Here is a 57671-nt window from a genome sequence, read left to right as displayed (position 1 = left end):
AAGGTAAGGGTGTCATTTTATGGTCCTGGCCACACCAATTAATTGAGGGTAATCGAAGGTTGGTCTACCTTCGAACTATCATCGGAAAGCCTTATCCAAAGTTTAGAACGCCTCACCAAGTTTGGGGGCACTATCGGAGAATGATTTATATAACAATCATTTAAGTTTCAAGTCGCTTTTTCTAATCAGTTAGAAACGATTTACCGCAACTGACCACAAATTGAGATTTTGGTGAAAAATTACCAAAGGCGAGCTAGGCTGCTCTGTTCGGGCACGTTCGTGCCCCAAATGGTTTAGTCTAACTGTCACTCGGATTGGTAGATGCTCCCGTTAGTCATACTTTTTGTAATTTGAGTCGCACTTCTCTACTGTTGATGCATACATCTCAAACTGAAGTCATACATACTAATGTCAAATAACCTTGTTTCTTGATTTCACTGTAGTAAGTAAAAGGGACTGTGATGATAAAAATAGATATTAAGTTTTTCGCATTATTAATTTTATTATTAAATACAAGTGCGTGCTCATACAATAAAAATAGCTATATTTATGACAATTTTATTGACGAGATTATAAACGCAGGTAGCACTGAAAAATTAGTAAGTGCTCTTACAGAGAAGTTGAGTGTTGGTGATGACGCTAATTATTCTGAAATATTGAACGAGTACGCTTCAAAGTATGTCTTTAACGATAAATATAAAGCTCGTTTGAGTCAGGGGTATAGAGAAATTTTTACGCCAGATGAAATGAAGGTATATGTATCAGCGCATAATTCAGAAGCTTGCCGCGCAATGTTGAATTTGGAAACTGTAATCCAAGCAAAATTAGTAAATCAAAATGTCGAAGCATTAGACAACACTATTTCTAAAGAGAAAATAGTAGCCTGCTATTCTTTATTAGAACACTCAACGACGGTAAAACAAAGAGAAGAAATTAAAGCCTTATTATCATCAATCACAGACGAGTTTGTAAGAAGTACCCATCCTCAACTTGTCGAAATGATTAAGAAGTATAAGCTCATTAAAGGTATTGTAAATCGTACAAAAAAAGAGATGGAATTCCCGGTTGCTGTAGATGAATTTCAAATTTATTTAGATGTTATAGCTGGCCATAATTACCTAGAAAATGTCTATGTTTATAAAGACACATTTTCAGAAAACGAAATACTAGATATTGATAAAAATGGTTTAAGGGCTCGCGCTTGCGAAACCTCTGACGTACTGAAAATGGGGATTAATGAGCATTACACATGGCTGGATATAAACCACCAACATCTTATGACGTATGTTATTACAGAAGAAGATTGCTAAAGTGACACGGTATGAGTAGGCTACGCTATAAAGTGTATTTTCCATACTTCAGGTAGTGGATGGCAGTGACAATTGCTAACTCACTTTTGTCCAGAACCTTCACAGTGGGCACTTTCTAACGCAAAAGTGCCCCAAAGTTAGCTAAGTTAATGGCACTTTGTTCAATGTGCCTTCGCGCTTTCCCTATTTAAAGTAATCTGATAACTACTCTTTGGGTTTCAGAAGTTCACGCTTTTCGATTAAAAAATCCATTAACACGCGGATTTTTTTAGGCATGTTCTCTCGTGAAGGTATGTATAAATAAAACCCCGGAAACTCTTTACACCAAGGTGCAAGAACTCGAGCTAGCCTTCCTTCACTTATGTGCTTTTCCACCCACAAATCAATATGCTTCACTAAACCAACACCCTGTATTGCCGCTTGTAACATACTGTGGTCATCATTAAAAATCGCATTGCCTTTAGGCTCGAAAACGACGGTGTGTTTTTCAACATCAGGAGAGGTTAGCGACCAATGGTCGATTGTTCCGCTCGAGGTAAAACGATAAGCAAGGCAATTGTGATCTTCTAAATCATCAGGAGTCTGAGGTAGTCCATTTCGCTCAAAGTATTCAGGAGAGCCCACTATTGCCGTTGTTAACGGTGGGGTAATAGGAACCGCGACCATATGTTCATCCAAGCTTATTCCTAAGCGAATGCCCGCATCAACGCCTTCTGCAACGATGTTAGAGAATCCATCATCCATGATTAACTCTAAGCGTATTTTGGGGTAACGAGATAGGAACTCGCCAAGGTGAGGTTCAATAAGCAGCCGAGCTGCGGTTCTCGAAACGCTTATACGAATTAATCCTGAAGGTTCTAGATGGGATTCGTTCAGTTCACTCACAACTTGTTCAATGCTAGTCAAAGACGGTTGCAAAATATCAAGCAGACGTTGGCCTTCTTCCGTTAACGACATACTTCTGGTTGTTCGATTAATTAATCGAACTTGTAGCTGTTGTTCTAACGCTTTTAGGTGCTGTGATAAGGCGGCACGGGTTATCCCCATTTCTGAGGCCGCTTTAGTGAAACTGCGATGGCGAGCAATATGTGCAAACCATGTCAGTGATGAAAGTAAAGAAGGTTCAATTCGCATTTGTTAAGTATAACTAAACAGTCATGTAGATAAAACGATATTTATCCGAAACAGTCTGTTGGCTAATATTACATCGAAGCTTAGGTCATCAGCCTGAAATGAACAGTTAACCTCTAACGGAGAATGTCGCTATGTCTAAAGTCACTTTCAAAAATCTAAATGGTCAAGGTATTGAGATTTCTGCGGTTATCAACTTCCCTAAAGATTTTGATGCAAGTAAAAAATATGCAGCTGTTGTTGTTTCACACCCTGGTGGCGGCGTGAAAGAGCAAACAGCAGGTTTATACGCGAGTAAACTTGCGGAAAACGGCTTAATTGCTATTGCTTTTGACCGTTCATACCAAGGAGAAAGCACGGGTCAACCTCGTCAAATGGAAAACCCATACATTAGTACTGAAGATGTGAGTGCTGTAGTCGACTATCTAACAACATTGGACTATGTCGATAACGACAAAATTGGTGCGATGGGTATTTGTGCCGGTGCGGGTTACAGCGCAAACGCGGCGATTAATGACCGTCGTATTAAAGCTTTAGGCATGGTTAGCGCAGTTAATATCGGTCAAATGTTCCGTAATGGTTGGGATAATTCGGTTAACGATGCTGATGCCCTTGGTTACTTAGAGTTTGGGTCGAATGCACGTACAACTGACGCTAATGGCTCTGAATACGCAATCATTCCTCTAGCTCCGATGCGTGAAGAAGATGCACCAAACGCAGAACTGCGAGAAGCATGGGAATATTACCACACACCACGTTGTGAACATCCAAATGCTCCGGGTTTTGCTCTAACCCGTAACTTAAACCAGATCATTACTTACGATGCGTACCACAAAGCGGAAGCATTTTTGACTCAACCAATCCTTGCTGTCGTTGGTAGTGACGCAGGCAGCAAGTGGATGAGTGATGACCTGATGGATCGAGCTGCGAGTTCAGATAAAACCTTGTATGTCATTGATGGTGCAAACCATATGTCGCTTTATGATGTTGCCGAACACGTCGATGACGCAGTATCCCAACTCGCTTCTTTCTTCCAACGCACTCTTTAATATTCCCCGATGAAAGGCTCGATTTCTTTGAGCCTTTCTACTCTCAAGGCTTTTTACTCTTAAGGTATTGATTATGAACATGCAAAAAATCACTTTCAGAAATGCTGATATGGCTTGGGATATGTCTGCATTAGTTTTATTCCCAGAAGGCTTTAATGAATCAAAACGCTACCCAACAATGATAAGCGTTCATCCTTTTGGTAGCTGTAAAGAACAAACATCCAGTGCTGTCTATGGTAAGGCTCTTGCTGAGTTAGGTTACGTCGTGATCGCATTTGATGCGAGTTTCCAAGGAGAGTCGGGGGGATTGCCTCGCTACGTAGAAGATCCAAGTCAACGTGTTGAAGACATCAGCCGCGTTATCGACTATGCAGTGACTTTACCTTATGTCGATGAGAATAGAATTGGTGGACTCGGTATCTGCGGTGGTGGTGGTTACATCATCAATTCAGCCCTAACCGAAAAGCGCTTGAAAGCTGTCGTAGGTATTACGCCAGTCAACTTAGGCCGCTTATTTCGTGAAGGCTTTAGTATGTACGACCCTATCGCCAACCTGGAATCTATGGCTGCACAGCGAACAGCCGAAGCGCGTGGCTCAGAATTGCAAATCAATGAACTTCTTCCTCCAAGTGTTGAATTTGCAAAAGAAAATGGATTAACAGAACGAGACGTGTTCGAAGCTACCGAATACTATAAAACGCCACGTGGACAAACCGAAGGTGGAGCAACACGTATGTTGTTCTCACATGCACAGAAAACGCTAAGCTGGGATGCCTTTGCATTCGCAGAAACGTTATTGACTCAGCCTGTTATGGCCGTGGTCGGCCAAAAAGTAGGGGCGTTTGGTGCTTATCGTGATGGACAGGAAATTTATGGTCGCTCTGTTCAATCAAAAGACCGCCAACTGGTTAATTTGGAAAACTGGTCTCACTATGAACTGTATGACCATCCCGAAGCGGTAAGTATGGCAATGGACAAGGTTTCTGCATTCCTTAGAACACACCTAAAGTAATCTAAGCAGTTCGAAGCGTTTTGTATGGTTACAAAGCGCTTCTTTTTAACACCGTAAGATTTAGTTTGAAGTGGGTAAGTCAGTAAATATGACACGATGGATAATTATAATTGCAGTATTCGCTATTATAGTGGCCTTAACTGTTGCTTTTGTGGTGACGCGAGTTGAAAGCTCGCAGTTTTCAAAGAATAAGTCATTAAGGCAAGTAGGCTCTCTCCCTGTAGCGACTCAATCAAAAGTTGCTGTAGTTGTGTTCTCTCGCTCTGGGAGCACTGGTGTGCTGGCAAACCATATAGCAGATAAAAGGAATGGACACCTCTACGAGATTACAGCGGAAGACTATGATCTTGGAATTCCTGGGTGGATAAGTGCGTTAAAGGATGCTCGCAACAATATTGCTGATATCAGTCCAAAAACTATTGACCTATCAACTTATGAAACAATTTATTTAGGCTCGCCTATTTGGTTATACAGCCCAGCACCACCAATATGGCAGTTTGCTAAAAATAGTGACTTAACAGGTAAAGATGTTGTCCTATTTAATACCTTTAACAGCAAGTTTGAAGAAAGTTTCATCAGAGACTTTGAATCATTAGTTCGTTCAAAAGGCGCGGTTAGCTTTAAACATCAATATGTGAATCGTGGACGTATGGGAAATCAGATTTCGACTCAGGAAATGCTAAACAACTTTGACAAATTGGAGTGAGGTTAATAGCGTCAAGATAGTCAAATAGCATAAAAATGATTTAGCATGATAGACATGCAAAGCTGTAAGAATGTTTCTCATATTCAAACTGCTAAGGCGTTGCCGGTTTTTAGTCAATGACACCTTATGGCTTCAGCTAAAGAAATACATAAATTATCTAAATAACTTCATGTATTGTCAGTCGTCATAGCATTCTCCTGTGAACAACACTTACGTGATGCACTTTAATCCCACGACTGATAGCGAGTTTAAGTACGTGTTCATTCCAAGTGCTTAAACTGCAACGCCACTAGTCGCTGATAGAGCTCACAGCTTTGCATCAATGATTGGTGGTTACCAATATCAACCAGTGCGCCATTGTCTAAAACCGCTATCTTATCTGCATGTTGGATGGTCGATAAACGATGAGCAATGATCAGTGTGGTACGGCCTTTCATTAGAGCCTCAAGCGCTTGCTGAACATGATGTTCACTTTCGCTATCGAGGGCGCTGGTGGCCTCATCAAGCAGTAGGATTTTGGGATCTTTAAGAATGGCACGCGCAATCGCAATTCGCTGTTTTTGTCCTCCTGATAGCCTTACGCCGCGCTCGCCTAAAAAGCTGCGATAGCCTTCAGGCAGCTTTTCAATAAACTCATGTGCATGGGCTTTTTTCGCCGCTTCGATAACTTGTTCGTCCGTTGCCTCTGGGTTGCCGTAGCGAATATTGTGGAATACGTCGTGGCTAAATAAAGCGGGTTGCTGAGGAACGAGTGCCATTTGCTGACGAAGCTCTTTCGGGTCAAACTGGCGAATGTCCACGCCTCCAAACAGAACCTGGCCTTGTTGTGGGTCGTAAAAACGTTGTAGTAGTTCGAAGAGTGTCGTTTTACCAGCACCTGACGGACCAACCAACGCCAATACTTTACCTTGCTCAGCGGTGAGATTTAATTCCTTAATGGCCGGTTGGTCGGGACGAGAAGGATAGTTGAAATTAACCGAGCTAAATGCAACCTCTGCTGAGATGGTTGTGCTTATTGGTAAAGCACGGTCTGGCGCACTAATATCGCTTTCAACTTGGAGAATCTCAATCAACCTTTCAGTGGCACCAGCAGCCCTCTGTAGCTCGCCAAGCACTTCAGAAATGGTTGCTGTGGAGGACGCGACCATAATGGCATAAAACACAAATGCTGCTAGGTCACCGGCTGACATTTTACCGTGGATGACATCGCTGCCACCTACCCAAAGCATGCCAGCAATCGCGCTAAACACGATCACAATGACACCCGATATTAAAATCGCGCGTTGCTTTACTCGCTGTCTACCGACCTCAAATGCTTTTTCTACTTCCACGGCAAAGGCGGCTTTCTCATGTTGTTCTGAGCTAAAGCTTTGTACTGTTTTAATATGCTCTATCGCTTCTCCTGCATAGCTGCCCACATCTGCCATGGAGTCTTGGCTTTGGCGGGATAGTGCACGCACTCGTCGCCCATAGACCAAAATAGGCACCAAAACGAAGGGCACAGAAGCCAGTACAATCAGAGTGAGTTTAAAGTTGGTCGCAAACAACATAATGATCGCGCCAATACACATTAACGCACTGCGCATGGCCATCGAAAATGAGGAGCCGATAATGCTCTGCAGCAAAGTCGTGTCAGTGGTGAGACGCGACATAATATCGCCACTGCTGTTGGTCTCAAAATAACTCGGGTGCAGAGAAATAACATGGTTAAACACCGCGAGGCGAATATCAGCGCTAACGCGTTCACCTACTGATGAAACAAGATAGAAACGAAAGAAAGTACCGATAGCAATACACAGAGTGACACCGACAATAAATTGAATCGCACTCGTTAGTTCTTGCAATGATTGTTGAGCAAACCCTTGGTCGATCAGCATGCGAACTCCATAGCCCACCGATAGCGTCAGGCTTGCGGTCGCGACTAGTGCGATCAAGGCTGCGGTAACTCGCCACTTATAAGGAGAAACAAAGGTGTTTAGCTTAAGAAGAATGCTGAGGTTTTTGTTATTTTTACTGCTCATGAGTGGTCCACAAACCTTTAATAGTATTTGGAATAGTAAGTCACTTAGTCTGGTGAAACCAGTAGCGTTTACTTTTGAGGAACGATGAACGGTATTTACTATAAAAATGAAAAGATAAACTGGTTATACAAAAAGTGGGTGGCAAATGTGTATAAGCGATCTTTTCTTCTTAAAAGAGTCTGAGCTACTTTCACCGCTAAAACGACCATGTTTCCTAACGGACTAATCTGATGAGATTGTACAGACAGCGCTAATTTCTGGCTTTTCAAAACAGTTGAAACTAATACTTAAGTTAACCTTATGTTCTTTGCCAAATGATGTTTACTCTAATAGCTGAGTAGAATTAATAAGCATCTGCTGTAGGTAAATGTGCTTAGATAAATGTTCAACGCTATAAAACGAGACAGCGGATGTTACTAAGACAATTCATGTCCTTAAAACTGTTATCAAGTTCATCCATACTATTCCTATTAACAAGCTGTGCGATTATCCCTGAAGACTTAGTTATGTCGAGCCCAGGAATGCATCTCACAAAGGCTGAAGCCACCAATCAACTGGCAATGGATGAATTAGCACTGCAATCGTTAATCATGTCGATGGCCGATGATTACATCGCTTCTGTTTCTGAAGTTGCCTTCCTGCACTTACGACCAAAAACTGAAAATAGTCACGAACGAGTGTTAGTTCAATCCTTTATGCGTAACAGTTTAGGGGCTGCAACAGAAATAGCTGCAGGACGAAGCCCCGATATCGCGTTACTCGATCTCCTTGTGTTATCAACATTACAACGCTCAACTTTCGAGAATTATTGGATACCCAAAATATGGGGAGCCGAAAGAGCTCAGGATGCTTTAAATCAATTAAAGAAAACAGAAGATCGCCTTTGGCAGCGCTCCTCTCGGCTGTTGACACCTTCGCAGCAACAGGTACTTCGTGACTTGATAGATGTTTGGCTCGAAGAAAATCCGGATAGGCTAGTCGTTGAGCTAACCCGATTTGACTCCTTCACAGATGCTCGTTGGATACCTCAGCATCGGCACCGACAAGAAGCCAAAGGTTTACTCGAAGAGATCGATTCTGCTGTGAGCACCGTTGATAGAGCATTGCTGTTTGGCGAACGTGCAATGTGGTATTCCAGTCGCTTGACTTATATTGCAGGCGAGCAGGTAGAACTATCGGCTTACCGTATACTTGCTTCTCCCGAGATTCAGGAGATGCTAGCTCGATACGATGAAGCGAAAGAGAGGTTTGAAGAACTCCAATCGACATTGGCTTCGTATCCGACCTCACTCGCTGAACTAGAAAATAAGCTTGTTGAAGACATCCAGAAAGAGCGTGAGCTCGCGCTCAACCAACTTTTTGAATACATTGCCTATGAACGGGAACAGATCTTTGAGTTAGTTTCAAACAGTAGCAACAAAGCAGAACAGATGCTGCCTGCGACACTAGAGTTAGTAAAGGCATCTTCGGACCTGGCTGACAAAACCAACCAAGCGAGTATCAATATTGACCGTTTATTAGCGCGCTTTGATGAGAGTTCAACTGATTTAGCCGGAGGACCTCCAGTCAACCCACTGGAGCTAATTCAGGCATCCAGCGATCTTGCCAATCAGTTACAGCAGCTAATCTCGCATCTACAACGCGATATCAATGAATTGGAAAGGCTATCTACCAACGTGCTGGACCATATCTTCTGGCGTATTGCCATTCTGATCCTGCTTGTTTTCATTGGCTTAGTCATCCTGCGGTTTATTCCAAGACGGCTGAAATAAAATACACTGAATAGCCTCCGCGTCAGTAGACACTAGATAGCTGCTCTTGGAGCGTTCCCCCTTGGCTTTCTGTTTAAAAATCACTCACGAAAGATCAGCGCGCCCTAATAAGATGTTAAATCTTTGTGCGATAAGTGAGATTTTTGTTGTTCTTTTACTAATGTCTAATATTCCTACCGATAGCAATACATGCTTAATAAGCTCAAATCAAAAATTGGCTCCAAACCTCTTTCTTAGTGTGGCGTCGATGTTTGATGTGAATGTTTGGCAAGATACTTTTCAGTTTTCTTGTTTTCACTAGCGAAGTAAATCCATGTTTTCTTCGTTTATGAAATCAATAAAGGTGCTCGGTAGCACTTAGGGTGTTGTCTCGTATTGGTCGAAGGTCTGTATACCAAGCGAAACTCTGGTTGACATAGTTCAACTTCGAAACATAACAAAGGATAACTAAATGTCTGACACAAGTAAGACTTTTTACAGGGATGTGCGCAAAAAACCGCATGAATTTGAAAACCGAGAAGACTTTCTAAACCATGATTTAACCATCATGAGCTTTCGCCGCTGGGGTATTCATTTACCATCTCGTGATTACAGTATTGAAATCGAAGACTGGGTACCTGCATTAGCCGCAACCATTGGTAAAGTGGTTATGGTAACCGCTATGGTTGCCGCCTTTGCTGCTCAGTTCGGTTTATCTCCTGAGTTTGTCGCAGAAAACGTGCGTTATGAACTGCTTATCGCGGGCGCTCTGTTCGTTATCCTGTTTTCTGCCATCCTAAACCCGAACGCAAACTTAGCCGGTACTCACGGCCCCATGATACCGCTGATCCCAATGATTGCAGCAGCAGGGGGCCATCCACTGGCTCTCGGCTTGATGGTATGTGCTTTTGGTTTAATTCTCGCTTTTACCAAGGGTGGTTCTAAACTCATGACCCTCACTGGCATTGGGGTTCGAGGTGGGTTGCTGATCTACCTCGGCGCAGTTGGGTTGATCGGACAGATTAATAAGACTGAAGTGTGGGCTGCGAGTACGGACCAAAGTTACATTTCGTTTGTGGTCATTGGTCTAACGGTGTTGGTTTATGCCTACTTAGCCAAGATCAACAAACGTTGGTTGGCCATCCCGTTGTGTTCTGCACTAGCGGGCATTGTCGCTTATGCAATGGGCGCTGAGTTTGCTTTTACCACGGAGCCGGGCCTGCCTAATTTCAGTCCATTCTACTGGTGGGGTGAAGATACCGGATGGCAACTAGGCTGGCCAACCCTGGAGCACTTTATTGCCGTTACGCCATTTGCACTACTAGCCGTCGCTATGTGGTCCCCTGACTACCTTGGTCATCGTGTTTTTCAAGAACTTAACTATCCAAAAGAAGCAAAAGGCGTACTAATGGATGTCGACGACACTATGGTCGGAGCGTCTGTTCGTCAGGGCGTTGGCTCACTATTAGGTGGCGGTAATCTAGCGTCTTCTTGGGGTACGTACATGATTCCGGCGGCAATTGCCAAGCGTCCTATTCCAGGCGGCGCGCTGTTAACGGGTTTAATGTGTATCGCCGCAGCAGTAATTGGTTACCCGATGGATCTAGCAATGTGGGAACCTGTTCTACGCGTAGCGCTGATTGTCGGTGTATTCTTACCACTTCTTGAAGCGGGTATGCAGATGATACATAAGCATAAAGATTCACTCAGTGCAGGTATCTGTATTTTTGCCTGTGCATTCGTTAACCCAGTCTTTGGTTGGGCAATAACTATGCTGCTGGATAACCTCGGACTTATCGGCGACCATGAGCGCGCCAACGAGCTATCGGGCAAAGATAAATACCTGATTCCTGGTGTTGCCTTTATCGTTTGTGCTGGCTCCCTTGCTGTAGTTGGTCAGCTTCCGGGTATTCCCGCTCTGATCGGTTAATTGAACCTCTCTCTAAAGGCATAGGTGGTCACCGCCTATGCCTTTTCTCATTTGACAAGCAATGGCTACTTACAACGAATGTCACTTTCTTCGTTGTCCAAAAATGCATTTAACCAGATGAATTAAATACGACTTTTAGCGAGTAGCAGATCCACTTTGCCTTTTGCTGTCTTACTAACGGTTTGCATAAACTGAAAGCTTGGCTTGGTGATTCCTGATTGCTCTAACTCCGCTACCATTTGAAGCCAAAGTTTGGCTGTCATTTGTGCATCTGCTAACGCACGGTGAAAAACACCGTCGTTTTCGATGTTTTTGTAGCGAACGAGCTCACCAAGTTTGTGTGACGGCGCATCTTGAATCAGTCGTCTTGCCACCAGTAACGAACAAGCGAACTCACCTGAATAGCCTTTGTTTACTCTCTCAAGCTCCGCGTCGAGAAATCGTTTATCGAATGAGGCGTTGTGAGCGATGAGGTTTTCATTGGCAATAAATTCACTAAACGATGCCATCACCTCATCGCAGCTTGGTGCGGTGCGTAACATGTTATTGGTGATGCCAGTATAACTTTCAATGAATGAGCTTACTCTGAAGCCCGGATTCATGAGCTGCTGAAAACTATCGACAACCTCACCATCAACTAATTTTACTGCTCCAATTTCAATTGCGCGGTCACCAAGGTTAGGAGAGAGGCCAGTGGTTTCAAAGTCGAGCACAACCACGGAATTTGCTTGAGGCATGAAGTTTTCCAACTAAAAAATAATGTGCAGAGTATCCTAGAAAGCGCTAGAAAAATAAAGGCGATGCACTGCGATGAACGTACGCTGGGTGTCTTTCTGGCATTGAATAATGCGTTGTAGTCTTAGACTGATAAAAGGAAAGCTTCCACTTTCATAGTAGGGCACTGTATGAAAGTGAAAGCGGTAACTTATTGGAATGAAATTAAGATATGAGCGGCTTACACAGCGGGCTTGAGTTGTGACAGAACGTAATCCAGTCCGCCAACAATCGCTGCAACCTGAGCGTCATTACATTCTTCGTCAGTGACTTTTGGGCTGTCTGGGTAGACTTCAGTTGTCGTACCATATTGGCAGTTAGTCACACCGCCACATAATCCCAGTTTCACCATCGGGTAGTTGATCACGCCAAACTGAACTACAGGTGATCCGATGATTTCGCCTTGATCGTCCGCAGGGGCAATGTGCGTCACTTTTGCTACCGATTCAATCACTGCTTTTTGGAACTCTGGTTGCGGATTCTCAGTGTCTCCGACGGTGTAAAAGCCGTCTGGAATCAAACCTTCGAGGTATTCAATACCATCGCGAGCGGCTAAAGCTGGGCGGAATTCTGTTTCATCCGAGTCAGTTGTCTCGTGAAGATCAATGTGCATCAATACATCACCCAGTGTCGCAACCAGCTGGATAAGGTTCGCGGATTCTTCCGCAGGGCTGTTTGCGTAGAAAGAGCGGTTCGGGTCAATCGCGTTTGGGTTCCAACGGTTAATTACCTCATAACCCCAAGGGCTCACGCATGGTGCAACAACGATATTGAAGTGCTCTGCGTAACGCTCCGCTTCTGTGTCCACGAATTTTAATGCTCCATGTACACCACTGGTTTCGTAGCCGTGCACGCCACCGGTGACAAGAACAACAGGTTTTACTGAATCCCAGTTGCGTGTTTTGATGCAAAATAGTGGGAAACGATCTTCGTCATATGAGAGCGCACCGTATTGCTCTACATCAAAACGGTCGCGAAGTGCGTCGATTTTACTGACGACTTCTTCCTGATAGCTGCGTTTTACATCGCGTTCTGCTAACCAGGCTTTGCGTTCAGCTTCTCCCCAAGGTTGACCTGGGGTACCAATTGGGTAAGTGTATCCGCTTTTCATCTATACTTTTTCTTTTGTTTACTCAAAGGTAAGACAAGACTAGACGTGTCTTATCTCGACAGCAATATAAAATACCGTCCGTCAGCATAATCTTTGCCAGATAATCACTTTGCTGAGCATATTTGTGGTGATACATTTTAATTTTTACTAGGTTTAATGTAACTAATTGCATTTAAAGAGATAAAAAATGGCTGGAGCAAGTTTACTCACACTGTTAGATGACATTGCCACGGTACTCGATGACATCGCGGTGATGTCAAAAGTGGCGGCAAAAAAGACAGCAGGTGTGTTAGGAGATGATTTAGCATTGAACGCCCAGCAGGTACAAGGTGTTGCCTCTGAACGTGAAATACCTGTGGTTTGGGCTGTTGCCAAGGGATCGTTTAAGAATAAATTGATTTTGGTACCCTCTGCACTACTTATTAGCGCCATTATTCCGTGGTTGATCATGCCATTGCTTCTGCTTGGTGGTCTCTTCCTCTGCTTTGAAGGCACAGAGAAAGTACTAGAGAAACTCTTCCCCCATGCTCACTCACATGAAGACAAAGAAGAGATGTTGGATAAAGGAGAGTCAGTAGAAGAGTTCGAGAAACGGAAAGTCAATGGGGCGATTCGTACCGACTTTATTCTCTCTGCTGAAATCATTGTGATTGCTTTAGGTACGGTTTCAGAAGCCAGTTTTGTCACTCAGGTTATTGTGGTGAGCCTGATTGCGATAGTGATGACCATTGGTGTTTATGGCTTAGTCGCTGGGATAGTTAAGCTCGATGACTTGGGTTTGTACCTTGAGGTGCGCGCGAAAGGAAAAGGCTTCATGGCAAAAGTCGGTAACGCACTGGTAACTTTTGCGCCGAAGTTGATGAGATTGCTAACCATAGTGGGCACAGCAGCGATGTTTTTGGTTGGTGGGGGCATCATTGTTCACAATGTGCCAGCCATTCATCACTTTGTAGAGCCAATTCTGATGGACTTTAGTGGTCACTCTTTTGCCACCGCAGTGTTACCGATTTTACTCAACGGTCTTATTGGATTTGTTGCCGGTTTGCTTGTCGTTGGTGCCTGGACAGTGATAGAAAAGGTGCGTGGGAATTAACCTCACTAAAAAACAACAAGGGTCATGACTTCTTTTATTGATAGAAAGTCATGACCCTTTTTTATTTGAGCTAGTTAAGCGAAGCGCTTATTTAACTTGCCATTCAATCTGTTCGTTCGCGCGGATAGGCACAACGATGTCATTGCCAAACGGCATTGTTTCTGGCACATCCCAAGCGGCTTTTTCTAGGGTAATTGTGTCTGTGTTACGAGCAATACCGTAGAAGTCTGGGCCATTGAAGCTTGCAAATGCTTCCAGGTTTTCCAGTTTACCTTCTTTGTCGAATACCTCAGCATAAAGCTCAACGGCTGCGTGTGCGGTGTATGAACCCGCACAGCCACACGCTGATTCTTTTGCACCTTTTGCATGTGGCGCTGAATCTGTACCTAAGAAGAACTTCTTACTGCCGCTTGTTGCCGCTTCAATCAGCGCTTGCTGGTGGGTATTACGCTTTAGGATTGGCAGACAGTAGAAATGTGGCTTAATGCCACCGACAAGCATGTGGTTGCGGTTGAAAAGTAGGTGGTGAGCAGTGATTGTCGCCGCAACGTTATCAGACGCGTTTTTAACGAAGTTAGCTGCGTCAGCGGTGGTGATGTGTTCCAGAACAATTTTTAGATTTGGAAAATCATTAACGATAGGAGCAAGAACTGTATCAAGGAACTCTTTTTCACGGTCGAAGATGTCAACTTCGTGATGTGTGACTTCGCCATGGACCAACAGTAGCATGCCGACTTCTTCCATTGCTTCCAGAACGTGGTAGATGTTCTTTGCATTGGTCACGCCAGAGTCTGAGTTGGTGGTTGCGCCTGCTGGGTAAAGTTTTGCTGCAACAATTTTGCCAGTTGCTTTTGCGGCACGAATTTCGTCTGGAGTGGTGTTATCGGTTAGGTACAGCGACATTAATGGTTCAAATTGCTCGCCGTGTTGTTCTTTAAGGATTCTATCGCGGTAGGCCAGCGCCATTTCAGTGTTGGTAACAGGTGGGACGGTGTTTGGCATGATCAGTGCGCGACCGTTGTAGCGGCTGATATCGCGAACGGTGTCTTTAAGAACATCCCCATCGCGTAAGTGAACGTGCCAGTCGTCAGGACGAGTAATAGTCAGTGTTGTCATTAATTGCTCCCACCATTGAAAAAGTTGTCTGATTGGAGCCTAAACGAAGCACTGGCATTGTTAGCAAACGCTTGCGCTTAGGCGACAGGATGATAGAGGAATTGACTTCACATTTCATCCCATTTTTCACTTTTCTACGATTGTGGAAGCGCGATAAGTTATTTCATCGTCAACCAAAGTGCATGAATCGTACCTGGCAGGAAGAAGAAAAAGGTCAGAATTAAGTTGATGAAGAAGTCTTTATTGAAACCTCTTTCCATGAACACCGCGACAGGTGGAAGAAAGATACACAGTAAAATGAGAACGAGTTTTCTAGTATCCATGATAAGCCTCTAGTCAATTTGTCGTTGTTGTCAAAAGAGTGGCGAATTATGTGTCTTGTATCACACTTTATCAATCAGCGTTTGGTCAGCGTGTTGTAAAAAACGCAACGGTTAGATTTAGTTAAGTCAATGCCTTACATTAGTTAAGACTTCTCCTTACAATAGTGCAACAAATAAAAGCACTGCAGGAAGAAAGCCATGTCACAACCCATCTTATCCCAAATAAATGTCTTTCCGGTTAAATCAGTCGGAGGGGTTGCTCTCTCGTCTGCGTGGGTAGAAAAGCAAGGCTTGAGCTTTGACCGCCGTTTTATGATTGCCAAAGCAGATGGCTCGATGATCACCGCAAGGAAGTACCCACAAATGGTCACCGTAAAATCTGCGATACTTGCCGATGGTGTTGTGTTTAGCTCCTTAGGTATGGAGCCGCTTAAAATCCGTTATCAAGATTTCAAAATGCAGGAAACGTCGGCAACGGTTTGGAGTGACACGTTTACCGCTTATACCACAACGGACGAAGCCGACGACTGGTTTACCCGTGTTTTAGGGCAACGAGTCGAGCTGCTTTTCTGTGGTGAACAATCGAATCGAGTACGAGATAAGTTTGGTCATAATGTGAGCTTTGCTGACGGTTATCCTGTATTGGTCATCAGTCAGGCTTCTCTCGATGAGTTGAACAAGCGAAGCTCTGAGCAGCACTCAATGGATCAGTTTCGCACCAATCTGGTAGTGGCAGACACGACGCCGTTTGAAGAGGATTCTTGGAAACGAATTCGCATCGGCGAGGTGGAATTCGAGTCACTTAAGCCTTGTGAGCGTTGCATTCTTACAACGGTCAATACGCAAAGAGGCACATTCCGCGAGAGTAAAGAGCCGCTGAAAACGCTACAACAGTTCCGCGCGAATGAGCGAGGCGGGGTCTTTTTCGGGCAAAACCTTGTAGCGCGTAACGAAGGCATTATCCGCCAAGGTGACAAAGTCGAAGTGCTTGAATATAAGGAACCGGAGTTTTATGAGGATAACTCTCCTGCGCGTTTAACGTTAACTTGCGTCGAACGTGAAGAAATAGCACAAGATTTTGTGACATTTTGGCTAGAGCCTAGTAAAGGCAAGTTACCTAATTATCTGCCGGGACAACATTTACCAATCGATGTTGAAGTAGAAGGTAAAAAAATAGGCAGACGTTATACACTCTCTTCGAGTCCTTCTCGTCCGGGGCGATATGCTGTTTCAGTTAAGCGAATTTCTGGTGGCCGTGTGTCGAATTCGCTATTGGATAATCTGCAGGTTGGCGACGTATTAGAAGCGGAAAACCCAGATGGGGAGTTTCATCTTAAGCCGCATCACACTCAGCGTCTATTGTTGCTTTCAGCAGGCAGTGGCGTTACTCCAATGCTGTCGATGGTGCGTTACCTAGCCGATCACAATCAATTAGATGACGTCGTGTTCTACCATCAGTGCCGCACTGAAAAAGACATTCCTTGTAGAGTTGAACTGGAACAACTGAAGCGAGAGCATCCGGGACTAGAGGTAAAATTCTGCCTGACTCAGCCAGCGATCGATTGGTTTGGATTGAAAGGTCGACTCAGCCTTTCGCACATCAAACAAATTAAAGATGCGGAGCAGCGTCAGGTGTTTGTTTGTGGCCCTGATGGCTTTATGCAAAAAGCGAAAAACTTGCTAATGAAAAAGGGGCTGCCTGAAGAGAACTACCATCAGGAAGCGTTTGGTGTCTCTGCGGTAACAGCACAGCCAGAGAAAAGTATCGAAATCGAGTTCAACGGCGCTAAGATTACGGGTACAAATCAGAAAACACTTTTAGACCAACTTGAAGATGCCGGAAAGGACATCAGCAACAGCTGCCGCGCAGGGTTATGTGGCGCTTGTAAAGTACAATTGAAATCGGGGCAAGTTCACCATCCTGACGTACCCGCTTTGAGTGTTGAAGAGCGTGCTATGGGGACGGTATTAGCGTGTTGTGCCGTTCCGGAAACCGATGTCACAGTGACTGACTAATCAGGTTACAATACGTAAGAAAAACGCTGCCCTTGAGCAGCGTTTTTTATAGCAAGCATTGCGTTTAAATGTTGCTTAGTCGTAAATAGTCGGGATTGGCTGACGTTTGTGCTGCGTAGCTTTGTAAATAGCTACCAGACGGTCACTCACTTGTTGCGACACTGGTTTGCCTTCCAGGAAGTCATCAATTTGTTCGTAACTTAGGTTCAACGCATCTTCGTCCGCTTTTTGTGGAGCGAGTTCTTCCAAATCTGCCGTTGGTGTCTTTTTCACAAGTAGTTCTGGTGCGCCTAATGTTGCCGCTACCTCACGTACTTGACGCTTGCTCAAACCAAATAAAGGCGCAAGGTCACAAGCACCATCACCAAACTTCGTGTAGAAGCCAGTAATGTTTTCTGCCGAGTGATCGGTTCCCAGCACCAAACCGCCAACGTAACCGGCAATTTCGTATTGTGCGACCATTCGGGCACGTGCTTTTACATTGCCTTTCACAAAGTCTACTTTTGCCGCGTCGGTTGGTAGAAGGCCAGTTCCCTCTAGCGCAAAGCTAGAAGCAGCATGCATACCATCTACACCTTGTTTGATGTTTACTGACACAGAGTGTGTCGGTTCAATGAAAGATAAGGCAAGTTGTGCTTCGTCCTCATCTTTTTGCTCACCGTAAGGTAGACGAACCGCGATGAACTGGTAGTCGTTACTACCACTCGCTTCATTGAGTTCATTAACCGCAAGTTGGGCAAGGCGACCACACGTGGTTGAGTCAACACCGCCACTGATGCCAAGCACGAGTGACTTACAACCTGCTTCTTGTAGCTTACGCTTTATGAAAGCAACACGGCGTTCAATTTCGAAATGCGGATCAATAGAAGGTAGAACGCGCATTTCATCACGGATGGATTGTTCCATTTAGGGTTCCTTTTCCTGCAAATATGTCGGACACCAACAGCGTTGGTAGTTACCAAAATCAGTAAGAGTGATGAGGTGAATATTCAATAAATGGTGACAAACCATCCAATTGAGGCGCACAAACATCACTTTGGTGTCAAAAAGCTATAAAGATTAGTAGTATCATACCGAAATCATCAAATTAGAAAACTCTCTTAAACCAGGTAATCGCCGGATATGAAAAAAATTGCCATTTTTGGTAGCGCATTTAATCCACCTAGCTTAGGCCACAAAAGTGTTATCGAGTCTTTGGGGCACTTTGATCTTGTGCTTCTTGAACCCAGCATCGCACACGCATGGGGCAAGGAAATGTTGGATTACCCAGCCCGGTGCAAGTTGGTCGATGCGTTTATCAAAGATCTCGGGCTTTCTAATGTTCAGCGCTCGAACGTAGAGCAAGCTTTATACCAGCCTGGACAAAGTGTGACGACCTATGCGTTATTAAACAAAATTCAAGAAATTCATTCGACGGACGATCTAACTTTTGTCATTGGGCCTGACAATTTCTTTAAATTTGCTAAATTTTATAAAGCACAGGAAATTACTGAGCGCTGGACCGTTATGGCGTGTCCTGAAAAAATAAAAATTAGAAGCACAGATATTCGAAAAGCGCTGATGGAAGGAAAAGACATCAGCGCCTTTACTACGTTAACAGTCAGTGAACTATTGCTCAACGAAGGTTTATATAGAGAAACTTTATCTGGTAACTGAGAGGTTAAATGTTCATGGTCAGATTAGCCGTATTTAGTACGTGCGCGCTGCTTGTATATTCGCAAGCAAGCGTAGCATGTAACTATTTTTCTGATCGATCGGTCGTTTTTGCTGACAATACCATGCCTATTTGTGAAGAACTTTTTGACAGCGTAGGTGTGTTAAGTACTGACTCGTTGAATTGGTACGCACCAGAAATCGAACTGGATGGACCCACGAAAAATTATTGGGAAGAGTGGGCGTTTACGCCGAATGAGACACCTATCCTTACTCAAAACCTAGAGAAGAACTACTTTGGTCTTGGTATCTGGATGCCTGAAGACCTTCTAGACGAAGAAAGTGACATGACGACGGAAGAGTGGATTCGCAATCACGGTCTGATGTTTAGTATCGGTTTTGGTGATAAGGGCGATGGTGAGCCCAGAATGCGTTTGGATTATCGTTGGCACGAATACTATGACGCTGACTGGATGATGCAAATTGAATTGCCATTCTGAATAATTAAAAAAAGCGTACATCAAATGATGTACGCTTTTTTGGTTTTTTTGAGCACAGGGTTGCTTAGTGTGGGGCTATTTTAGTAATTAGCTACTTTCGTTAGCAGTTATAAAGGCTCGCCAAAGACCAAGAAACAAAGTTGCTCATACTCTTCGCTATTTCCTGCAAAAAGTGCTTCAACAATATCAGCATCTTTTTTCCCTGATAATTTCATCTTTCTTGCTTCTCGTAGCGTGAGCACCAGACATAGCTCTCTTGAGATACGTACGTCACCTCCGGGCTTCCACTGATTGATGACTTTGCTTAAAGCTGAGCTAGAAAGGGCGGGAGAAATCGTAACCACTTCGTGTTTTACTACTGCAAGTAAATCTAGCTCGATATCCGAACGGGACTCTACAGTCGACAGTCTGTCGAGTAATGCTTTGAGTAGAACTGATGGTGTAATGAAGCCCGCCTGCTGAGGAAAATCATCACTCAACCGCACAGAAAAATCACAACGATGCACACGAGTGTTAGGTAAAAAGGTGAGGGAGCTCAAACATCCCTGAGGAATCCAAAAAATCTGACCCGGTTCAATGGCATACTCCTGCTTACCCAATTTAATGATCACTAATCCTTCAATCACAGATAATAAACTGTGCTTTAGCGCTTTTTTGCGTGCAGTAACATTAAGAAAAGGGTAATTAGCGTCGTGAAATTCAATTGCGTAGTTCATTATTATTACCAGTGATTTTTGGGCGCTAAGCGTAACGCTAAACCTATAGGATTCCAACCGGTTAAAAAAAATTTTTAGCCATACTTTTGTTAGGTGAACTGGTATGACCATGAGAAAAGTATGAGCTGAAATGCTGCTATACAGTAAAACTATGCGTAAAATGTGCCAGCTTTTTTAGATATGTAATGAATAATGACTGCCAATACCGACCCTTATATTGAAATTCGTCCTTATAATGACGAAGAAATTCCAGCAGCGCTGGATCGTCTAATCCAAGATGATGAATTTATCACCGCGATTCTTGATCACCGTTTTGCCAATAAAGCAGGATGGTTTAAAACTCTTATGAGTCCGATTGTTCGCCTTTACCTAAAAGCAAAGTGGAGTAAGCTTGACTCCGTAGAAGCGATCCAGATCGAAGTGAAAAAGTATCTTGAAGATATGCTTGATAAGACAACGGATGGCGTCACTTTCTCTGGTTTAGATAAACTGGACAAAAATACCTCTTATCTATTCATTTCTAACCACCGTGATATCGCGATGGACCCTGCGTTAGTCAACTACGGCTTACACCAAACTGACCACCGCACTGTCCGCATTGCTATTGGTGATAACCTCCTCAAGAAGCCGTGTACGACGGAACTGATGCGCTTGAACAAGAGCTTTATTGTTAAGCGTTCAGCAAAAGCACCGCGCGAAATGATGAAAGCGTTAGGACAGCTGTCGAGCTACATCAAGCATTCTCTCGACACGGGCAACTCTATTTGGATCGCGCAGAAGGAAGGCCGAGCAAAAGACGGCAACGACTTCACTGATCCAGCTATTCTTAAAATGTTTCATGTTGAAGGTCGTAAGCAAAAGATCAGCTTTGGAGAGTACACTCGCTCTTTGAAAATCGTGCCTGTTTCTATCTCTTACGAGAACGACCCTTGTGACCTTGCGAAGGCGAAAGAGTTATTTGCTAAAGCAGAAAGTGGCCGTTACGAGAAAGGTGAATTTGAAGATATTGAAAGTATCATTCAAGGTATTATCGGTTACAAAGGTCGCATTCATGTGGCGTTTGGCGATGTGATTGAGCAAGAATTTGAAACACCAGAGTCTCTTGCTGCTGAAATCGACCGTCAAATTCACAACAACTACCGACTCTATCCAATGAATTTGCTCGCTGCTGGTCGTGATGATTCAGAAGTGCCTGAAAAGGTAAAACGTCAGTTGGCGGAAAAGCTTGAAGAGTTGCCAGAAGGCGCGCGTCCTTTCCTTGTTGCGAGCTATGCTAACCCGGTAAACAATCAAGAGTAGATTGATTGGTTTATTTTTGAATCAAAATACCTCGGGCTCTGCCCCGGGGTTTTTTATATCTGTTGCTAAGGTGCGACCGCGCCGCCTAAGGTCAGGTTACTTGGCCATTTGGTGATTTGATTCCCACCCAGAAAGATATTTCCTTTTACAGTCATAGTGTCAGGAAACGCTTTGAGTGCCGAGCCCCCAATGTAAAGATTTCCATCGATGATTAAGCCATTAGGCAAAGCCGTTAATGGTGTGCGGATTACACTTAAATCACCATAGACACGAAGTCTTGCAGGAAGCTTTCTTAGTGGAGTGTCAGTCAGGTTTAAATATCCGCCGAGTTTTACGCCTTTTGGCCAGTTTTCAACTTGGCTACCTAATAAATTGGCATAGCCTTTTATGCTGGTACCAGGTCTGACGGTTTTAAGTGCGCTGTTTGTTGCTTCTAAACTGCCACCGACATTGAGACCATTCGGTAGCCGCGTGATAGACGTTTGGGAAATGTTCAGGTTGCCTTTAATCGACAAATCAGATGGTAATTGAGTAAAGGGTTTGTTACGTAGATCTAGGTTGCCATAGTTGTCTAGGTAAGCGAGCTTGGTGTAGTAATCCAGTTCGTACGCCACTGAAGGTGTGTTGAATGTTACCAGTGCAATAATAAGTAGGATGAAACGCATGGCTGATGACTTTGCTGGATATAAAAGCCACCAAGCATATCTCAAAGCGCTAAATACGGCTATTCCAAGTGTTAACACTTGAAGGAAAGTAACACTTAAATGGAAGTAGGTAGAAAGCGAGCAGAGTGCTCGCTTTGGAATAGGATTAACGCGCTAATGAACGAGTTTTTAATTCAAAGATCAGCTTTTCTGCACTGACTTCGAACTTGAAGCGGGCTGATGCTTCTTTAGACTCTTCTGTGATTTCACTGACATTATATTCAACGTTAGCACATACTGATTTAGCTAGTTCAATGTAGGCCGCCATTTCAGACTCTAATGCCGCTTTAGACTCTGCGAAAATCGTTACGTCGGCAACTTCGTCGCCTTCTTTAATGACAAAGCCAATTTCACCCGCACAGCCACATGCTTCGCAGACTTGGTTTCCTTCTAATTCGATGCTCATAACGAATCCTCTTGTAAAAACTAAGGGTATTCTAGCAGGTATTTGATCTCTATCTACAAAAATGAATGAATCTGCATAAAAAAGCACACAAATTAAAGGGAATAACGCTCGATAAGGCGGAGGAAGGGTATGCCTAATGTGATATATATCAATATTTAAGAGTAATTACACTAGCTACGAACGAGTTTTATGTTTGGTCAGTTGAACTGAAGAACAATTTATAAGAGTATTTATTGAGTGAATAATTCTACATGATTATCATTCTTAACTCCTGAGTGGCTTTGATGGATAGTCTCGTGCAACACCTTGATGTCGTTATCTTTTCATCTGGGGTGCGTATGGTAAACATTGATGAGCATGCCCTGGCATGTTGATGATTGCGCAGTACTTTATCGCTATGACAGAGGTTCGCGTTTAGATTAGGAAGCACAGTAATAAAACTGAGGATGATTTCACTCTGGCCTCGTTGAGTTGTGAGTTAGATGGATTTAATAAAGAAGAGCTTAAAATATGCCAAAGCGTAGTAAAGAAGATACTGAAATAACTATCCAGAAGATCATGGATGCCGTCGTTGACCAATTGCTTAGACTTGGTTACGACAGAATGTCGTACACAACGCTGAGTCAGCAGACGGGTGTATCACGTACAGGTATTAGCCATCACTTCCCTAAAAAAACGGATTTTACTGCAGCACTTGATGCTCGCATCTTTAAAATGTTTGTCGAGCACTTAAGGTTTGATAAAGGTTTGGCTACGTTTTCGGATAGCTGGATGACAGCACTGGAAAATGCTGAATTTGTGGCTATTTTAAAACTCCTGTTCCATCACATCGTAGCCACAGAAAACGCCCATGAGTTTGCTACAAATGGTATTGATCGCTTGTATAAAATGGTCGGTAACCAATTTGGGGATGGCAGTGACAAAGAACTTGAATGGTTGATTGGTCGTTCTCTGATTCAAATGAGCAAATAACCGATACTGAATTAACAAAGCCCTGCTAGCAACTAGCGGGGCTTTATGTTTTGGCCCCAACGCCTTTGTATTAAGAAGCCCTAGCCACAGAGCCAGTAATGCGAGGCTATAATACCAATCACAGTGGTAGAGAACCTCAGGAATTAAAATGAATCAACAAGTGAAACAAGAGCGCCTGCAAGGCCGTCTGGGGCCGGAGATCAAAGCGTTTCGTCAGGAGCGCCAAACACTACAGCTAGCTACAGTTGATGCTGAAGGCCGACCTAACGTCAGTTACGCCCCGTTTGTACAAAACCAGCAAGGTTACTTTGTTCTTATTTCACAGCTTGCTCGCCATGCACGCAACTTATTAGAAAATCCTAACGTCTCCCTAATGATGATCGAAGATGAAGGCTCTGCTGGTCAAATTTTTGCCCGTAAGCGCCTGACGTTTGATGCGGTAGCAATCGTTGTGGAACGTGACACCGAGCTTTGGCAACAAATTGTTGCTCAGATGAAAGCACGTTTCGGAGAGATTATTGATGGTTTGAGCAATCTGGAAGACTTCGTTTTGTTCAACTTAAAAGCAGAAAAAGGCTTGTTTGTGAAAGGCTTCGGTCAGGCGTATGAAGTTTCTGGCGATGATCTTGTGGACTTTATCCACTTAGAGAAAGGACATCAAAAAATTTAGAGACTTACTGGGCACAGTCAAACCATTTGGGGGAGGCGTTTCTCGATCTCCCCCTCTCTGTCAGCGACGTTATGAAGCCATAGCTGTAGCTTCAATCTCCTTCGCCCCTCTCAGCATGGCTTCAATTAACTCACCAGCGTTAAACTTTACCAGAGCCTCGTGTGCACCCACTTGATGGGCGCGATCAACACAGATTTCACTTGAAAGAGAAGTGTGCAAAATACGGTACGAGTGGTTAAGTGCCGAGTCATTTTGTACTTCGAACGCCAGCTCGTAACCATCCAGTCCCGGCATTTCAATGTCGCTGACTAACAAATCAATTGGGCTATGTAGTGCCGCTTGATCTCTCATGAATTGCAACGCTTCCGCGCCATTTTTACTGATTTGGTACGGGATGTTAATGCTGTCTAATGCATCACTAAGTTGCTTACGTGCAATCGAAGAATCGTCGACGAGTAAGATATTAAGAGCTTTTAAACGCTCACGTTCTACGTCAGTTAGCATTGGAATTTTTGAATGCTCATATTGCGGATAGATCTTGGACAACAGCAATTCGACATCCAGCATTTGAACCATTTTGTTCTCATACTGAGTAATGCCCGTGACAAAAATATTTTGACCAGTGCTCTCGGGTGGTGACTCTATGGTTTTCCAGTCACAATCAATGATTTTTTCAATGCTTCGAACCATAAAGGCAACAACGGTTCGCAGGCAGTCGGTCACAATCAAGTAACAGCTTTGGTACTCTTCTTCCTGAATCGGCCGGAACCCGACGGCTGCGGACATATCAATCACAGGCACGGTTAGGTTGCGAATCGTCACAGTGCCGATTACGTGCTGGTGGGAGAATGGGATCTTCGTGGTCGGCATGTACGGAACAATTTCACGGACTTTAAGAGTGCCTATCGCGAAGTATTGTTGCAGGGTAAGCTTGAATACTAACATCCCCTGAGATTGATTCGCTTTGCTAACGACTTTTGCCATGAAATAACCTTATAAATACCAAATGATTACCTCTAATCTAATCGGATAAACCGGCGGCATCAACAGCCCTACATCGAAAAGTTAAGTTTTCATTCATTCTATTAGCTTTGCAGATGTGAGAATGCTCAAATTCCGCTCAGGTCGTGCTAACAAAACACAAATAGAGCTTCCCTGTAGGCGTGGTGAGAGAAATGTTTGGCGTGATCGGGTGTATTCGGTAAACTTGCGCTAACAGAACAGCGAGAGATAAACAGATGGCAAATACAGCAGCCGCATTGCATATTCTTGTGAAACACAAAGAACAAGCAGAAGACATCATCAAGCAACTTAAAAAAGGGGCTAAATTTCAGACACTGGCAAAGAAATACTCGACTTGCCCGTCTGGAAAACGCGGTGGTGATCTTGGTGAGTTTCGTCGTGGACAAATGGTGCCTCAGTTCGACAAAGTTTGTTTTTCAGGTGAGGTGCTAATACCGCATTTAGTAAAAACTAAATTTGGCTGGCATGTGGTAAAAGTATTATATAGAACATGATATTTAGCCCGAGTACAGGAACTTTGTGCTTGGGCTAGCATCTTATTTTAAATCACACGTGAGGTTATACGTATGGCATCAGATTATTACGGAACCAGTGCCAGTTATGCACGTAAAGAAGCCGGTTATCGCGAGAAAGCACTGAAGCTCTATCCTTGGGTATGCGGAAGGTGTGCTCGAGAGTTTGTGTATTCAAATCTGCGTGAATTAACGGTTCATCACAAGGATCATGACCACACGAATAACCCGGAAGACGGTAGCAACTGGGAGTTGTTGTGTCTCTATTGCCACGATCATGAACATAGTAAGTATCTAGAGCATGAACGTTACGGCAGCGAAATAAAACCTGGTGAAGATGAGCACCAAGGCGCAACATACAATCCATTTGCTGATTTAGCGAAGATGATGAAGAAGTGATGCTTAAGGGCTAAAGTGGCGTTAGTCATCAATAACGCTACTAGATTGAGTTTAGCCATTGAGCACAGCAGTATACTTCGTTACTTGTAACGTTTCTAAGGATCGACGTTTGCCCCAAACTTCCAACTGTTACGATAGCAACATGATTTTTTAAAATTGATTTAAGGGATCTGGTTATAGTGATTACAGCAGCTAACTAACGTAAAACGTTTTATAGCCTCATTATTGATGAAATTCATTATTACTTTGTTGCATATTGGTACAGAAGGCACCATTATTTTTGAACAGGCGTTATATGCAAAGGAGATTGCAATGAATATAGACGCGACATTACTGCTTCAAGGTGCTTCTGTCTATTTGGTGATCAGCTTACTTTTGAGCTACTACTTGGGTCGGCGTAAAACCAGTACTCCAATGATTTCTGCGTTAGTCGGTGTTCTTTTAGCCTTGATCCCCCCGTTAGGACTGATTTATTTAGCTTTTTTAACACTCAAAAGTGATTATGCAGAGAGAACCTAAATTTTTCTCATCTAATTTGCGCTAGGAACATAAAGGAATTTATGCAGCAAAATGTAGAAACGGATAGGTTGATACTCAGACCCTTTACTTTATCGGATGCCAAGCGTGTCGCGCTTCTGGCTGGTGACAAGGTTATTGCGGACATGACAGCGAACATCCCTCATCCTTATTCGCTTGCCGATGCGGAGTTGTGGATTAATACTCATGAGCCACTCTTTGATAGCGGTAAAGGTATCGTCTATGCCATTGCTTTAAAAGAGAGCGGTGAGCTGATTGGCGCGGTGAGTTTTCTAGGAATAGATAATGGTGTGGGCACCTTAGGTTATTGGCTGGGAGTTCCTTATTGGGGGCGTGGTTATGCGACTGAAGCATCGAAAGCAATAATCACCTTTGGCAAATCGAACCTTGGGTTGGGCAAGTTACATGTCATGCACCTTTTGGGTAATGAACGTTCTAAGTCAGTGATCAAAAAACTCGGCGTTACCTATATTGAAAATCGCATTAATCGTATGCAGGGAAAGGCGCGAGAAGTTTGTGTTTATACTTCAGATCTTTAATTTATGTATTCGAATAAACAATGGAAATGACAACTGGGCGGTTATCGCAGTTTAGCTAGGGCTCGTTTGCGAACACTCATCGACGAGATCGGTTTTTGATGCCTGTTTTAATTTAGATAAAGCGGCTACTTTTCCGCTACTTCACTAGTGCCACTTGGTGCAAGAAGGTTCGCTAGTACTTGATTGTCGACAATAAACAGCCACCTGCCACGGTAGGGAGTCATGTAAATGGCATTGGTTTCCAAAGGCTGTGTTTTCTTACGTTGAACCCAGATGGTATAGCCCGGCTGCGTAGTTAAAAATGCGTTTCTCTCTGGTTGTGATGACGGAATTAAATTTAGCGGCTTCTCCAGTTTTCCGGCGAAACCAAAGGTGTTGTGATACTTGCCAACGTACGAAACGCTGTGTCCTTGGGATTGCAATTGATGTATCTGACGACCTGTCTCTGTGACGTCATAAACGTTGTTGAGTACTGGTGACAGACTGGCCATCAAGGCGGATAAGCTCAGCAGTAGTGCCCCGATATTAAGCGCAAGACGATCAATAGGCAGCTTTCTTTTCCATAATAGCAACACGATCAACATCGCCGGCAACAGGCTCCAACTTAAGTGGACATCCGTGACTTCCGTGCTGCGAAACGCTTTTTCTGCCCATAGTGAAGCACTTAAGATGGCTAGCGTAATAAGCACGATGGCTCCCACTATCGCTGGCTCGGTTTTTACCTTCGCGAGATCCAATCGTTTGGCGATCCAAATGGCGATAAAAGGGAAAATCGGAAGTAAATAGTGAATCTGTTTTCCGCTGAAGCAACTGAATATCCCCACCACAAACACAAACAACGAGAAACAGAAGGTATCTCGTCGTCCGACCCAAACCCATGGACGGTTTCGCCAGAAACTAATGAGGAAAAGCCAAGGAAAAAGTAAGGCTGGCAAGAGTGACACATACCAGTAAAAAGGTCGGGCATGGGCAAAAGAGTCTTGTACCCTCCCGGCAGATTGCACCCATAAAATGGCCTTCGTGTACTCTTCTCCACCGACTATCGCCGCAGGTAGTGCCCAAAGCAGGATGACTATAACCGCGATACCCACTGTTTTGAGAATCGCTTTGAAAAAGGCTTTGTTGATTGAAGCGGGTGAAGGGTGCCAAAGATGGGCTAACAGAAGGAAAGGGATAAAATAGACGAACACCACGGGTCCCTTAGTCAACATTCCGAGCCCAAGGCACACACCACTTAAATATGACCATGAATCACGTTCTGTTTCGGTGTATCGCCAAAAACTCAACACGGCAAGTTGGAGGAATACAGCGAGTATTAAATCGAACATGATCATACTGGAATACAAAAACCAGCCAAGGAAACTGATAAGAATGAGGGGAGATAACCACTTCGCTTGTGCTGAGTCGGGGTAAATTTTCTCCGCCAGTTTTCCTACAAGATAAAGGTTTACCAAAGCGAAGCCTGGTACTACTAAACGCGTCACGGTATCGGATGTACCAAATAAGGACCAAACGGCGCTGAATAACCAGAACATTAACGGTGGTTTATGATCGTATGGTAGCCCATTGAGTTGTGGTACCAGCCAGTCATTGTTGAGCCACATTTCCCACGCGACAGAGACATAACGGGTTTCATCGATGGGAAAAATAGGTCGGAACCAGAGATTCACGGCTATGAAGAATAACGCGGCAAAAAGTGCCAGTGCAGTGTTCTGAACATGCGGAGATAAAGGTGAGGTTGCCTTCTTAGATGTCATTGTTGTTCCTGCTATCTAACGTTACTCGTAGTTAATGAGTTCAATCCATCATTCTTATGAGTGAATAGTTGACCTGTCTCATTCTCTACTTAGTACTTTATTTGCATTTTGTTACATTTAGTTAGCATAGCAATCTTCTCTGATAGAACAACATGTCAATGTTTAACCAGGCAGGATCCCCAGCAGCATCAGTTTATTTCTCAATTAGTGTTAACTTTAACAGCAAAGTGCCTAACCCAGAGTGCTGTAGGGTTATAAGAGATGAAATTAGACCCAAGGGTAAGTGTCTGTCTTTTGATCCCAATCATAATGCCAAGTCAGTTTTCGGGTGTAATCTACACATTCAGTAGCGCTAGCCATACGGTTTATTAGTGCCATTTTGCCCATAGTGAAATTCTGAAACCTCCCTTTATCTTCCCAGTTTAAACATGAATAATAAACCCAACAAAACGAGATAGGTTCCTATCAATATTAATTAATACATTAAAGGGTTTTATTATGAAAAAATTATTCGTACTAACTACTGGTCTACTTATGGCTTCATCAGTATTTGCTTCAAATATTACAATTACAGAACATACAAATATGGATGCAGGTACTTATCAGAGCAGAGAGCAAGCACTCAATGCAGGCTTTGATTTGTCAGATTCATTAAAATCAATGTCTAAATCAGAGTTACGACGTGAATTTGGATTATTTGGATACACTAATGTAAATAATATCAACATCGATGACAGTAAAGTGATTATTAAAGAAGTGGCTTACGCTCGTGATGACATTCAATATCGAGCAGTTCTAAATGTGGATTACCACTTCAACGCAATGAGACTACATGACTAAGTTATGGCTTATTTAGTCAAACATCGACATCTAAAATATTATCTTAATTGTATCGGGGGACATAATACTCCCCCAATAATAAATGCCAATAAATCTGATACTGACGTAAATTGAATATTTATCAAAATATAAATATTGTTTAGTTTACGTCATGTAACTCTCCCATATCGGTGGGCTTCCAATCGTATTTTGTATCGTTTCAATAAACAGTTTGACCAGTGGAGGCTGATTGCGGTGTGGATACAAGGCGTACAAACCACCGGTATAAGAGATTTCATAATCAGGTAATAATCTAACCAGCTGCATCTCTTCGATACTCTGCGTGAGCATCAGTTGGCCCACGATGGCATAGCCTAGACCCGATTGCACGCCATCCATTAATAACTCCACCTCATTGACATGGTAGCGACCTTGAGCCGTAATGGTGACAGGATGTGCTTCTTCATCTTTCATTGACGATAATTGCACTTTATTCATTTGGTATGAGCCGTTGGAATAAATGACAGCGGGTAACGCTGCGAGTTCTTGAGGTGTTTCAGGGTAGCCGTGTTCAGCGATAAAGTCTTTTGATGCAAGTAATAGCAGCTGATGATTGGCGAGTTTTTTCGCCACTAAGTTTGAGTCTACGGGAGAACCGACTCGAAATACAACATCATAACGTTCTCCAATAAGATCGACTCTCCTATCATTGAGGATGACTTCGACACTGACTTGCGGGTACTTTTTGAGGAAAGCGACCACACTTTCCTTTACGTACTTCCGCCCAAAGAGTGATGGGCAAGATATTCTAAGATGGCCCTTAGGCGCATCACTGAACGTATCCGCAAGCTGACGAGTCTTTTCTAAAGCGTCGCTAACTTGCTGGGCTTGCTTTACTATTTCTTCACCTGCAGGAGTAAGCGACAGTGAGCGTGTAGAGCGATTAAGTAGCCTGAGACCAAGCGACTCTTCTAGCTTTCTTATCTGTTTGGATAATACCGAGCGATCGATGCCACGCGCGTCCGCAGCATTTGCGAAAGAGCCCTGTTTAGAAACTTCGAGTAGTAGTTCCAGTCTACTTGCAAGATCCATGAATACACCTAAGTAATGACTTTCTGGTTTAGTATGGCTGATATTATCAATATTTAATTAGGCGATACAATAAAATGTATGCTCTAAAAATGGGACAGATAGTTAGTTTTTTTTGCTGTCTAGCTCTGAGATGAAAGTTATTAAACAGTGGTTAATTAATAAATAAGATGAATACAGTGCTGGTTGCTACTTTATTCAATTAATCTAATACGAATTTATCTTTATTTGTATGTGGTATCTTAAGTTTAAAAATAAAAAGTATAAAAAGAGCAATGGTAATAATTTACTAGGAATAAAAAAGCGGGCTGGAATTCAGCCCGCGGCAGGGGAGTCAAGCCCACATTAACGATCGCAGTTATTATCGTTGATTTCGGTTAATTTAATAACCAATCCCCTAAAAATTAGGTATTTTATGAAATAGTATTACTTGCTAAATTCACCGTGCGGGTCAATAACAAATTTCTTAGCTGCACCACCATCAAAGTCGGCATAACCTTGAGGAGCTTGATCGAGTGAAATCATTTGTACGTTTACGGCGTCAGCAATTTTCACTTTGTCGAACAAAATAGATTGCATCAAACCACGGTGATATTTCATTACCGGGCATTGGCCAGTATGGAAAGAATGTGATTTCGCCCAGCCAAGACCAAAGCGCATGCTCAGTGCACCTTCTTTCGCAGCTTCGTCTTTCGCACCCGGATCGTCTGTAACGTAAAGACCAGGAATACCAATCGAACCACCGGCACGCGTTACTTGCATCGCAGAGTTCAGTACTGTTGCTGGTGCTTCTTGAGTATGACCACCACAGCCACATCCGTGCGCTTCGAAACCAACACAGTCAACAAAACAATCAACTTCACGCTCATTCAGAATGGCTTCAATTTTATCTTCCATGCTTCCGTCTTCGCGTAGGTCAATGGTTTCGCAACCAAAACTACGTGCTTGCTCTAGACGATCTGGGATCATGTCTCCAACGATGACACAAGCTGCGCCAAGTAGTTGAGCCGATACTGCTGCTGCCAGACCTACAGGACCTGCACCTGCAATATAAACGGTGGAACCAGGACCAACGCCAGCGGTCACACAACCGTGGAAACCCGTTGGGAAGATGTCAGAAAGAAGTGTTAAATCCTTAATTTTCTCTCTTGCCTGATCCGGATCTGGGAACTTAAGCAAGTTAAAGTCAGCGTACGGTATCATTACGTACTCCGATTGGCCGCCAACCCAGCCGCCCATATCAACATAACCGTATGCCGCACCAGGACGAGCAGGGTTTACGTTGAGACAGATACCAGTCATGCCTGATTTACAGTTGCGGCATCGGCCACAAGCAATGTTAAACGGTACTGAAACGATATCGCCAACATCAACGAACTCGACATCGCGGCCTTTTTCTAAAATGATGCCAGTGATTTCGTGACCAAGTACTAAGCCTTCTTCAGCGGTTGTACGTCCACGTACCATATGTTGGTCGCTGCCACAGATATTGGTCGTCAGCACTTTAAGGATTACGCCGTGCTCACACTTACGATTGCCTAATGCGAGTTCTGGGTATGGAATTGACTCGACAGCAACTTTGCCCGGGCCTTTGTAAACAACGGCGCGGTTTGATTTTTCGTAGGACATAAGGTCTCCTTGTTGAGGCTTATTATAGTTCTAGTGGTTCCTTTACCAGTGAAATCCGTTAACGATGACAACAGCTTTAAAACTCAGATTTATCAAACCATTAGGGCGATTTTAGTCCTTGGTGACAACAGCATTTCGGCTCATGTTAGCTAAGATTTATTGGTGCTTTTCTTTAACTTTCGTGTCGGAGAATAGCGCTCACCTAATGCACATATATGTCGCATTACGCCGCATTTTGGTGCGTTTACGACGTGATTGAGATAAGAAAATTGATGCTGAGATCAAGGTCACAACTGTGTCATTAAGTGAGCGTGAGTGCTCAAAAGTGCAAAATTAGGCACGTTACTTGTCCACTCAGAAAAACCTAAGTTGAGCTGTTGAACTGCCATCAGGCATTTTCCTTCTTTAGAGGACATGACGACTCTGTACTTTTCATATTCATTAGTTTCGCTATGATAGTGGAACTAATTTTGTCATTTTTGCAATAAAACGGAATTGAAATGCTTACACGATCGGATGATCTGGAAATACTGGTTAATGTCATCGATAGTGGCAGTTTCTCGCTTGCCGCCGAAGTGTTAGGTATTCAAGTCGCCAAAGTCTCTCGCTCGGTTAGTAGAGTAGAAAAACAACTTGGTATTACCATCCTCAATCGAACGACGCGACGTTTGGAACTCACGGAAGAAGGAAAGCGCTTTGTTGAATCGATTCGATTTGGCTTGCAACACCTTCGTCAGGCGGAAGAGGATTTGCTCGTCAGCCGGGTGCTCCCTAAAGGCAAGCTTCGTGTGGATGCGGCAAGTCCGTTTATGCTTAATCAATTGGTCCCGCTCACTCAGGAATTTCACGAGTGTTTTCCTGATATTGAGTTGGAATTGTCCTCAAACGAAGGTTACGTAGATTTACTTGAGAAGCGCACAGATATCGCGATTCGAATCGGTAAACTCGCCGATTCTTCGCTACATTCATCATTCTTGGGTAAGAGTGCGTTGTTCGTGGTGGCATCTCCCGATTATCTCGCTCGAAAAGGCTTCCCTTTTACGCCCGAAGACCTTTTACAGCACGATATTATCGGCTTCACTTCGCCTAGGGCGTTAAATGTCTGGCCAGTGCAAGGTGTTGATTATATTGAACCTACTATTGCGTGTAGCAGTGGTGAAACGGTTCGACAACTTGTTCTCAGTGGAAATGGGGTCAGTTGTCTGTCTGGATATATGGTAAAGAAGGATATTGCCGCAGGGCGATTAGTGGTGCTTTTGGACTCGTTTATGACTCGATCTTCAGAGCGTGAGTTGATCAATGCCGTGTATTACAAATCTTCACACGTCGCTCGCCGGATATCGGCGTTCATCGACTTTATCAAGCCACGTCTGACGCTTTAGTTCCATCTGTCATTTCTCCTATTACTTTTGCAATTATTGCAAAAATGTTTTGTCCTTTTGCTGCTTAATTGATGTGAGCTGCGTTGTTAAACTCCGCTAAAAAGTATTTAGATATCAATAGAGGCTCTTATGACTGACGCATTATTTCAACCGCTCAAAGTAGGTCGATTCCAGTTAGCTAACCGTATCGTTATGCCGCCAATGACTCGTTCAAGAGCGACTCAACCACATGATGCGGCAAATGAGTTGATGGCCAAGTATTATGCTCAGCGAGCGAGTGCGGGCCTGATCGTCAGCGAAGGGACTCAAATTGCGCCTAACGGTAAAGGGTATGCGTGGACGCCTGGTATATACAGTGAAGAGCAAATCGCGGGTTGGAAAAAAGTGACAGATGCCGTGCACGCTGAAGGTGGTGTCATTTTTGCGCAGCTTTGGCATGTGGGGCGCGTTACTCATCCAGATAACATTCTTGGCGAACAACCTATTTCAGCATCAGCCATTCGTGCTGAAGGGGTTAAAGTTTTTATTGATAATGGTACGGATGCACCAGGTTTTGTTGATACTGCTGAGCCAAGAGCCATGACAGAAGAAGATATTCAGCAGGTCATTGGTCAATTTCACCAAGCAGCAAAGAATGCGTTGCTAGCCGGATTTGATGGTATCGAACTTCATGCTGCGAATGGTTACCTTATCAATCAGTTTATCGACTCTGAATCGAATCATCGCACGGACATGTATGGCGGCAGTTTACCAAATCGACTCCGTTTTCTTGACGAAGTGGTGACCGCATTGTGTGACGCGATTGGTTCTGACCGTGTTGGTGTGCGCCTGGCACCGCTGACAACATTAAATGGAACGGTGGATGCGAACCCTGCTGAAACTTATGTTGCGGCAGCAAAATTGCTCAATCAACATGACATTGCGTATTTACACATCGCAGAAGCAGACTGGGAAGATGCCCCTCTGATGCCTGTTACTTTCAAGCAGGAATTACGTGACGTTTTCTCTGGTACCATCATTTATGCGGGTAAATACAACGTGGAAAAAGCAGTTCAAGCTTTGGATTTAGGTTTGGCAGATATGATTGGGTTTGGAAGACCATTTGTGTCAAACCCAGATTTACCAGCCCGAATTAAACATGGTCACCCTTGGGCATCTCATCACCCTGACACTCTATTTGGTGGCGGCGAAAAAGGGTTGATTGATTACCCAGCTTATTCTGAGAGCTAATCTCCATTTAAGCTACGTTCATGTTAAGCCTCTTCAGTGAGGCTTTTCTATTCTTTGGGGGCGGGAAATAGTTTGGAGTGTCTCTCCAGATCATTGATAGTTAGCTACTTAATGGTGTCATATAACCTGATCATTTCATTCTCCTCGCTGGTATAAGTTGTTTGAACGAGTCGCAAAGTTTCATCTTCAAATAACCGTTCCTTTTTGAGGATGTACTAAGCTACTTAGACAGCCATCAACATAATACAAAAAGGAATTGTTATGAAAATCAAGCTCATTGGGTTGGCACTTCTTGCTGCGGCTGGCAGCTGCTCTGTTTCTGCTGGTGAGAACGTGGTTTACCAAGTTGGCGATGTTTCTTACGAAGGGTATTGGGCTAAAGTTGACGATAATGCTCCGCTCGTGTTGTTGGTCCATGACTGGGACGGGCTGACCGAGTACGAAGAAAAGCGAGCGCAAATGCTTAACGACATGGGTTACAACGTATTTGCTGCTGATCTGTTTGGTCAAGGAGTACGCCCAACTAAAGTGGAAGATAAAAGGCAGCATACCGGGGAGCTTTATAAGGACAGGGAAAAGCTGAGAAAGCTAATGAACGCTAGCTTGGCAGAAGCGGGTAAGCTGGGTGGCAATTTAGATAACACGGTTGTGATGGGGTACTGCTTTGGCGGTGCGGCAGTATTGGAGTCTGCACGATCTGGCATGAATGTGAAAGGTTTCGTCACTTTCCATGGTGGCCTTAAAACGCCAGAAGGTCAAAGCTATGCAGATACCAAAGCTCCGGTTCTTATTCTTCATGGTACGGCTGATGCTGCAATACCAATGAGCGAATTTGCTCAGTTGGCTGATGAACTCGAGCAAAACAAAGTTCCACATGAAATGGTGGCTTACGGCGGTGCACCTCATGCCTTCACCGTGTGGGACTCCGGTCGTTATCGTAAAGATGCGGATGAAAAGTCTTGGCAAGCATTCTCAAGCTTTTTGACCGCGAATACGACAAAGTAAAGTTAAAGCATCACGTAGCATCTCATCAAATCTCAAAGGCTACCAAGATTCACGGTAGCCTTCTTACTGTCTGTACTTATTTCCTTTACAATTCAACCCTGATTTACTGAAGCACAATTATAAAAAAGGACTTTTTCATGCTTCTTGATGCCACCGTCTGGGTATGGCTACCCCTTTTGTTTGCGACAGCTACAGCTTTCACTCGACATAAATTGACGGCGATATTGCTGTTACTCGTGGCTCTGGTATGTGCTATTATCGTTGACCGCATTGAGTTTATCGCGTTTATTACGGCACTGTTTGTGCTCGCTACCGCTTACCAATTACCCAGTCTTGCTAGCAACCAACAGAGTAGGTGGGTTTACTATAGTGGCTGGGCACTTGTTCTGATTTGGTGTGCGTTGCTGTTTACCCACGCTATGCCGGGATTTAACAACCTCCAAGTGCTTGATGAGGTTAAATCGGGCCCGCAGAGTATTCCCTTCTCAATGTATTTGAATTTGGATAAACCACTCGCCTTTTTTGCACTTCTACTCGCTTACCCGAAGTTATTGGGGGAAACAAAGCGAATCGAATTTAAGCATATTTTATTGATACTGGTTCCGTTGCTCAGCTTACTGCCTATAGCGAGTTTTTTGGGAGCGCTGAAGGTGGAACTTAGCCTACCTGGCTGGTGGTGGTTATTTGCTGTTAATAACTTGATGATTACCTGCGTTGCGGAAGAAGCATTATTTCGCGGGTTGATTCAACAATCTCTGGGCCGTCGTTTTAACTGGAAAGTTGGCTTGGTAGTTGCGGGTGTGTTGTTTGGTGTCGCGCATATCGCTGGTGGCGGATTACTTGTCTTATTCGCGACGCTTGCAGGGTTAGGCTATGGGTTGATTTTCTACGTGACTGGCCGATTATGGTGTGCGGTATTGGCGCATTTTCTGTTTAACTTTGCTCATCTAATTTTCTTTACCTATCCGGCAGCCGCACAATGATTGTTATCGTGTAACTCATCGGTGTGAAAAGAGATTCAACCGTGGCCAAGGTTGTTTGGCCACAATAGTTGAATAGTATGTTGGAGTTAAACCGCCAGTTCTTTTGACGTCTTAATGTAAATATCACGCAGCCTTAATGCGATTTCACCAGGTTTGCCACTGCCAATCGGCTTATCATCGATTGCTACGACAGGCCACACAAAGGTTGTTGCAGAGCTGATAAACGCTTCTTTTGCCTGATAAGCTTCTTCGATGGTGAAGAAACGCTCTTCAATGGTTAAGTTCAGCTCTTTAGCGAGCGTCATTAATGATGCACGGGTGATACCGTGCAGAATATCATTGCTTAGCGGGCGAGTGACCAGCACATCATCTTGGGTAACAATATAGGCGTTACTTGAACCACCTTCGGTAACATAACCGTTTTCAATTAGCCAAACGTCTTCCGCGCCAGCTTCGTGTGCGATTTGTTTCGCTAAGCACGCGGGTAACAAGCTGGTGGTTTTAATATCACGTCGACGCCAGCGAATATCATTAAACGAAATGACTTTAATCCCTGTCTGAGCTTTGGGACTATCAATCAGATTGCGTGATTGAGTAAACAGCACCAGTGTGGGTTCAATCTTGTCACTGTATGAAAAGTCGCGGTCACCTTCATTCCCGCGAGTTAGCTGAAGATAGATTCCCCCTTCCACTAAACTGTTTTTTTCAATGAGCTGGCGCTGAATATCCATCAACTGTTCACCAGTGACTGGCATCTTAATGCCAAGCTCTTTAGCCGAACGTTCTAAGCGGGCAAGGTGACCTTCGTGGTCAATCAATTTACCATCTAATACCGCCGTTACTTCATAGACGGCATCTGCAAAGAGGAATCCTCTGTCGAATACGGAAATTTTTGCTTCACTTTCAGCGAGAAACTTTCCATTGAGGTATACAATTCGTTCCATTACTTTCCCCTTATCCCCACAATTTTCTGTCGAAAGGCAGCATAGAGTTGTTTTCGAACTCAAAGCCATGTTCGATATCTTCACTGAGCAGCAGCGGGCCATCTAAATCGACGACTTCCGCTCCCTGGGCGACGACAAATGCTGGCGCCATACTTAATGAAGAGGCCACCATGCACCCGACCATAATACGTAGACCTGCCGCTTGAGCCTGTTCTTTCAGTGCCAGAGCTTCAGTTAAGCCACCCGTTTTATCGAGCTTTACATTGATCATGTCATAGCGGCCAATGATCTTTGGTAGACTCATTCGATCATGACAAGATTCGTCGGCACAAATTGCTATCGGTCGTTCAAGGTCATCCAATATATGATCGCCATCGGCATGAAACGGCTGCTCAATCATTGAAACATCCAGCTTTAATAGTTCAGGTATGAGCTGATTATAGGTATCTAACGTCCATGCTTCGTTGGCATCCAGAATGATCGCAGAGTTGGGTGCACCGCGGCGCACTGCCTGAACACGCTCAAGATCTTCTGCACCACCTAATTTCAGTTTAAGCAGTGGTCGATGAGAATGCTCAATTGCCTTTTTCTCCATATTTTCTGGGGTATCCAAAGAGAGGGTGTACGCTGTGGTTAGTTCACCAGCTGCCAAATCAATTTTTTCCCAGATAGACTGGTTTGCGGTTTTACATTCCAAATCCCACAGAGCGCAGTCGACGGCATTACGCGCTGCGCCCGATGGTAATAATGGTTGCAACTCTTCTCGGCTTATCCCAGCTTCAATATCAGGGATGATGCTTTCTATCTCTGCCAACACATTTTGAATAGATTCACCGTATCGGCCATATGGGACACATTCGCCACGTCCTTTCAAGCCTTGGTGTTCTATTTCAACAATGATGGTTTCTGCGTGGGTTTTACTACCCCTAGAGATAGTAAAACTACCGAGAATCGGCCAATTTTTTGTTTCAAGACTAACCTTCATTACAGCTCCGCTAATTTATCGACAATACGCGCTACGCCTTGACGGAATGGATCGACAACTGGCAAGCCTACTTCAGACTCAACGCTATCCATGTATTCCATTGCTTCACTTTCTGACAGGCCTGAAGTGTTGATTGAGATACCGACAAATTGGACATTTGGATTGGTGAGTTTTGCAGTGGCAATATTGGCTTCCATACAAGCTTTGATATCCGGTAATGGATAATCAGGCAGGCCACGCATATGGGTGCGAGTCGGCTCATGACACAACACTAAAGCGTCTGCTTGAGAGCCATGGATAAGACCTGTGGTAACACCTGCAAATGAAGCGTGGAATAACGATCCTTGGCCTTCTATGACATCCCAATGCTGTGGATCATTTTCTGGCGCGATGGTTTCAATAGCACCGGCAATGAAATCGGCGACCACACAGTCTGCACTCACACCATCACCAGTGATCAGAATACCCGTCTGACCGGTGGCGCGAAAATCAGCATCGATGCCTCGCTCTTTCATTTCTTTCTCGATCGCCAGCGAGGTATACATTTTGCCTACCGAGCAGTCTGTACCTACCGTTAGTAGGCGTTTGCCTGAACGTTTCTTACCGTTTGCGACAGGGTAGGTTTGTGTTGGATAGCGAACATCGAAAAGGCTGCAGCCGTTTTTCTTTGCACTCTCTACCAGCTCTGGAATGTCGCTTAATTTATTATGTAAACCTGCAGCGATATCCATACCTGATTCAAGTGCTTCGATCAGGACCGAAATCCACTCCTCAGAAATCACGCCACCTCGGTTAGCAACGCCAATAACCAATGTTTTGGCGCCCGCCTCAACAGCTTGTGCCACACTTAGATCGTCAAGACCAACATCAGCATTACAACCCTCAAGGCGTAATTGTCCAACACAATGTTCTGGTCGCCACGTTTTGATTCCCTGTGCTACTTTCGCTGCTAAAGCATCTGCAGCATCGCCTAAAAATAATAGATAAGGTTGTTTAAGTTCCATCTTGTGTTAACTCCATGTCGTGAATTGGATTTCTTACTAGCTTTTAATCTTGCTTCTCAATACAAACTACAGTGCAAAATTCGTGACATCAACATCAGTCGATACGTGAGAATATTTAAAGTATAAGCAATGAAACTCAAAAATATGCAATATATATTCAAATAAAATTCATTTAATGCATATCTATTCACTTAATTTTGTTTTCATAATATTCTGATTTTGACCTTGGCGTCGCGCGTTAAATGTCGTTTATGTGTATGTCAGTAACAGATTGTTTTAGTACTTAGTGAATTACGCGTCTTATCTATAAAATAAGCCATGACTTATTCATTGGTCATTTATACTGAGTTTAAATTAATATATAGATGATTCTATTTTGTGATGTAATTCAAATTTTCCTGATTGGTTTTATAATTAGAGCCCAATGATATTTTTTAATATTCATCGAAATGCACCAAAATAATACATATTGACCCTAATTGGTGCGTAGTTTGCCATTCTTGTCTTATTTTTATCGCAATAATCCCATATTTATTTTATGGTTTTATTGGTGCTTGCTTTTATATATTAATCTGATATTTTGATTTATATCGAAATAATATACAGGTTTTAGAATTCCAGTTCGGAACTTATACCATGAGCGTTTATTTAGGGTATATCACTGTAAAAGGCTTAATGGCTGAGTGTATGTGCTGATTGGAACGATGGTCTGTATATTGCTTAATTGATATTGAGCATATTTGCGTTGAGTTTATTTGGTGGCTTAGGCAACTCGTGTAGAAAGACCGTAAATTATCGCAAAACAAGAGCTAGAACCGTTATTAATCGGCTCATCAGATACAATCCAATGAATTGTGTTTGTAGAGCTGACATGGAAGAAATTCAATACCAATTTGAATGAGGAAATAGTCATTTCATTGCGTTGGATAAATCGCATAGAGCAACGTATCGATAGCATTAACTTGTTATTTTAATTACCGATCTCTTACTCAACCATCAGCGAATTTAACCTGCAAGAATGATGAAAAACTTACTCCGATTGGTATATCACTGGGAAAGAGTTAATGATCACTGCTGAAGCTGTTATCAATCTAAAAGCACTTAGCGATAACTACGATGTACTTAAAAATAAATGCGCTGATAAATCTGTTGTCGCTGTGATAAAAGGTGACGCTTACGGGCATAACGCAGTAAAAACTGCAAAAACACTGACGCAAGCCGACATGTTTGCTGTGTCTCGTATCGAAGAAGCGCTAGAGCTAAGAAGCGAAGGTATTAAACAGCCAATACTGCTGCTGGAAGGCTGTTTTTGTAAAGCCGATCTGGAAACGGCTGCACGTGAAGGTTTCCATACGGCGATTCATTGCAAAGAGCAGTTGGAAGATCTTAAACAGGCTGATATCACTACCCCTGTTACGGTCTGGCTAAAACTGGATACTGGGATGCATAGATTGGGGATCCACCCCTATGAACTCAGCGACTACGTCCGACAAATCGAAGCGACGAACAAACTCGCGGGACCGGTTGGTTTCATGAGTCATTTTAGTTGTGCTGACGATTTATCCTCTCCTGCGACGCAAAAGCAGATCGATCTGTTTCTGTCGCAAACCGCCGACTTCCCAGGACCTAAAACACTAGCTAACTCAGCGGGCATTCTGTATTGGTCTGACTCTCACCTCGATTACATGAGAGCGGGCATTTCTCTTTATGGTATCTGCCCAAATGAAGATGAAACGGGTAAGGAGCATGGGTTACGTTGTGTAATGACGCTGAACTCAAAGCTCATTGCGATACGTGAGCATAAGGCGAATCAACCGGTCGGTTATGGTGAAAGCTGGACTTCAGAACGTGATACCAACATTGGTGTTATCGCGATGGGGTATGGTGACGGCTATCCACGAAATGCACCGGTAGGTACACCTGTCTATATCAACGGACGAATCGTTCCTATCTCTGGTCGCGTTTCTATGGATATGGTTACTGTGGATCTTGGGCCTGATGCACGTGATGCTGTCGGCGATACCGTCGAGTTTTGGGGCGACAATCTACCGATTGAAAAAGTCGCGAAACACATAGGTACCATTCCCTATGAGCTCGTAATCAAACTGACTAAGCGAGTTCGCAAAACGTACGTAGAAGTTTAGTTGCAACCAGCCCTGCTTAATCAAATGATTAATAGGGTTCAAGCCTTAGAAAGATTTGGTTTGGTTTCGCTATTTAGAGTCGTCATTAGAGTGGGTTGAGTCACGGCCAGTTCGAATGTTATCAACCGAATCCTTATAAAAGGATGAGGTAGTATGCATCAGCTGTTTTACGATCTGCTCTTTGTCCGACTCACTGATCAGACGCTGCCTGACAAACTTCTCAAGGTGCGCTTTTTGAACCGTATTCAGCATATGATGTAGCCATTTTCTATGGGCTGTCGCCGTAATCACGGGGTAGGTTTTGTCCAACTGACTGACGGTATCTGCGCTTTGCTGGCGCCAAGACTCCCAAACCTGAAGCACTTGTTTTTTCAAAGCGGGTTCAACTGGGTAGTCGTTTAGCAGTGCTTTAAGTTCGATAAGCGTTAAATCGGTAGTAAGTAATCGCGACCAAGCGAGTTCGTATTGAGTGGATACATCGGATGTTGGCTTATGTGGCCATTTATCAAGCGCACGGAAAAGCGATAGCTTGTGAGTATGTTGAGAATTTGGCTGCTGGTATTTATGGCGCGCCGCGTCCATTTGTTGATCAAAAAACTCTCTGTGCTTTTGATAACTTTCCATTGATATCAAGCCTTGATCATAAAGTAGATAGAGATATTCACTTTCGATGCTCAGGCCTTCCATGATGAGTTTCTTATACAAACTTTGAGTGTCCACTGCTGTGGTGTAGAGGTGGCGTAAGTCGCGCTTTTCTTCATCCACATGCGATTTAAGTGATTGCATGATTTCATCAGGAGCACCGCTGTCGGCTAACGGTGTTTTAGCCAGATGTGCCAACACTTTCTCACTGGCTTTCATCGCCGATAACATAAGTTCTTTCTTTGTAATCTTCTCTTCAATGCTGGTTTCATCCAGTTTTAAGCGGCTCGCAAGAGGAGATAACGTCAGCCCTTGAATTAAAATGGTAAAGAACACCGCACCCATTGCAACGGCTAACATGGTTTCTCGTTCTTCGATAGCAAATAATGAGGTATCGGTAATCACCAATATTGAAAGTGCAAGAGTGACCGCACCTCTTAGTCCACCCCATAAGCAGATGTGCTGGTATGATCGAGGCAGCGAGTAAGACAGGCGGCTAAGTTGCCCGAAAAATGGCAAAATCCAGTACACAAAACCCGCCCTTGCGGCAAGCATGCTAATGATCACCAGCAGAGTGTTTAACCAGTGCGACGCGATCAACTCCAAGTTTAACCACAACCCCACCAGTATAAAAATCATGGCTTTAGCGAGATCGGATAAGTAGGTCCAGAAGCTATTTAGATACTGATTGGACTCATTACTTATCGGCAATGGTGTGTTTTTTGCCAAGACCAAACCGCAAATAGTCAAAGCGACAATACTGCTGGCATGGACAAACTGCTCAACAGCGACAAAGCATCCAATCGCAGTGATAAGGCTGATGCTTATTTCGATATAAGGATCGTCGGGCAGCGCCTTCATCAGCCAGAGAAGCAGGTGACCCGTGACATAGCCACAAAGTGCGCCGACTAAAAAGACCCAAGTGAATTGCCAAAGCCCCGTGAGTACCATTTCGGTCGGGGTTAGGTGCATGGCAAAAATTAGCACCGCGATTTTGTATGCAGCAATGACGGTTGCATCATTAAATAAACTTTCTCCCTCTACAATCGTGATGAGATCTTTAGGCGCGCCGGACTCCTTAAAAATAGCGATCGTGGCGCTGGGGTCGGTAGCACTTAAAATAACCCCAAGGATTAGGGCGGTCTGAGGCGTTAAAATACCAATAAAAACAAGTGTCGCTGTAATGATTAACGTTGAGAACATGACGCCGGGAATGGCCATGATCATAATCGCGGACCAGTTAGCGGTGAACTTAGCGAAATCGAATTTATAGGCGGCCTCAAACACCAATAACGGTAGGAAGACGAATAAGATGGTCTTCTCTGCAATATCGGGTTCGTAGAATATGCTGATGCCTGCTGGCAGTTCGGGTAGAAGTGTAAGGCAAACACCAGACATCACCAGAATAATTGGGAAGGGGACTCGCAGCGCTCTTGCAATCAGGGACGAAGCCACGGATACCGTGATTAACAATACGATACCTAAGATCGATGATATAAAAATATCAGGAACATTCATACTTACTGGACGTCTTATTGGCTGCGCTAAACCTATGAATTAATAATGGTTCATCTTTGGATAAGATTCCTGATTAATTTAAAAAGTACCTAATGTTCCTTATCTGTTTATCATTCACGCGATCGAATTTACTTTTTGCAGCTAATGACGGCCGCAATGATTAACCCCATCCCGATGCCAGCAATCAGACAGCCGACAAAGGCGAGCGCAGAATGCTGAATAAAGATCATTCCCACCCCTAAGCCGAGTAGTGTTCCACCGCCAATAGCCCAGTTGCTTTTATCTTTCGGGTTTGTCTCATCGTTCATTTTACAACTCCTTGATCGTTGTATCTGTGACTAACTATAGCTAAGGATTCGGCAATGATGATGTCGAAGGTTTTAACTTGGTGTTTTCTAGCCAATAAGACTATTAAATGCTTGTCGTGAAAGATTAAAAAACAAAGGTGAAATAGTGCTGTTAAATGAAATTAGCTTGAAGATATAGACTAGAATTAGAGTAAAAGAACTTATTTCTCAAGGTATCAGAGTGCCTTGTCTCACGCTGTTGACTTACTTGCAATATCGATGATCAGACTGGTCATCGTAGTAAGTATAAGGATTCGATATGTTTGAGGTTTTTACACGTCTCGCTGATTGGGTGACTTACCAGCTTTTTTCTTTTCAGCCCAATACCAAGCTCGCGGATGCTATTCACTTTTTTATTGAAGACGTCAGTAAAATCCTGGTGCTGCTGGTCGTCATGATTTATGTGATTGCGCTGTTTAGAGCCTCGTTAAATGTCGAAAAAGTGCGGCACTATTTAGCGGGAAAACGTAGATGGTTTGGTTATCTTGCGGGCAGCTTCTTTGGCGCAATCACACCATTTTGCTCTTGTTCTAGCATTCCAATCTTTTTAGGGTTTACCTCTGCAGGTATTCCTATTGGTATCACTATGGCTTTCTTGATCACCTCGCCATTGATTAACGAAATCGCCGTGTTGTTGCTATTCAGTTTACTTGGCTGGAAGTTCACCGTCATGTACGTCGTAATAGGGATGCTTATCGGCATCGTGAGTGGCTGGATCCTTGATGTGATCGGCGCACAGCGCTGGTTACAGCCACTGGCATCAAAGGCGATGCGAAACGCCAAAACTCCGCAACAGAGTCATGAAACCCTAAGTGGCAATGGAAGCGCGGGAATAACGTTGTCAGAGCGACACACGTTTGCCAAGCAAGAGATGGTCGAGATTGTAGGTCGTGTCTGGAAGTGGGTGTTTATTGGGGTCGGCATTGGAGCAGGCTTACATGGCTTCGTTCCTGATGGTTGGATAGAAACACATTTGGGATCCGGTCAATGGTGGTCGGTTCCGGCGTCGGTACTTATTGGTATTCCTCTTTATTCGAATGCGACTGGTGTGATCCCGGTGATGGAAAGCTTACTTCAAAATGGTTTGCCAATCGGTACAACATTAGCATTTTGTATGAGTACTGTTGCGGCGAGTATTCCTGAGTTTGTAATGCTGAAACAAGTTATGCAGTGGCGGCTTCTTGGTATGCTTTTCGGTATGTTGCTGCTCGCGTTTACGATGATGGGATGGATATTTAATTTACCACTGTGGCGATTTTAGGAGCTGGAGATGAAAATTTTTAAAGTGTTGGGGTCAGGTTGTGCGAACTGCGTTAATACCGCTAACTTGATTGAAAAAATTGCGGCGGAGCAAGGTGTTGAGGTTGAAGTGACGAAAATCACTGATATGGAAACCATCATGAACTACGGAGTGATGTCTACACCAGCCGTGGTGATGGACGAAGAGTTGGTGCATTCTGGCGGAGTCCCTCAAGCGGAAAAAATTCAGTCGTGGCTAACATCTTGAACGCAATAAAAAAGGCTGTTTTGCAACAGCCTTTCCTTTCTCTAATATCTAGCCCATGACTTGGTTTGGTAGCCAAGTGACCAAATCTGGGAAAACCATAACGATACATAAAACCAGCAATTGCACCAGGATAAATGGGGTGACTGATTTATAGATATCCAGCATGGTAATGCCTTTTGGCGCGATGCCTTTTAAGTAGAACAGAGCGAAACCATAAGGTGGAGTTTGTACTGCGATAACGATGTTAAGGATCATCAGAACACCAAACCAGATAGGGTCGTAACCCAATGCGACTGCGACAGGTGTAAAGATCGGCGCACACATCAACACAATAATGAACTCATCAATGATGAAGCCCAGAAGTAGCATGATGATCTGGAACATGATGATGATCATGATCGGTGGAAGATCGAGACTGGTTGTGATGTCTGAAACCATGCCTTGTACTCCCATCAGAAGGTGGAAGTTACTGAATACTGACGCACCAAGGATGATCCACATTGCGACGCTGACTAAGGTTGCCGTTTGTAGTCCGGCTTTCTGAACCATTGCTGGCTTAAAGCGTTTAAACAAAATAGACAGGATAATCGCACCTACAACACCGATTGCACCGGATTCGGTCGGTGTCGCGATACCGGCGATAATACTGCCCAACACAGCAACAATGAGTAACAGAGAAGATGCGCCGTCACGAATGGTTCTGAACAACTCATAACCTTTCGGGATCTCGATGTCATTGTCGCTATCAGTGTCTAGCGGAGCGCGATCCGGATTGAGTTTACAGGAAATCACTACGTAGCTAATAAGAAGCACAATGGTAATCAACGCGGGAACCATAGCGCCAAGAAACATCTTTCCGACCGAGTTTTGGGTCGCGGATGCAAACATGATCATAGGGATGCTTGGCGGAATGAGGATACCTAGAGAGCCGCCAGCCATGATCACACCCAATGCCAGGCGTTTATCGTAGCCACGTTCTAGCATCGGTTTTAATGCGATGCTGCTCGACGTCATGATACCTGCGCCGATAATACCAACCATAGCGCCAATCATTGAACACACGCCTATAACGCTGATCGCCAATGAGCCGCGAATTCGCCCGATAGCTAACTGACTGGCGTTAAACATGGCATCCCCGATGCCTGAGCGAGTCAGAATCTGGCCCATGTAAATGTATAGTGGTATCGCCAAAAGGATAAAGTTGAAAAAGGTGCTCTCTACGGTAGTCGGAATAATATTAAATAGGCCTTCGCCCCACGTTATGTAGCCAACGCCCATGGCGATTGCCGCTAATGCGAGTCCGACTTGTGCACCTAAAGCAAAAGCGGTAAGGATACAGGCCAATAACACCCCTGTAAGTACTTCAATCTCCATATGCCACTTCCTCTGTGTTTTGCTCTTTATTAAATTTTGTTGAATCTACTTTGAACGGCTGCTCTTCAAGCGAAGAGGGTACGTCGTGCTTCGATGGTTTCAGAAGTTCTCTGGATGTCAGCAGATAGAACAGGTTGCAAATGATTTGCACCGAGTACTGGGCAATAAATACCCCTGAAGATACCGTAATCATCAGCCAGAAATGATGTAACGGTGGAGCCCATTCACTCTGAGTTCGGTAGTTAAGCTCCAGGCTTTCGAAAAACATGCCGCCGCACACTTTGGCCATTACGGCTAAGAAGCCAATCGCCAATACGGCGGTTAGCAAATCGAAACAGCGTCTAACTTTTTCGGAAACCTTAGCGTGGATAATATCTACATTGATATGAGCGCCTTTCTGCTGAGCATAAGCGCCACCCAGAGCTGAAATATAACCAAAGAGAAACAACGATGTGTCGTATCCCCAAATGGTCGGGCGGTCCAGAACATATCTTGCGAACACTTCGTAAGCGACGACACCAGCGAGTATTGGCAGGAGGTAGGAAACAGAACGCCCAATACCTCTAACTACACTCTGAACGACTCGACAGTATCCTATGAGAATTTTTTCAATCATGTGGCCTCCTTGCAAAACAGACAAACAGAGGCGGAGCGAACTCCACCTCTCAATTCTTTGTTACTGTTTTTCCAATATGTCGATAAGCTGTTTAGAGTACTTATCTGCTGCTGCGTATTCTGCTGCAAGAGATTTACCCGCTTCTTCCCATGCTTTTTTGTCTGCTTCAGATGGTTCTGGGCTCCATTTCAAACCTTTCGCTTCCATATCGGCGATTGCCTGAGATTCCCACAGGATAGATTTGGTCATCTGCTCTTGTGCGTGAACGGTGGTAGCAGCGCTGACGATAGCTTGTAGATCGGGAGATAGCTTTGCCCATGCTTTCTTGTTGACCACAATCGGCAGTACCTGTGCGCCAGCCAGAGGTAGCGGGTACATGTATTTCGCTACTTCAACGTGGTTACCGTCGCGGTGGTCAATCATGTTAGAGCCAATTGAACCGTCGATGACGCCTGTAGCCAGAGAGGTGTAGATTTCACTCCAAGCGAGTGAAACAGGTGAAGCCCCAAGGTTTCTCAGGAACTTGCCGTAAGCACCTGGCGCGCGAATTTTCATGCCTTTGAAGTCTTCAACAGACTTAATTTCTTCTTTAGTAATGATGTATACCGGAGGCTGAATGTAAGGATCCAACCACACCAGATTTTGAGAACCATAGGCGTCTTTTAATACTTCCGACCAACCCTTTTCGTGGAACAAGGTCGAAAGTTCGCCCACATCATCAGTACCGCCCGGTAAGCCAATCTCGACAACGCCAGCTGGGAGTTCACCCGCGTGCATAGATTGAAATGGTGCCCCCATCTGGATCAGGCCAGATTTAACAGCGCCCAGAATACCCTTAGTACCAACGCCTTCGCCTGAATATAAAACCTGTACAGCGATTCGACCGTCAGACATGGTTTCAATATTCTTTGCCAGGTTTTCGTAAACTTGTCCATAAGCCGTTCCACGGCCATAAAGGTTGGCAAAGCGCCAGTTCTGCTCTGCAGCAAAACTTGCCGCTGAAGTAGCCATAGCGCCCAATCCCAGTGTCGCTGCAAGCATACTGCTCAGTAGCTTTTTACCTTTTCCCTTTAGCATAGAAAGTCCTCTTCTAAATGTTTTTCGATTCCGTTTTCGATACTCATATTAAGAGTCGAGTGCTAAAGGAATAGAACCAGTCGGTGACATACGATGGTACCAGTTTAAATTTTTATGCTGGTACCATGAATATTTTCAAACTGGTACTTAGGCGCCGTTTTTTTTGTCGATAGCATTCTTCTCATAGACGAAAGTAAGAGAGTGAATTATGGACAAGGTTTCGAACCAATCCCTGTTAAAGGGAACGTGTGATGCAAGCGATGACGCTATTGCTGTTGTGAACCCAGCAACAAATGAAGTGATTGGCTATGTTCCATCACTACAGCCAGCGCAAATTGAAGGGCTAATTGAGCAGTCCAAACAAGCTCAGAAATTATGGCAGGATCGAACCGCGTCAGAGCGCTCAGCCATTTTAAAGCGTTGGTACGATCTGGTTATCGAAAACAGTGATGATCTCGCCCGCATTATGACCTTGGAGCAAGGCAAACCAGTAGCTGAAGCGAAAGGTGAAATTATTTACGGCGCATCATTTATTCAGTGGTTTGCCGAAGAAGCGAAGCGCACATATGGCGATACCATTCCGACACCAGCGGGTAGCAAAAGACTCATGACAATCAAGCAGCCAATTGGTATTGCTGCAGCGATTACACCATGGAATTTTCCGACTGCGATGATCACGCGTAAAGCTGCGCCAGCATTGGCAGCAGGCTGTAGCTTTATTGTCAAACCAGCAAATCAAACTCCGCTTTCTGCCTACGCTATCGCTGAATTAGCTTATCAGGCTGGACTGCCGAAAGAGTTGCTGGTTGTGGTGAACAATCACTCTTCTGTTGCGATTGGCGATCTTTTCTGCCAACACCCAGATATTCAAAAATTGTCTTTCACTGGCTCGACTGGGGTGGGTAGCCAACTGATAAAACAGTGTGCTGACACCATCAAGCGTACATCCATGGAACTCGGCGGAAACGCGCCATTTATTGTGTTTGATGATGCCGATATTGATGAAGCGGTTAAAGGTGCGATCGCCTCTAAGTTTCGTAACGCGGGTCAAACCTGTGTCTGCGCTAACCGCTTTTATGTGCAGGATGCCGTATACGACCAATTTGTTGAAAAATTCAAAGCCGCTGTGGCTGAGCTCAAAGTCGGAAACGGTATTGAGCCTGGCGTAACAATTGGGCCACTTATCGACAGCAAAGCGAAAGCACAGGTGATGGGTTATATCGAAACAGCTGTCGCACAAGGCGCGAACGTAGCCTTTGGTGGCGATGACCTGGGTGGATTATACGTACAGCCAACGATTCTGACGGATGTGACTCAGGATATGGATATTGTGCAGACGGAACTATTTGGCCCAGTTGCTCCAATTATCCGTTTTAGCAATGACGAAGAGCTGGTCACGCTCGCCAACGACACGATTTACGGCTTAGCCAGTTACTTCTACACCAATACGCTAACTCGCGCGTTCTCTATCGCCGAAAAGCTGGAATACGGAATGGTGGGAGTGAACGAAGGGATCATCTCAAATGAAGTCGCTCCGTTTGGTGGCGTTAAACAATCTGGTTTTGGCCGCGAAGGTGCAAAACAAGGTATCGATGAATACTTGAACATTAAATACATCTGCCTCGGCGGAATGTAATAAACAACAGACTGACGATAGTTTTAAAGGAACAAGGCTATGACAAATTCACAATGGCAAGAGCGTAAAGAAAAAGTAGTTGCTAAGGGCATGGCAAACCTTAGCGCGGTATACATCGAGAGTGCGAAAAATGCACTTTTGACGGATATCGAAGGCAAAGAATACATCGATTTTGCCGCTGGTATCGCAGTAACGAACACGGGGCATTCTCACCCTCAAATTATTGCAGCAGTAAAAGAGCAACTAGAAAAGTTCAGTCACACTTGTTCAATGGTGACGCCATACAGCAGTTTTATTGAATTGGCAGAAAAAATCGTCGATGTTGCTCCGGGTGAAGGTGAGAAAAAAGTTGCCTTTTTAACCACGGGTGCGGAAGCGGTGGAAAACGCAGTGAAAGTGGCACGCGCTCATACTGGCCGTAGTGGCGTGATTGCCTTCAAAGGTGGTTTTCATGGTCGTACCAATATGTGTATGGGCCTAACGGGTAAAGTAGCTCCGTACAAAGCAGGCTTTGGCCCTTTTCCTAACGAAATCTATCACTTGCCGTTCCCAAATGAATATCATGGTATCTCTGAGCAACAGAGCTTAGAGGCATTGGATGATTTGTTCGCGTGTGATATTGAACCAACTCGCGTTGCGGCGATGATCTTTGAGCCAATTCAGGGCGAAGGTGGTTTTTACCAGGCACCTGCTTCGTGGGCACAAAAGCTGAGAGAGATTTGTGATAAACACGGCATTGTTCTTATCTGTGACGAAATTCAGACAGGCTTTGCTCGAACTGGCAAGATGTTTGCTTCAGAATATCTTGGAATCGTTCCCGATATCACTACAATGGCAAAAGGTATCGCTGGTGGATTCCCGCTATCGGGTATTGTTGGTAAAGCTGAGATCATGGATTCAGCAAATCCAGGTGGTTTAGGTGGTACTTATGCAGGTTCACCTTTGGCTTGTGTTGCTGGTATTGAAGTTCTTAACATTATTGAGTCAGAATCTTTGTGTGAAAGAGCAGAGCAGATTGGCCAAACCTTCGCCGAGTTGTTATCTGAGATGCAGAAAGAAGTGCCCCAAATTGGTGACATTCGCCAAGTTGGTGCAATGATCGCAATCGAATTTAACGACCCTGGTACTAAAGCGCCATTACCTGAACTGACGAAAAAGCTGGTTGCAAGTGCAAATAAAGCAGGCGTGGTATTGCTTTCATGTGGCGTAAAAGGAAACGTTATCCGCTTCCTGCCACCGCTAACGATTGAAGATGAACTGATCTGTAAAGGGTTAGATATCATCAAATCTGAGTTGCAGGCTTTAACTCGATAGCTGATAAAACCTTCAAAAGCGGCATTTAACGTGCTGCTTTTGAGTGGTATGGTTTAGTGACCTGAATTCAGGTTAAGTAGTTGAAGCTGGGCATGTGTAAATGACCGGCGCAGTAAAGGCTAGGTCATTTATGCTCCAGGGTTACATTCACATCGATCCTCTCGATTCTCGTACGTTACAAGAACAAATCAAAAGCAGCATCTCTCAGGCGATATTTGATGGCTTTGTTTCCAAACACCGCAGCCTTGAATCATCACGAAAGCTCGCTCAGTCCCTTTCTGTATCTCGGAACACTGTACTCAGAGTCTATGACCAACTCACCGATGAAGGTTTACTCATTTCGGTAGAGCGAAAAGGCTACTTCGTTAATCCTGAGTTAGAAGTCTCCGAAAAAAAAGCCCCTGAACGCGTACTTGAATCTGAAAGGCAACTGGATTGGGAAAAATACCTGATAGAAGGCGATGAAGCGCATGGTTCCGCCGCGAATAATCTCAAGAATTATCCTTACCTCTTTGTTCATGGTCAGGTCGATGAGGATCTCTTCCCGGTATCCGAGTGGCGTAAATGCAGCATTCAATCACTGAATAAGATCAATCACAAAAGTTGGACTTCCGACGATAATGACTACCACGATCTTATTGAGCAGATTCGAACCCGGGTACTGCCGAATCGCGGAATTTTTGTCGATGCGGATCAGATAGCGTTAACTCATGGTTGTCAGAACAGCTTGTATTTAATCTCCAAACTGTTGGTTTCACGTTATACAAAAGTCGGCTTTGAAAATCCAGGATACCCAGAAGCACTTCAGCAGTTCAGAGCAAGGCGAGCCAACGTTCAACCTTTAGAAGTCGATAGAGAAGGCATGGTTGTCGACGACAGACTGAACTCCTGTCAGCTTGTTTACACGACACCGAGTAACCAGTTTCCTACGACGGTTAGAATGTCTTCGCAACGAAGAAAGCAATTGATGGACAAGGCTGAGCAGGAAGATTTGCTCGTTATTGAGGACGACTTTGAGCATGACATCAACTTTATCAGCGACAAGTGCCCGGCGCTTCGTAGCGAGTACCCGAGTGAGCGTATTATTTATATCTCTAGCTTTTCCTCGATTATCGCACCGGGCCTAAGGTTAGGGTTTATTGTGGCGTCGCCACCGCTTATTAAGCAGATAAGGCAAGTTCAGCAGCGGATGCATAGTTTACCGCCAAAGAACAACTGCCAGACGCTGGCACTTTTCATCAGCCTTGGTTATTACGATTCGTTAATCCAGAAGATGTTGAAGAAATATCGTGAGAAGTGGTTAACCATGGAAAAAGCGTTAAACACTTATTTTCCTCAGTCCGGCGTTATTCCCTCGCTCGCGGGAACCGCATTTTGGATAGATTACCGTGAAGACTTTGATGCCGGTTTACTTGAGGAATTGGCGAAGGCTCATGGAATATTGATAAACAACGGTGCCAAGTATTATACGTGTGAAAAACGTAATAACAGTTTCCGCCTCAGCTTCCAGTCGATAAAGAATTCCGATATTCGCAGCGGTATTGAGAAGCTCGCTCAATTGGCAAAGAAAATACTACCTATTCCGCGAGTAGAAGATGCAGAAGGCGTTCGCTTAAACGGCAAGCGTATACGAGAGTTACTTTCTGACAGGGTCGTTCTGACAAGAGATTGCTTCAATATCCCATACCGAATCACCTTTCAGGCGGATGGCAAGATGACAGGGGTGTCGGATAGACCGAATGACGCGGATGAAGGTTACTGGTGGATTGAAAATAATCACTTTATGTACCAGTGGCGTAACTGGCAATTTGCGGATGTACGCAGAGTAACGGTTATTTTGGATGGCGATTCTATCAAGCGGTTTGGCGAAGATGGCTACTTTATTGGCGATGCCACGCTGGTTGGTGAAACAGCCCAAGCCTAGAAACCAGTCAAAAGAACATGGTTGTATATAATCAACCATGTTCAAATTCGACCTGGCTATTTCCTTAATAGCGCTGGATTTAATTAAACCGGTCCACTGAGAACAGCGACAAGTTAAACTTAGCCGGTTTATCAATCGCCATATCTGCGACCACTTCGCCAATCACACTGGCGAATTTGAATCCATGCCCGGAAAAGCCAGACACTAGCACGACATTGTCATTATCAGGGTGCTTATCGATAATGAAGTTTTCATCTGGCGTTCGGGTGTACATACAAGTTTTACCAAACTTCAGCGATTCAACGTGGGGCATGTGTTTATCTAGTAGTTGTTGAAGGTCTGCTGAATCTGCTTGGTTGTCGAAAGGCGTGATCTCTGCGTTGGGATCTTGGTCTTCACCTAGATCATGACGGCCTATTTTTAATCCTGCGCCGTCAATACTTGGGAACCCGTAATAGATACCCTCTGGCGTCACAAAGGAAAATGCAGGGAAAGTTCCTTCTCCATAAAGAGCTTCTGGTGCGTTGTACCAGGCAAATGTTTTACGGATAGGGCTGATTGGTAAGGTTACGCCTAGCATATCCAGCAGGTCGTTTGACCATGCACCAACGGAGACGACCAATTTCTTACCCTGAAATGTATTGCCGTTTGCTGTAACCCTGACGCCATCTTCAAGGCGTTCAATGCCAGAGACCTTATGGTGTGTAAGCAGTGTTGCGCCGTGAGCAAGGGCGAGATCACGGTATGCCTGAATGCAATCTTCCACTCTAAGCACGCCTGACGTCGACTCAAAACAACCGATATATTCTGGTGGCAGGTTGAGGCCTTCGAAGCGTTGGTTCGCTTCATCGGCACTTAAAATTTCAAGCGGAAGATGATGTTTTTTTGCACTGGCTATCAGCATCGAGATAAAAGGCGAGCGTTCATCACCAATGTTAAGAACACCTGTTTTGAGGAATAAAGATTTGCCTGATAACTGTTCTAGCTCGCCCCACAATTCTTGCGCTCGTAACGCCAATGGTACGTATTCTTCACCTTCTCCGTATGCATGGCGGATAATGCGGGTTTCACCATGATGACTGGCGTGTGAATGGGGTGGATCAAAAGCATCAAGAAGTAGTACTTTTTTCCCTTGTTTAGCTAGAAAGTAGCCTGTGGACATGCCCATCGATCCTGCACCGACAACAATCACATCGTACTGCATTATTACTCCGTTAACGTTATGTAAAGCTGTTGAAACTCTATCATATTTCAATTGATTGAAAAGTCAGTATTCATACTGATATCAATGTCGATTGCCCTTGACTTGTAGTGCCTGAATCGTTGAGGATTTATCGATAGCCAAAACAATACATCGATTCCCAGGACGCAATATGAACAACTTTACCTACTTCAACCCTACCAAAGTGCACTTCGGTAAAGGGCAAATTTCGACGCTTACAGAAGAAGTGCCACTCGGTAGCAAAATTCTGATCACCTACGGTGGTGGCAGCATCAAAAGTAACGGAGTATACGAGCAAGTGATGGCTGCTCTTGATGGTTACACCGTGTTTGAGTTTGGTGGAATCGAACCTAATCCACATTACGAGACATTAGTGAAAGCGGTGGAAGTCGCCAAGGAACAAGACATTGATGTCATTCTTGCTGTAGGCGGAGGCTCCGTTATTGATGGCAGTAAGTTCATTAGTGCTGCTGCCTGTTATGAAGGCGATTACTGGGACATCATCGCGACGGGGGGAAGCTGTGTAGAAAGCGCCTTAACGTTAGGCTGTGTGCTGACGTTGCCTGCGACAGGATCTGAAATGAACCGAAACGGCGTGATTACCCGCGCAGAAACACAAGATAAGCTGTCTTTTGGCTCAGAGTATGTTCGCCCGTCCTTCTCTATCCTAGACCCTGAAACCACGTACTCTCTGCCGGCACGACAAATTGCCAATGGTGCTGTCGATACCTTTGTACACATTTTGGAGCAATACCTGACTTACCCAGTGAATGCTAAAGTGTCTGATCGCTTCGCAGAAAGTCTGATGCTTAATGTCTTGGAAGATGGCCCATTGGCTCTTGAAACGCCAAACGATTACGAAGTACGTGCAAATCTGATGTGGACTGCGACGATAGCGCTTAATGGTACATTGAAGTGTGGTGTCCCTACGGATTGGGCAACGCATGCCATTGGCCATGAGCTGACCGCACTGTATGGATTGGATCATGCGCAGACTTTAGCGATCGTTCTTCCTGCCATGTGGAAATATAAAAAAGCACAAAAACGAGGCAAATTGCTGCAATATGCTCAGCGCGTATTCAACATCACGTCTGGCACAGAAGATGAGCAAATTGATGCTGCCATTCAAAAAACAGAAGCGTTCTTTGCCGCAATGGGGAATCCCACCACGCTATCTGCATACGGTTTGGGTGATAACGACATTCCTGCCGTTAAAGACAAGTTGATTCAACACGGTATGCTGGCAATGGGTGAGCATAAAGACGTCACGCCTGAGGATGCAGTGGAGATATTAAAGCTCGCTTTATAAATACTACCTGTCGTAGTAAATCACGGGTTACCTTAGCTTGATAATATACTCGACAGCTTTGTTGGCAATTTTTGTTGCCGACTAACAACTTAACCCGTGTTTAGGTTATTCGTACTTCCTTAAACTGTCTGGGGAAGTACGCTCCTACTACAACCGTCTCACCTTAAATTTGATTCTCTATTTAACACCTCTTTCAGCGGCTATATCTACGCATTGCTCACCAACGCGATAGGAAAAACGGCTGTTTATCGGGCTCTTTGGCTTGAATTGTGCTTGTTTTACTCTAATTGAGAACGGTTTTATTTCTCCCCGAATGTGATCCAGTGTCCAGAATCATTTTGTTTAATTTTTGTTATCTAGAGGATTGGAAGTACTTGTTTTATCAAGATTAGTGAAATGAGGGAGTATGTGAGCTTTGTATTTATATGATTAAAATTTGATTATAAAACAAAGGATTACGTATTTTAGGGGAGCGTTATTATAAGAGCTGTCACACGGTAAAGAGCAAAGTAAGCCTTTATGTGTGGGAAAGGAGTAGGGTGTACGCCTTTATTTTCATCCTTGAGTAAAACCTCAAAGGGTGAGGGGCTCCTAGCGATAGCACTTATAATTTTTACTATTGAATCCGCTTACTGTGAATCGAAAACCAAACAAGCAGCAACGAGTAAGTGGAAGCTAGTAGGAGAAAAAACATGAGTGGCTTACAGGAAATACAATCATCTGGTGCGAATGTGATTCTGCATGCTTTTGATTGGAAGTATGCTGACATTGCCCGACGTGCAAAAGAGATCCATGAGCTAGGCTATGGTTCTGTTCTGGTCTCTCCACCAATGAAAAGCGCTAACGACGAACGCTGGTGGCAGCGCTATCAACCTCAAGATTATCGTGTTATCGACAATGCCCTTGGTAACACTCAAGATTTTATCCATATGGTTAATGAA

53 protein-coding genes (1 of these 53 cut by a window edge) are annotated in these 57671 nt (G+C 44.2%); 30 read left to right on the top strand and 23 right to left on the bottom strand.

The annotated features are described in order from the left end of the window. Positions 1–461: 461 nt before the first annotated feature. Positions 462–1310, top strand: coding sequence for a hypothetical protein (locus V1U08_RS04300; RefSeq protein ID WP_330470004.1), 849 nt, complete (start codon positions 462–464; stop codon positions 1308–1310). 204 nt (positions 1311–1514) lie between these two features. Here the strand turns inward: V1U08_RS04300 and V1U08_RS04295 are convergent, their stop codons facing one another. Next, complete coding sequence (locus V1U08_RS04295; protein ID WP_330470003.1) at positions 1515–2444, bottom strand: LysR family transcriptional regulator; 930 nt, start codon at positions 2442–2444, stop codon at positions 1515–1517. A 131-nt stretch (positions 2445–2575) separates the two neighbouring features. Between V1U08_RS04295 and V1U08_RS04290 the strand changes: the two genes are divergently transcribed. The 3 genes from V1U08_RS04290 to V1U08_RS04280 all read left to right on the top strand — a co-directional run bounded on the left by V1U08_RS04290 (position 2576) and on the right by V1U08_RS04280 (position 5208). Continuing rightward, positions 2576–3490 (top strand): alpha/beta hydrolase, encoded by a 915-nt coding sequence (locus V1U08_RS04290; protein ID WP_330470002.1) that lies wholly within the window; start codon positions 2576–2578, stop codon positions 3488–3490. A 73-nt stretch (positions 3491–3563) separates the two neighbouring features. Next, the gene (locus tag V1U08_RS04285) at positions 3564–4502 is read left to right on the top strand and encodes an alpha/beta hydrolase (RefSeq protein ID WP_243978602.1); all 939 of its coding nucleotides are present in this window, start codon (positions 3564–3566) and stop codon (positions 4500–4502) included. A gap of 88 nt (positions 4503–4590) precedes the next feature. Continuing rightward, positions 4591–5208, top strand: coding sequence for a flavodoxin family protein (locus V1U08_RS04280; RefSeq protein WP_243978887.1), 618 nt, complete (start codon positions 4591–4593; stop codon positions 5206–5208). Between the two features lie 260 nt (positions 5209–5468). Here V1U08_RS04280 and V1U08_RS04275 read toward each other — a convergent pair whose 3' ends face one another. After that, entirely contained in the window at positions 5469–7229 is a 1761-nt protein-coding gene (locus V1U08_RS04275; protein ID WP_020335381.1) for an ABC transporter ATP-binding protein/permease, read from the bottom strand. A gap of 521 nt (positions 7230–7750) precedes the next feature. Between V1U08_RS04275 and V1U08_RS04270 the strand changes: the two genes are divergently transcribed. Further along, positions 7751–9001 carry a hypothetical protein gene (locus V1U08_RS04270; protein ID WP_330470001.1) on the top strand — a complete coding sequence of 417 codons (1251 nt, stop codon included), beginning with the start codon at positions 7751–7753 and terminating at the stop codon, positions 8999–9001. 451 nt (positions 9002–9452) lie between these two features. Continuing rightward, on the top strand, positions 9453–10910 hold the full coding sequence (locus V1U08_RS04265; RefSeq protein WP_330470000.1) for a DUF3360 domain-containing protein: 1458 nt from the start codon (positions 9453–9455) through the stop codon (positions 10908–10910). 122 nt (positions 10911–11032) lie between these two features. Here the strand turns inward: V1U08_RS04265 and V1U08_RS04260 are convergent, their stop codons facing one another. Both V1U08_RS04260 and V1U08_RS04255 read right to left on the bottom strand, forming a co-directional pair. Next, complete coding sequence (locus tag V1U08_RS04260; protein ID WP_065301404.1) at positions 11033–11647, bottom strand: 3'-5' exonuclease; 615 nt, start codon at positions 11645–11647, stop codon at positions 11033–11035. A gap of 218 nt (positions 11648–11865) precedes the next feature. Beyond that, entirely contained in the window at positions 11866–12795 is a 930-nt protein-coding gene (locus V1U08_RS04255) for a M14 family metallopeptidase (RefSeq protein ID WP_268668612.1), read from the bottom strand. Positions 12796–12982: 187 nt separating this feature from the next. Here V1U08_RS04255 and V1U08_RS04250 point away from each other — a divergent pair, with 187 nt between their 5' ends. After that, a complete protein-coding gene (locus tag V1U08_RS04250) occupies positions 12983–13888 on the top strand; it encodes a DUF808 domain-containing protein (protein WP_014234746.1) in 906 nt (301 codons plus the stop codon). A gap of 87 nt (positions 13889–13975) precedes the next feature. Here V1U08_RS04250 and pyrC read toward each other — a convergent pair whose 3' ends face one another. Both pyrC and V1U08_RS04240 read right to left on the bottom strand, forming a co-directional pair. Beyond that, positions 13976–15004, bottom strand: coding sequence for a dihydroorotase (gene pyrC, locus V1U08_RS04245; RefSeq protein ID WP_065303900.1), 1029 nt, complete (start codon positions 15002–15004; stop codon positions 13976–13978). Positions 15005–15162: 158 nt separating this feature from the next. Continuing rightward, positions 15163–15327 (bottom strand): YqaE/Pmp3 family membrane protein, encoded by a 165-nt coding sequence (locus V1U08_RS04240; protein ID WP_014234744.1) that lies wholly within the window; start codon positions 15325–15327, stop codon positions 15163–15165. Between the two features lie 198 nt (positions 15328–15525). On the opposite strand from V1U08_RS04240, the gene V1U08_RS04235 reads away from it, so the two are divergent. Then, positions 15526–17343: a hybrid-cluster NAD(P)-dependent oxidoreductase gene (locus tag V1U08_RS04235; RefSeq protein ID WP_330469999.1), complete on the top strand. Its 1818-nt coding sequence runs from the start codon at positions 15526–15528 to the stop codon at positions 17341–17343. 75 nt (positions 17344–17418) lie between these two features. Here the strand turns inward: V1U08_RS04235 and nadE are convergent, their stop codons facing one another. Then, positions 17419–18249, bottom strand: a complete 831-nt coding sequence (gene nadE / locus V1U08_RS04230; protein WP_065298221.1) for an ammonia-dependent NAD(+) synthetase — start codon at positions 18247–18249, stop codon at positions 17419–17421. A gap of 216 nt (positions 18250–18465) precedes the next feature. Between nadE and V1U08_RS04225 the strand changes: the two genes are divergently transcribed. Together V1U08_RS04225 and V1U08_RS04220 are read left to right on the top strand one after the other, a co-directional pair. Further along, positions 18466–18999: a nicotinate-nicotinamide nucleotide adenylyltransferase gene (locus tag V1U08_RS04225; RefSeq protein ID WP_330469998.1), complete on the top strand. Its 534-nt coding sequence runs from the start codon at positions 18466–18468 to the stop codon at positions 18997–18999. Between the two features lie 14 nt (positions 19000–19013). Further along, positions 19014–19496: a hypothetical protein gene (locus V1U08_RS04220; protein ID WP_014234740.1), complete on the top strand. Its 483-nt coding sequence runs from the start codon at positions 19014–19016 to the stop codon at positions 19494–19496. Positions 19497–19603: 107 nt separating this feature from the next. On the opposite strand, the gene V1U08_RS04215 is transcribed toward V1U08_RS04220, so the two are convergent. Beyond that, complete coding sequence (locus tag V1U08_RS04215) at positions 19604–20212, bottom strand: AraC family ligand binding domain-containing protein (protein ID WP_020335372.1); 609 nt, start codon at positions 20210–20212, stop codon at positions 19604–19606. Between the two features lie 192 nt (positions 20213–20404). Here V1U08_RS04215 and V1U08_RS04210 point away from each other — a divergent pair, with 192 nt between their 5' ends. Continuing rightward, positions 20405–21511, top strand: coding sequence for a 1-acyl-sn-glycerol-3-phosphate acyltransferase (locus V1U08_RS04210; protein ID WP_065301400.1), 1107 nt, complete (start codon positions 20405–20407; stop codon positions 21509–21511). Between the two features lie 65 nt (positions 21512–21576). Here V1U08_RS04210 and V1U08_RS04205 read toward each other — a convergent pair whose 3' ends face one another. Then, positions 21577–22176, bottom strand: a complete 600-nt coding sequence (locus V1U08_RS04205; RefSeq protein ID WP_330469997.1) for a hypothetical protein — start codon at positions 22174–22176, stop codon at positions 21577–21579. A gap of 145 nt (positions 22177–22321) precedes the next feature. Then, a complete protein-coding gene (locus tag V1U08_RS04200) occupies positions 22322–22621 on the bottom strand; it encodes a YfcZ/YiiS family protein (RefSeq protein WP_330469996.1) in 300 nt (99 codons plus the stop codon). 510 nt (positions 22622–23131) lie between these two features. On the opposite strand from V1U08_RS04200, the gene V1U08_RS04195 reads away from it, so the two are divergent. Beyond that, positions 23132–23593, top strand: a complete 462-nt coding sequence (locus tag V1U08_RS04195; RefSeq protein ID WP_065298224.1) for a TetR family transcriptional regulator — start codon at positions 23132–23134, stop codon at positions 23591–23593. A gap of 148 nt (positions 23594–23741) precedes the next feature. Beyond that, positions 23742–24263: a heme utilization protein HutZ gene (gene hutZ / locus V1U08_RS04190; protein WP_020335368.1), complete on the top strand. Its 522-nt coding sequence runs from the start codon at positions 23742–23744 to the stop codon at positions 24261–24263. 69 nt (positions 24264–24332) lie between these two features. Here the strand turns inward: hutZ and V1U08_RS04185 are convergent, their stop codons facing one another. After that, complete coding sequence (locus V1U08_RS04185; RefSeq protein ID WP_330469995.1) at positions 24333–25247, bottom strand: chemotaxis protein; 915 nt, start codon at positions 25245–25247, stop codon at positions 24333–24335. Between the two features lie 254 nt (positions 25248–25501). On the opposite strand from V1U08_RS04185, the gene ppiC reads away from it, so the two are divergent. From ppiC to V1U08_RS04165, 4 genes are all read left to right on the top strand, one after another. Continuing rightward, positions 25502–25780 carry a peptidylprolyl isomerase PpiC gene (ppiC, locus tag V1U08_RS04180; RefSeq protein ID WP_330469994.1) on the top strand — a complete coding sequence of 93 codons (279 nt, stop codon included), beginning with the start codon at positions 25502–25504 and terminating at the stop codon, positions 25778–25780. 72 nt (positions 25781–25852) lie between these two features. Then, the gene (locus tag V1U08_RS04175) at positions 25853–26197 is read left to right on the top strand and encodes a YajD family HNH nuclease (RefSeq protein WP_014234732.1); all 345 of its coding nucleotides are present in this window, start codon (positions 25853–25855) and stop codon (positions 26195–26197) included. A 312-nt stretch (positions 26198–26509) separates the two neighbouring features. Next, positions 26510–26716 (top strand): hypothetical protein, encoded by a 207-nt coding sequence (locus tag V1U08_RS04170; RefSeq protein ID WP_014234731.1) that lies wholly within the window; start codon positions 26510–26512, stop codon positions 26714–26716. A 41-nt stretch (positions 26717–26757) separates the two neighbouring features. Further along, positions 26758–27273 carry a GNAT family N-acetyltransferase gene (locus V1U08_RS04165; protein ID WP_330469993.1) on the top strand — a complete coding sequence of 172 codons (516 nt, stop codon included), beginning with the start codon at positions 26758–26760 and terminating at the stop codon, positions 27271–27273. Positions 27274–27398: 125 nt separating this feature from the next. Here the strand turns inward: V1U08_RS04165 and V1U08_RS04160 are convergent, their stop codons facing one another. Continuing rightward, positions 27399–29030 (bottom strand): ArnT family glycosyltransferase, encoded by a 1632-nt coding sequence (locus V1U08_RS04160; RefSeq protein ID WP_330469992.1) that lies wholly within the window; start codon positions 29028–29030, stop codon positions 27399–27401. A 498-nt stretch (positions 29031–29528) separates the two neighbouring features. Between V1U08_RS04160 and V1U08_RS04155 the strand changes: the two genes are divergently transcribed. Then, on the top strand, positions 29529–29870 hold the full coding sequence (locus tag V1U08_RS04155; protein WP_118121032.1) for a DUF3316 domain-containing protein: 342 nt from the start codon (positions 29529–29531) through the stop codon (positions 29868–29870). 144 nt (positions 29871–30014) lie between these two features. Here V1U08_RS04155 and V1U08_RS04150 read toward each other — a convergent pair whose 3' ends face one another. Together V1U08_RS04150 and fdhA are read right to left on the bottom strand one after the other, a co-directional pair. Further along, positions 30015–30941, bottom strand: a complete 927-nt coding sequence (locus V1U08_RS04150) for a LysR family transcriptional regulator (RefSeq protein WP_330469991.1) — start codon at positions 30939–30941, stop codon at positions 30015–30017. Positions 30942–31364: 423 nt separating this feature from the next. Then, a complete protein-coding gene (gene fdhA / locus V1U08_RS04145; RefSeq protein WP_014234726.1) occupies positions 31365–32567 on the bottom strand; it encodes a formaldehyde dehydrogenase, glutathione-independent in 1203 nt (400 codons plus the stop codon). Positions 32568–33067: 500 nt separating this feature from the next. Here fdhA and V1U08_RS04140 point away from each other — a divergent pair, with 500 nt between their 5' ends. The 4 genes from V1U08_RS04140 to V1U08_RS04125 all read left to right on the top strand — a co-directional run bounded on the left by V1U08_RS04140 (position 33068) and on the right by V1U08_RS04125 (position 37167). Next, entirely contained in the window at positions 33068–33949 is an 882-nt protein-coding gene (locus V1U08_RS04140) for a LysR family transcriptional regulator (RefSeq protein ID WP_330469990.1), read from the top strand. A gap of 129 nt (positions 33950–34078) precedes the next feature. Then, positions 34079–35179 carry an alkene reductase gene (locus V1U08_RS04135; RefSeq protein WP_330469989.1) on the top strand — a complete coding sequence of 367 codons (1101 nt, stop codon included), beginning with the start codon at positions 34079–34081 and terminating at the stop codon, positions 35177–35179. Positions 35180–35440: 261 nt separating this feature from the next. Next, positions 35441–36184 carry a dienelactone hydrolase family protein gene (locus V1U08_RS04130; RefSeq protein WP_330469988.1) on the top strand — a complete coding sequence of 248 codons (744 nt, stop codon included), beginning with the start codon at positions 35441–35443 and terminating at the stop codon, positions 36182–36184. Between the two features lie 137 nt (positions 36185–36321). Further along, complete coding sequence (locus tag V1U08_RS04125; protein WP_330469987.1) at positions 36322–37167, top strand: CPBP family intramembrane glutamic endopeptidase; 846 nt, start codon at positions 36322–36324, stop codon at positions 37165–37167. An 86-nt stretch (positions 37168–37253) separates the two neighbouring features. Here V1U08_RS04125 and V1U08_RS04120 read toward each other — a convergent pair whose 3' ends face one another. Genes V1U08_RS04120 through dgcN form a run of 3 tightly spaced genes read right to left on the bottom strand, consistent with a single transcriptional unit; the run spans position 37254 to position 40100 of the window. Further along, the gene (locus tag V1U08_RS04120; RefSeq protein WP_330469986.1) at positions 37254–38111 is read right to left on the bottom strand and encodes a D-amino-acid transaminase; all 858 of its coding nucleotides are present in this window, start codon (positions 38109–38111) and stop codon (positions 37254–37256) included. A gap of 10 nt (positions 38112–38121) precedes the next feature. Then, positions 38122–39096 carry an N-acetyl-D-Glu racemase DgcA gene (gene dgcA, locus V1U08_RS04115; RefSeq protein ID WP_330469985.1) on the bottom strand — a complete coding sequence of 325 codons (975 nt, stop codon included), beginning with the start codon at positions 39094–39096 and terminating at the stop codon, positions 38122–38124. After that, complete coding sequence (dgcN, locus tag V1U08_RS04110; protein WP_020335355.1) at positions 39096–40100, bottom strand: N-acetyltransferase DgcN; 1005 nt, start codon at positions 40098–40100, stop codon at positions 39096–39098. The genes dgcA and dgcN overlap by 1 nt, the downstream gene beginning before the upstream one ends. Before the next feature lie 1064 nt (positions 40101–41164). Here dgcN and alr point away from each other — a divergent pair. Continuing rightward, a complete protein-coding gene (gene alr, locus V1U08_RS04105) occupies positions 41165–42244 on the top strand; it encodes an alanine racemase (RefSeq protein WP_330469984.1) in 1080 nt (359 codons plus the stop codon). A gap of 69 nt (positions 42245–42313) precedes the next feature. Here the strand turns inward: alr and V1U08_RS04100 are convergent, their stop codons facing one another. Beyond that, positions 42314–44404, bottom strand: a complete 2091-nt coding sequence (locus tag V1U08_RS04100; protein WP_330469983.1) for a cation:proton antiporter — start codon at positions 44402–44404, stop codon at positions 42314–42316. A 128-nt stretch (positions 44405–44532) separates the two neighbouring features. Beyond that, the gene (locus V1U08_RS04095) at positions 44533–44712 is read right to left on the bottom strand and encodes a hypothetical protein (protein WP_065298237.1); all 180 of its coding nucleotides are present in this window, start codon (positions 44710–44712) and stop codon (positions 44533–44535) included. Between the two features lie 298 nt (positions 44713–45010). Between V1U08_RS04095 and V1U08_RS04090 the strand changes: the two genes are divergently transcribed. Next, positions 45011–46012, top strand: coding sequence for a permease (locus tag V1U08_RS04090; RefSeq protein ID WP_243978576.1), 1002 nt, complete (start codon positions 45011–45013; stop codon positions 46010–46012). Between the two features lie 9 nt (positions 46013–46021). Continuing rightward, complete coding sequence (locus tag V1U08_RS04085) at positions 46022–46258, top strand: thioredoxin family protein (protein ID WP_065303884.1); 237 nt, start codon at positions 46022–46024, stop codon at positions 46256–46258. Positions 46259–46306: 48 nt separating this feature from the next. On the opposite strand, the gene V1U08_RS04080 is transcribed toward V1U08_RS04085, so the two are convergent. The 3 genes from V1U08_RS04080 to V1U08_RS04070 are packed head-to-tail and all read right to left on the bottom strand — an operon-like array spanning position 46307 to position 49325. Then, positions 46307–47632: a TRAP transporter large permease gene (locus V1U08_RS04080; RefSeq protein ID WP_014234713.1), complete on the bottom strand. Its 1326-nt coding sequence runs from the start codon at positions 47630–47632 to the stop codon at positions 46307–46309. Next, the gene (locus tag V1U08_RS04075) at positions 47622–48248 is read right to left on the bottom strand and encodes a TRAP transporter small permease subunit (RefSeq protein WP_014234712.1); all 627 of its coding nucleotides are present in this window, start codon (positions 48246–48248) and stop codon (positions 47622–47624) included. Before V1U08_RS04075 ends, V1U08_RS04080 begins: the two co-directional genes overlap by 11 nt. 60 nt (positions 48249–48308) lie before the next feature. Further along, entirely contained in the window at positions 48309–49325 is a 1017-nt protein-coding gene (locus V1U08_RS04070) for a TRAP transporter substrate-binding protein (RefSeq protein WP_065298240.1), read from the bottom strand. A gap of 208 nt (positions 49326–49533) precedes the next feature. Between V1U08_RS04070 and V1U08_RS04065 the strand changes: the two genes are divergently transcribed. The 3 genes from V1U08_RS04065 to pdxR all read left to right on the top strand — a co-directional run bounded on the left by V1U08_RS04065 (position 49534) and on the right by pdxR (position 54199). Then, a complete protein-coding gene (locus V1U08_RS04065) occupies positions 49534–50961 on the top strand; it encodes an NAD-dependent succinate-semialdehyde dehydrogenase (protein WP_243978575.1) in 1428 nt (475 codons plus the stop codon). Positions 50962–51000: 39 nt separating this feature from the next. Next, on the top strand, positions 51001–52275 hold the full coding sequence (gabT, locus tag V1U08_RS04060) for a 4-aminobutyrate--2-oxoglutarate transaminase (RefSeq protein WP_065298242.1): 1275 nt from the start codon (positions 51001–51003) through the stop codon (positions 52273–52275). 100 nt (positions 52276–52375) lie between these two features. Continuing rightward, complete coding sequence (pdxR, locus tag V1U08_RS04055; RefSeq protein WP_330469982.1) at positions 52376–54199, top strand: MocR-like pyridoxine biosynthesis transcription factor PdxR; 1824 nt, start codon at positions 52376–52378, stop codon at positions 54197–54199. A 79-nt stretch (positions 54200–54278) separates the two neighbouring features. Here the strand turns inward: pdxR and solA are convergent, their stop codons facing one another. Next, positions 54279–55403 carry an N-methyl-L-tryptophan oxidase gene (solA, locus tag V1U08_RS04050; RefSeq protein WP_330469981.1) on the bottom strand — a complete coding sequence of 375 codons (1125 nt, stop codon included), beginning with the start codon at positions 55401–55403 and terminating at the stop codon, positions 54279–54281. Between the two features lie 169 nt (positions 55404–55572). Here solA and V1U08_RS04045 point away from each other — a divergent pair, with 169 nt between their 5' ends. Together V1U08_RS04045 and V1U08_RS04040 are read left to right on the top strand one after the other, a co-directional pair. Beyond that, the gene (locus tag V1U08_RS04045) at positions 55573–56730 is read left to right on the top strand and encodes an iron-containing alcohol dehydrogenase (protein WP_330469980.1); all 1158 of its coding nucleotides are present in this window, start codon (positions 55573–55575) and stop codon (positions 56728–56730) included. Positions 56731–57422: 692 nt separating this feature from the next. Then, positions 57423–57671 carry the start of an alpha-amylase family protein gene (locus V1U08_RS04040; protein WP_330469979.1) on the top strand. 1104 nt of this gene lie beyond the right edge of the window, so 249 of the gene's 1353 nt are visible here — the first part of the coding sequence; it begins with the start codon at positions 57423–57425; its stop codon lies off the right edge, out of view.

The sequence above is a fragment of the Vibrio sp. YYF0003 genome (genome assembly GCF_036350715.1).
GTDB classification, from domain to species: Bacteria; Pseudomonadota; Gammaproteobacteria; order Enterobacterales; family Vibrionaceae; genus Vibrio; species Vibrio natriegens.
This window is presented reverse-complemented; position numbering and strand designations above follow the sequence as displayed.

What these genes read in the sequence shown, in the direction of transcription:
- V1U08_RS04300 (WP_330470004.1), top strand. Translation starts at nt 462, where the DNA reads ATGATAAAAATAGATATTAAGTTTTTCGCATTATTAATTTTATTATTA.
- V1U08_RS04295 (WP_330470003.1), bottom strand. Translation starts at nt 2,444, where the DNA reads ATGCGAATTGAACCTTCTTTACTTTCATCACTGACATGGTTTGCACAT.
- V1U08_RS04290 (WP_330470002.1), top strand. Translation starts at nt 2,576, where the DNA reads ATGTCTAAAGTCACTTTCAAAAATCTAAATGGTCAAGGTATTGAGATT.
- V1U08_RS04285 (WP_243978602.1), top strand. Translation starts at nt 3,564, where the DNA reads ATGAACATGCAAAAAATCACTTTCAGAAATGCTGATATGGCTTGGGAT.
- V1U08_RS04280 (WP_243978887.1), top strand. Translation starts at nt 4,591, where the DNA reads ATGACACGATGGATAATTATAATTGCAGTATTCGCTATTATAGTGGCC.
- V1U08_RS04275 (WP_020335381.1), bottom strand. Translation starts at nt 7,229, where the DNA reads ATGAGCAGTAAAAATAACAAAAACCTCAGCATTCTTCTTAAGCTAAAC.
- V1U08_RS04270 (WP_330470001.1), top strand. Translation starts at nt 7,751, where the DNA reads ATGCATCTCACAAAGGCTGAAGCCACCAATCAACTGGCAATGGATGAA.
- V1U08_RS04265 (WP_330470000.1), top strand. Translation starts at nt 9,453, where the DNA reads ATGTCTGACACAAGTAAGACTTTTTACAGGGATGTGCGCAAAAAACCG.
- V1U08_RS04260 (WP_065301404.1), bottom strand. Translation starts at nt 11,647, where the DNA reads ATGCCTCAAGCAAATTCCGTGGTTGTGCTCGACTTTGAAACCACTGGC.
- V1U08_RS04255 (WP_268668612.1), bottom strand. Translation starts at nt 12,795, where the DNA reads ATGAAAAGCGGATACACTTACCCAATTGGTACCCCAGGTCAACCTTGG.
- V1U08_RS04250 (WP_014234746.1), top strand. Translation starts at nt 12,983, where the DNA reads ATGGCTGGAGCAAGTTTACTCACACTGTTAGATGACATTGCCACGGTA.
- pyrC (WP_065303900.1), bottom strand. Translation starts at nt 15,004, where the DNA reads ATGACAACACTGACTATTACTCGTCCTGACGACTGGCACGTTCACTTA.
- V1U08_RS04240 (WP_014234744.1), bottom strand. Translation starts at nt 15,327, where the DNA reads ATGGATACTAGAAAACTCGTTCTCATTTTACTGTGTATCTTTCTTCCA.
- V1U08_RS04235 (WP_330469999.1), top strand. Translation starts at nt 15,526, where the DNA reads ATGTCACAACCCATCTTATCCCAAATAAATGTCTTTCCGGTTAAATCA.
- nadE (WP_065298221.1), bottom strand. Translation starts at nt 18,249, where the DNA reads ATGGAACAATCCATCCGTGATGAAATGCGCGTTCTACCTTCTATTGAT.
- V1U08_RS04225 (WP_330469998.1), top strand. Translation starts at nt 18,466, where the DNA reads ATGAAAAAAATTGCCATTTTTGGTAGCGCATTTAATCCACCTAGCTTA.
- V1U08_RS04220 (WP_014234740.1), top strand. Translation starts at nt 19,014, where the DNA reads ATGGTCAGATTAGCCGTATTTAGTACGTGCGCGCTGCTTGTATATTCG.
- V1U08_RS04215 (WP_020335372.1), bottom strand. Translation starts at nt 20,212, where the DNA reads ATGAACTACGCAATTGAATTTCACGACGCTAATTACCCTTTTCTTAAT.
- V1U08_RS04210 (WP_065301400.1), top strand. Translation starts at nt 20,405, where the DNA reads ATGACTGCCAATACCGACCCTTATATTGAAATTCGTCCTTATAATGAC.
- V1U08_RS04205 (WP_330469997.1), bottom strand. Translation starts at nt 22,176, where the DNA reads ATGCGTTTCATCCTACTTATTATTGCACTGGTAACATTCAACACACCT.
- V1U08_RS04200 (WP_330469996.1), bottom strand. Translation starts at nt 22,621, where the DNA reads ATGAGCATCGAATTAGAAGGAAACCAAGTCTGCGAAGCATGTGGCTGT.
- V1U08_RS04195 (WP_065298224.1), top strand. Translation starts at nt 23,132, where the DNA reads ATGCCAAAGCGTAGTAAAGAAGATACTGAAATAACTATCCAGAAGATC.
- hutZ (WP_020335368.1), top strand. Translation starts at nt 23,742, where the DNA reads ATGAATCAACAAGTGAAACAAGAGCGCCTGCAAGGCCGTCTGGGGCCG.
- V1U08_RS04185 (WP_330469995.1), bottom strand. Translation starts at nt 25,247, where the DNA reads ATGGCAAAAGTCGTTAGCAAAGCGAATCAATCTCAGGGGATGTTAGTA.
- ppiC (WP_330469994.1), top strand. Translation starts at nt 25,502, where the DNA reads ATGGCAAATACAGCAGCCGCATTGCATATTCTTGTGAAACACAAAGAA.
- V1U08_RS04175 (WP_014234732.1), top strand. Translation starts at nt 25,853, where the DNA reads ATGGCATCAGATTATTACGGAACCAGTGCCAGTTATGCACGTAAAGAA.
- V1U08_RS04170 (WP_014234731.1), top strand. Translation starts at nt 26,510, where the DNA reads ATGAATATAGACGCGACATTACTGCTTCAAGGTGCTTCTGTCTATTTG.
- V1U08_RS04165 (WP_330469993.1), top strand. Translation starts at nt 26,758, where the DNA reads ATGCAGCAAAATGTAGAAACGGATAGGTTGATACTCAGACCCTTTACT.
- V1U08_RS04160 (WP_330469992.1), bottom strand. Translation starts at nt 29,030, where the DNA reads ATGACATCTAAGAAGGCAACCTCACCTTTATCTCCGCATGTTCAGAAC.
- V1U08_RS04155 (WP_118121032.1), top strand. Translation starts at nt 29,529, where the DNA reads ATGAAAAAATTATTCGTACTAACTACTGGTCTACTTATGGCTTCATCA.
- V1U08_RS04150 (WP_330469991.1), bottom strand. Translation starts at nt 30,941, where the DNA reads ATGGATCTTGCAAGTAGACTGGAACTACTACTCGAAGTTTCTAAACAG.
- fdhA (WP_014234726.1), bottom strand. Translation starts at nt 32,567, where the DNA reads ATGTCCTACGAAAAATCAAACCGCGCCGTTGTTTACAAAGGCCCGGGC.
- V1U08_RS04140 (WP_330469990.1), top strand. Translation starts at nt 33,068, where the DNA reads ATGCTTACACGATCGGATGATCTGGAAATACTGGTTAATGTCATCGAT.
- V1U08_RS04135 (WP_330469989.1), top strand. Translation starts at nt 34,079, where the DNA reads ATGACTGACGCATTATTTCAACCGCTCAAAGTAGGTCGATTCCAGTTA.
- V1U08_RS04130 (WP_330469988.1), top strand. Translation starts at nt 35,441, where the DNA reads ATGAAAATCAAGCTCATTGGGTTGGCACTTCTTGCTGCGGCTGGCAGC.
- V1U08_RS04125 (WP_330469987.1), top strand. Translation starts at nt 36,322, where the DNA reads ATGCTTCTTGATGCCACCGTCTGGGTATGGCTACCCCTTTTGTTTGCG.
- V1U08_RS04120 (WP_330469986.1), bottom strand. Translation starts at nt 38,111, where the DNA reads ATGGAACGAATTGTATACCTCAATGGAAAGTTTCTCGCTGAAAGTGAA.
- dgcA (WP_330469985.1), bottom strand. Translation starts at nt 39,096, where the DNA reads ATGAAGGTTAGTCTTGAAACAAAAAATTGGCCGATTCTCGGTAGTTTT.
- dgcN (WP_020335355.1), bottom strand. Translation starts at nt 40,100, where the DNA reads ATGGAACTTAAACAACCTTATCTATTATTTTTAGGCGATGCTGCAGAT.
- alr (WP_330469984.1), top strand. Translation starts at nt 41,165, where the DNA reads ATGATCACTGCTGAAGCTGTTATCAATCTAAAAGCACTTAGCGATAAC.
- V1U08_RS04100 (WP_330469983.1), bottom strand. Translation starts at nt 44,404, where the DNA reads ATGAATGTTCCTGATATTTTTATATCATCGATCTTAGGTATCGTATTG.
- V1U08_RS04095 (WP_065298237.1), bottom strand. Translation starts at nt 44,712, where the DNA reads ATGAACGATGAGACAAACCCGAAAGATAAAAGCAACTGGGCTATTGGC.
- V1U08_RS04090 (WP_243978576.1), top strand. Translation starts at nt 45,011, where the DNA reads ATGTTTGAGGTTTTTACACGTCTCGCTGATTGGGTGACTTACCAGCTT.
- V1U08_RS04085 (WP_065303884.1), top strand. Translation starts at nt 46,022, where the DNA reads ATGAAAATTTTTAAAGTGTTGGGGTCAGGTTGTGCGAACTGCGTTAAT.
- V1U08_RS04080 (WP_014234713.1), bottom strand. Translation starts at nt 47,632, where the DNA reads ATGGAGATTGAAGTACTTACAGGGGTGTTATTGGCCTGTATCCTTACC.
- V1U08_RS04075 (WP_014234712.1), bottom strand. Translation starts at nt 48,248, where the DNA reads ATGATTGAAAAAATTCTCATAGGATACTGTCGAGTCGTTCAGAGTGTA.
- V1U08_RS04070 (WP_065298240.1), bottom strand. Translation starts at nt 49,325, where the DNA reads ATGCTAAAGGGAAAAGGTAAAAAGCTACTGAGCAGTATGCTTGCAGCG.
- V1U08_RS04065 (WP_243978575.1), top strand. Translation starts at nt 49,534, where the DNA reads ATGGACAAGGTTTCGAACCAATCCCTGTTAAAGGGAACGTGTGATGCA.
- gabT (WP_065298242.1), top strand. Translation starts at nt 51,001, where the DNA reads ATGACAAATTCACAATGGCAAGAGCGTAAAGAAAAAGTAGTTGCTAAG.
- pdxR (WP_330469982.1), top strand. Translation starts at nt 52,376, where the DNA reads ATGACCGGCGCAGTAAAGGCTAGGTCATTTATGCTCCAGGGTTACATT.
- solA (WP_330469981.1), bottom strand. Translation starts at nt 55,403, where the DNA reads ATGCAGTACGATGTGATTGTTGTCGGTGCAGGATCGATGGGCATGTCC.
- V1U08_RS04045 (WP_330469980.1), top strand. Translation starts at nt 55,573, where the DNA reads ATGAACAACTTTACCTACTTCAACCCTACCAAAGTGCACTTCGGTAAA.